Origin of the sequence: Nocardia sp. NPDC060259, from assembly GCF_042728775.1 — a bacterium.
In the GTDB taxonomy this organism is placed as follows: Bacteria; Actinomycetota; Actinomycetes; order Mycobacteriales; family Mycobacteriaceae; genus Nocardia.
This window is the reverse complement of record NZ_JBHXAY010000004.1, coordinates 115,343-158,153: the sequence shown is the minus strand read 5'-3', so window position 1 is coordinate 158,153 and position 42,811 is coordinate 115,343. Positions and strand designations below refer to the sequence as shown.

Genomic DNA, 42,811 nt, shown 5'->3' with positions numbered 1-42,811 from the left:
GAAGCCAGGTGACTGGTGTAGGTGACTGGTACTAATAGGCCGAGGGCTTACTATCGAAGGTGTTACGCGTCCACTGTGCGGTATCTGAAACAACAGACACTGCAGCAAACCAGCTCTCTCTTTTCGGAGGGAGTTGTTGGGAGCGCTGTCTAGTTTCATAGTGTTACGGCGGTTATAGCGGTGGGGAAACGCCCGGTCCCATTCCGAACCCGGAAGCTAAGGCCACCTGCGCCGATGGTACTGCACTCGACAGGGTGTGGGAGAGTAGGACACCGCCGGAACATCCTTCGCGATAGGGGACCCAGAATTGGGTCCCCTATCGGCGTTTGTGGGGCCGACGACGGCCCTGGCACGCCAGGCGGACGATGCCCCGTCCTCCGCCCGTGGTTGAATTCTTGTAGGCGGGGCCATGACAACACTCCCCGAGGCCGGGGAATCTAGAAAGGGATCGCCGTGTCGGAACACAACGACGGACGGAAGCCTTTCCGCCGGGACGGAGACGCCCGCGGTTTCGGCCGGCGCGGCGAACCGACCGATCGCCCCCGCGGTGGACACGGCGACAACCGTGGCGCAGGACGTGGCGAAGGCGGCGGTTTCCGCCGCAATGACGACAATCGTGGCAGCCGTGGCGGTTCCGACCGCTCCGAGGGCCAGCGTGGCGGCTACAACCGCGATGATCGTGGTGGTTACCAGCGTCGCGACGACGCAGGCCGTGGCGGCTCCGGCGATCGCGGCGGCTTCCGCCGCAACGACAACGACGACCGTTCGCGCGGTGGTTCGGATCGCGGCGGCTACCAGCGCCGTGACGACGCAGGCCGTGGTGGCTACCAGCGGCGCGACGACGCGAGCCGTGGCTCCTCCGGTGACCGCGGCGGGTTCCGTCGCCGTGACGAATCCGACCGTCCCGCAGGCGGTTTCGACCGCGGCGGTGACCGTGGTGGCTACCGCCGCAACGATGACGACCGTCCCCGTGGCGGCTCGGATCGTGGTGGCGATCGCGGCGGCTACCAGCGCCGCGAAGGCGACGACCGTTCGCGCGGCGGCTACGACCGTGGTGACCGCGGCGGCTTCCGGCGCGACGACGACCGTTCGCGCGGTGGTTCGGACCGTGGTGGCGATCGCGGCGGTTTCCGTCGCGACAGTGGCGACCGTGGTGGTTACCAGCGTCGCGACGACGCGGGCCGTGGTGGTTCCGGCGACCGTGGCGGTTTCCGCCGCAGCGACAGCGGTGATCGTGGTGGTTACCAGAAGCGCGACGACGCGAGCCGTGGCTCCTCCGGTGACCGTGGTGGTTTCCGTCGCGGCGACAGTGGTGACCGTGGTGGTTACCAGCGTCGTGATGACGCGGGCCGTGGTGGCTCCGGTGACCGTGGTGGCTTCCGCCGCAACGAGGGCGATGACCGTTCGCGTGGCGGTGACCGTGGTGGCTTCCGTCGTGACGACGACCGTTCACGCGGTGGTTCGGACCGTGGTGGCGATCGCGGCGGTTTCCGTCGCGACAGTGGTGACCGTGGTGGTTACCAGCGTCGCGACGATGCGGGCCGTGGTGGCTCCGGTGACCGTGGTGGCTTCCGCCGCAACGAGGGCGATGACCGTTCGCGTGGCAGCTCGGACCGTGGCGGTTTCAAGCGCGGCGAGAGCTCGGATCGTGGCGGCTACCAGCGGCGCGACGACAACGACCGCGGCTTCCGCCGCGACGATGATCGCGGACGCGGTGGCTTCAAGCGGGGCGGCGACTCCGGTGGGACCCGCTATGTCGGTGAGGACGGTGCGCCGCTGGACGGCACATACCGCGAGAAGCGGCGTGAGCGCGAAGGCGATGTCCTTGGCGTCGTCTCGTCGGCGGCAGCATCGGACGCCGATGCTGCCGGTATCGAGCAGGCCGACATCGAATCGGCCGACGTCGAGGCAGCAGCGAGCGATGAGATCGCACCCGCGTCCACTGAGCAGTCCGACGACACCTCCTCGGCCAGCGAGCGCGCCGAGTCCACGGACGAGGTAGTCGCCGAGCCGACGAACGAGGACATCGAAGAGGTGGCCGACGACCGCGAGGCCGCGGCAGACACCTCGGCTCGCACCGCCGAGACCGGCTACGGCAGCCGTGGCGCCGAGGACCATGACGACCGCCGTCGTGGTGGCGAAGGTGCCCGGACCGCGGGCGGACGGTCCACCGACCGCCGCGCGGCACGTCCGGACGAGCCGGATCTGCCGGAAGACGTCCAGGCCTCCGATCTCGATCCGGCCGTGCGCCGCGATCTGCTGAGCCTGGACAAGAACAATGCCGAGACCGTCGCCCGGCACATGGTGATGGCCGTCGAGCTGCTCGAAGACGATCCCCGCCTCGCCCTGGCGCATGCCAGGGCCGCCCGGCAGCGGGCAGGCCGCATCGCGGTGGTGCGGGAGACCGCGGGTGTGGTGGCCTATCACGCCGAGGAATGGGCCGAGGCGCTTTCGGAGCTGCGGACCGCGCGACGTATGTCGGGTGGCTCCGGGCTGCTGGCCGTGATGGCGGACTGCGAGCGTGGTCTCGGGCGGCCGGAACGGGCCATCGAGCTCGGCCGCAGCGAAGAGGCGCAGGCGCTCAGTGGTGACGAGGCCACCGAGCTGCGGATCGTGGTCGCCGGCGCGCGGATGGACCTGGGTCAGTTCGACCAGGCCGTCGTGACGCTGCAGACCCCCGATCTGGATCCGGCGCGCACCGGTTCGGCCGCCGCGCGCCTGTTCTACGCCTACGCCGACGCACTGGTCGCGGCGGGACGCACCGACGACGGCCTGCAGTGGTTCCTCAATGCCGCTGCCGCCGACCTCGACGACGAAACCGACGCCGAGGACCGCGCCGCGGAACTCACCGGCGACGCGTAGGAGCTCCAGCACTCGACGGCCGCAGGATGGGAACCCGACAGCGGTTCCCGTCCTGCGGCTGTTCTGCGTCGGGGTCAGAGGGCACCGAACAGCAGGCCGGTGAGGCCCAGAGGCACCTGCTGGGGCGATATTCACCAGGTGGAACTGGATCAGCGCGCCGCTGAAGATGGCGGGGACACCGGCATCGGCGGCAGGTACCCTCAGCCGCCCCATGCCGTTGGCTTGGGTGAAGTGGCCGATGGTGACTTGAATCACCGGGGTGGTGGCGACGCGCGCGACGCCGTGCGCCGAAACCGGGCACACCGTGCACGGACGGTCACCGCATGCTCGATCATGAAGAGTGCGAGCACGATTCGACGGTCCGGCGAGGCCCGGGGCTGTCGGTGGGTTCGCCTAGGGTCGGCAGGTGTGTTCGGCCCGGCAGTGACGACGGAGTGAGGGTGTGTGAACCGGCTACGCGATCAATACGACGCTTTGCTGCTCGACCTGGACGGAACGCTGTACCGCGGTCCCGAGGTCATCGACGGCGCCCCGAAAGCGCTCGCTCCGGACGGTGATTCGGCGCAGCGGCTGGTGTACGTCACCAACAACGCGGCACGTGGGCCGGGTCCGGTCGCCGAACATCTGGCCGAGCTGGGCTATCCGGCCACGGCCGACGATGTGGTGACCAGCGCCCAGGCCGCGGCCGGGATGCTGGCACACCGGCTGGCCCCCGGAGCTCGGGTACTCGTCGTCGGCACCGACGACCTCGCCGCCGAGATCGAAGCGGTCGGCCTCGTACCGATCCGCCGGTTCGGCGACGTACCGCCCGAAGCCGTCGTCCAGGGGCATTCGCCGACCACCGCGTGGCCGGACCTCGCCGAAGCCGCGTACGCGCTGCGGGCGGGTGCGCTGTGGGTCGCCGCCAACACCGACCGCACCCTGCCGAACGAGCGCGGCCTCGCGCCGGGCAACGGGTCCATGGTCGCCGCGCTGCGGACCGCCTCCGATCGTGAACCGCTGGTCGCAGGCAAGCCGTACGCGCCGCTGATGGAAGACGCGCTCGAGCGCTGCGGCGCCCGCAACGCGCTGGTCGTCGGCGATCGCCTCGACACCGACATCGAGGGCGCCAACGGGCTCGGGCTCGACTCGCTGCTGGTGCTGACCGGGGTCAGCACGCTCGAGGAAGTGGTCATCGCGCCACCGGCGCAGGTGCCCACCTATATCGCCACCTCACTCGACGCCCTCAATGCCGACATCGTGCCGGAAGCGGTCGCGCCCGCGGCCGTCGCGGAACTGTTGCGACAGCACCCCGGCAGGGCGGTACGGGTGCGCGCAGTCGATTCGGAAATCCGATAGCGTTGACGACACGATGAGTACTCCGAGTTCACCGCCGACCGGCGCGCCGCAGCCACCCCGCCCCGGGATCCCGCTGCCGGGCAGTCACCTGCCCGGTGGTCAGGCGAGGCCGGAACCGGCCGACCCGAACCGGATCAAGGCCGAGGTCGACGCGCTGCTCGCCGAACTCGGCGCGACCCCGACGGTCACCGGCCCTGCCGAGAACACCAAGGCCGGTGCCGACATCACCCGCCGTGCGCGCATCCTCGAGCAGGCGCACGACGTGCTGGTGGACGCCCTGGCGACAGTGGACAAGATCTGAGGTGGCCAGGCGAGCGCGTGTGGACGCCGAACTGGTTCGCCGCGGATTGGCGCGATCGCGAGAACACGCGGTCGAGCTGATCAGCGCGGGGCGCGTCCTGATTGCCGGAACCGTCGCGGTGAAACCGGCGACGGCGGTGGAGACCGGTACCCCGCTGATCGTGCGGGAAGAACCCGACGAGGTGTCGTGGGCGTCGCGTGGTGCGCACAAGCTGCTCGGCGCGCTCGAGGCGTTCGAACCGCAGGGTCTCAGCGTCGCGGGCAAGCGATGCCTGGACGCGGGCGCGTCGACCGGCGGGTTCACCGATGTCCTGCTCTCGCGGGGCGCGCGGGAGGTCGCCGCGGTCGACGTCGGGTACGGCCAGCTGATCTGGCGGCTGCAGAACGACGACCGTGTCCAGGTGTACGACCGGACCAACGTGCGCAACATCATGCCCGAAACCATCGGCGGCACAGTCGAATCCGTCGTCGGCGATCTGTCGTTCATCTCGCTGGGGCTGGTGCTGCCCGCGCTCGCGGCCTGCGCCGCCGACGGCGCGGATCTGCTGCCGATGGTGAAGCCGCAGTTCGAGGTCGGCAAGGAACGGGTCGGTTCCGGTGGCGTGGTGCGTGATCCGGCGTTGCGCGCCGAAGTGGTACGCGAAGTCGCCGCGGTGGCGGGTGCGCTCGGATTGCGGACGCAGGGTGTGGTGGCCAGCCCGCTGCCCGGCCCGTCGGGCAATGTCGAGTACTTCCTGTGGCTGCGCAAGGTCGGGACGTTCGAGTACGACGCCGCGCAGGTGGAGGCACTGGTGGCCCGTGCGGTCGAGGAGGGTCCGCAGTGAACACGCACGACGGCGGCAGGGAGATCCTGCTCGTCGCCCATCCCGGCCGCGCGGAGATCATCGAGACCGCGCACCGGGTGGCGAAGATCTTCGCCGAAGCGGGCATCTGCCTGCGGGTGCTCGCAGACGAGGCCGACAGCACCCGATTCGAGGACGAGCCGGCCGGCTACCCGGTGCGGGTGGTGCCGCACAGCCCGTCCGCGGCGCTGGGCTGCGAGATGGTGCTCGCCCTCGGCGGCGACGGCACCTTCCTGCGCGCGGCCGAGCTCGGCCGCCCGAGCGGGGTGCCGGTGCTCGGAATCAACCTGGGCCGCATCGGTTTCCTCACCGAAGCCGAGGCCGAGCATCTCGACGAGGCGCTGGCCCAGGTGGTCGACCGGGACTATCCCGTGGAAGACCGGATGACCATCGATGTCACCGTCCGGGTCGACGACACGATCGTCGAACGCGGCTGGGCGCTCAACGAGGCCAGCATCGAGAACGCGCAGCGCATGGGCGTGCTGGAAGTCGTGCTCGAGGTCGACGAGCGGCCGGTGTCGGCGTTCGGCTGCGACGGCATTCTCATCTCCACGCCGACCGGGTCGACCGCGTACGCGTTCTCGGCGGGCGGACCGGTGGTGTGGCCGGAACTCGAAGCGATGCTGGTCATTCCGAGCAACGCGCATGCCTTGTTCGCGCGTCCGCTGGTGACCAGCCCGGATTCGCTGATCGCCGTGGAGACGGTGGCGACCGGGCACGACGCGATCGTGTTCCTCGACGGGAGGCGCACCTTGGCCTTGCCGCGCGGTGGCCGCGCCGAAGTGGTCCGTGGCGAACGACCGGTGCGGTGGGTGCGGCTGGATTCCGCACCGTTCGCCGACCGGATGGTGCGCAAGTTCCAGCTGCCGGTCACCGGCTGGCGGGGTAGACATCGAACGGAGAACAGCCGCGATGCTGACAGAGATCAGGATTGACGGACTAGGCGTCATCTCGACGGCGACCGCGCAGTTCCATGCGGGTCTGACCGTGCTCACCGGTGAGACCGGTGCGGGCAAGACCATGGTCGTCACCAGCCTGCACCTGCTCAGCGGCGCGCGCGCCGACGCGGGCAGGGTGCGGCTCGGCGCGTCGAAGGCCGTGGTCGAAGGCCGTTTCGTCATCGATGATGTCAACGAAGCGGCCCGCGCGGCCGTCGGCGAGGTGCTGGAGTCGGCCGCCGCCGAGGCCGACGAGGACGGCAGCGTGATCGCCGTGCGCACGGTCAACAGCGACGGGCGTTCGCGCGCGCACCTCGGTGGTCGCGGTGTGCCGGCGGCCGTGCTCGGTGAGTTCACCTCCCGGCTGCTTACCGTGCACGGCCAGAACGACCAGCTGCGCCTGCAGCGCCCGGAACAGCAACTCGCCGCGCTCGATCAGTTCGCCGGCGACGGTGTCGCGGGGCTGCTGCGCAAGTATCAGGTGCATCGCCGATCGTGGCTCGATGCCCGCACCGAACTGCTCGAGCGGACGGCGCGCAGCAGGGAGCTGGCACTCGAAGCCGACCGGCTCAAGCATTCGCTCGCCGAAATCGACGGCATCGCACCGGAACCCGGCGAGGACGTCCGTCTCGTCGCCGAGATCCGCAGGCTCAGTGATCTGGATTCGCTGCGTGAGGCGGCCGTCGCCGCGCACGAGGCGCTGTCCGGTCCCACGGACGCGCCCGCCGACGGTGGCGGGGTGCTCGATCTGCTCGGTGGCGCGCGGGCCCGGCTGGATTCCGCCGACGATCCGGGGCTGACCGGCCTCGCGCCGCGGCTGGGTGAAGCCATCGCCGTGGTCGTCGACGTGACCACCGAACTCAGCGGCTATCTGTCGGAGCTGCCGTCGGATCCTGGCGCGCTCGACTCGATGCTCACCCGCCAGGCCGAGCTGAAATCGCTGACCCGCAAGTACGCGCCCGACATCGACGGCGTGATCGCCTGGGCCGACGAATCACGCGCCCGCCTCGACTCGCTGGACGTGTCCGAGGACGCGCTGGCCAAACTCGCGGGTGAAGTCGAGACCGCGGCGGGCAAGGTGCGCGAGGCAGCCCGCAAACTCAGCGCCGCCAGGGCGAAGGTGGCGGGCAAGCTGGCCACCGCGGTGAGCACCGAGCTCGGTGGGCTGGCGATGGGCAAGGCCCGGCTCGAGGTGCAGGTGCGGCCCGTACCAGCGGGCGCGCAGGATTCGGCGCCGATCGATATCGACGGAAAGCAGCTGCACGCCGGGTCGAACGGGGTCGACGAGGTGGAGTTCCGGCTCTCGGCGCATTCCGGCGCGCAGTCGCTGCCGTTGAGCAAGAGCGCCTCCGGCGGTGAGCTCTCGCGGGTGATGCTCGCGCTGGAGGTCGTCCTGGCCGGGTCCGATCACGGCGCGACCATGGTCTTCGACGAGGTCGACGCAGGCGTCGGCGGCCGGGCCGCGGTGGAGATCGGCAAGCGGCTCGCACGGCTCGCGCGTACCCACCAGGTCATCGTGGTGACCCACCTGCCGCAGGTGGCGGCCTTCGCCGACACCCACCTGGTCGTGAACAAGTCCGACGACGGAAAAGGCAAGGTGGACAGCGGAGTTCGCACGCTGACCGACGACGAGCGGGTGGTGGAACTGGCACGCATGCTCGCGGGTCTGGACGATACCGAGACCGGCCGCGCGCACGCGGAGGAACTGCTGGAAACCGCGCGGGCGGAGCGAGCACCGGCCTGACCGCGGGTGACGTCGCCCGCGCGGGACGCGGGCGACGCCGAGGCGACTACTTCAGGGCTTTGCGCACGCCGCCGATGAGCTGGTTGGTCAGCTGACGCAGGCCGAACTCGAGCACCGGCGCGGGCACGGGCAGCGACGGCTCGGACTCCATCGTGTAGACCACGCGGGTGCCGCCGGCGGAGGTGTCGGCGAAGGTGACGATGCCGACGTGGCGCTTGACCGGGGCGCCCTTGACGATCTTGTACTCCATCCGCTCGCCCGGGACCAGCGCGGTGATCTCCTCGGTGACGCCTGCCTTGCCGAAGCCGAGCAGGTGCTGCGCGCCGACGCCGGTGGCCGGATCGCCCTGCTTGATCAGCTTGACCTGGATCGGCAGGTAGGGGCTGACGGCCTCACGCTCGGTGAAGAGGCGGTAGACGATGTCGCGAGGGGCGTCGAAAACCGTCTCGACGGTGCTGCGGGGCATGATGTGTCTCCTGTCCGAGATGTCTGTGACCCGCAGCATACGGGTAATTGTCGCCCCTGCTCCGATCTGGCCACGGTCGTCACCGGCTACGGCACCTTCCTCGCGTCCTGAGCGCTCAGGACAGTGCCGCGGCGAGCATGGTGATCGGCGCGTTGAGCAGACCGTGCACGCCGATCACCAGCCATGGATTGCGGTGACGTGACCACAGGTAGCCGAGGAACAGTCCGGTGACGCCCTGGTTGGCGATCACCGCGGCGAGGTCGAGCGGCAGGCCGAGCCCACCCTGGATCGCGGTGTGCCAGCTCGCCCACAGCAGGGCGGTCAGCGCGATCGCGGGCCATCGGCCGTACCGGGACTCCAGCCGGGTCTGCAGCCAGAAGCGGTAGAAGACCTCCTCGATCACCGCGTTCACCAGGAACACGACGACCAGCACGACCGGGGCGGGAACCGTTCCGCCCGACCAGGGTTGCAGCCAGGCCGCCAGCCCGGCGAACGCGAGCACGGCGGGCAGCGGCCGCAACCATCGCCCTCGGGTGTCGACCCGCGCCCACTCGCGCACGGTGGCCCAGCGGGCGAGCAGCGGAATCGCGAACAACGCCAGTTTCAACAGCAGGAACCAGCCGTCGCCGGGCAGCAGATGCACCGCGATCGCGAACGCGACCGCCACAGCGGCCAGCATCCAGGCCTGACGGGCGACCCGGCCGGGGGAGTCGGCGGCGAACGGGTCGGTGGCGGATCGCCGCGGCCGGACGGCCCAGGCGAGCGCGATGCCCGCGGCGGCAGGCAGCCAGATCGACAGGATCGAGCGCGTGTCGTGCGTGTCGGCGCTGGTCCGCAGCGCGGTATGCCCGGTGAGTGCCAGTGCGGTCACCGCGGTCACGTAGATCGCGACGCACGCCGCGCCGATCGCGGAGCCGCGGTCGCGGGAAAAGTCCATTCTCCCAACATAATCCGGTACCGCGGGTGCGTGGTGAGCTTCCTGCCGGCCGTCAGCCGACCGGGAACAGGGTGTGCCGGCAGGTTGCTGTGATTCGACGAAGGCGACCGGCAATCCGGCGCGCCTCCACCAAAGGTTGAGGGTTTGCCCGCATCATCGGCGACATGAAGATGCCGGCGTTGTTGTCGAGGAGGAGCACGGAAACGCTTCCCGGTGTCACCGGGATCGCCCGGGTGGATCGTGACACCAGGCGACTGTTGCGGCGCGTCAGCGCCGGGGACGTGGTGGTCCTCGACGAGACCGATCTGGACCGCCACATCGCGGACCGGCTGGTCGAGGCCGGTGTCGTGGCGGTGATCAATACCTCGCCGTCCATCTCGGGCCGATATCCCAACCTGGGCCCGGAGGTGCTGGTTGCCAACGGGATCCTGCTGGTGGACACGGTGTCCTCCGATGCCTTCGGCAAGATAAAGGACGGCACCAAGGTGCGCATCGACGATGGCATCGTCTACGAGGACAAGCTGATCATCAAGAAGGAACCCGAGGTCCTGGTCGAGGGCATCGAGTTCGACGAGTCGGATGTCGCCGACCTGATGATCGAGGCGCGCAACGGCCTCGCCGATCACCTCGACGCGTTCGCGGGCAACACCGCCGAGTTCGTCCGTACCGAGAGCGCGCTGCTGATCGACGGCATCGGCGTGCCCGATATCGAACTGGAACTGCGTAACCGGCACGTGGTCGTGATCGCCGACGGGCCGGGGCATCTCGAGGAGTTGCAGCGGCTCAAGCCGTTCATCAAGGAGTACGCGCCGATCCTGATCGGCGTCGGTGGCGGTGCCGACACCTTGCGCAAGCTCAAGTACACGCCCGATCTGATCGTCGGCGATCCGGACGAGATCAGCACGGAGACATTGCGATCCGGCGCCGAGATGATCCTGCCCGCCGACACCGGCGGGCACGCCAGGGGTCTGGAACGCATCCAGGATCTCGGCATCGGCGCGACCACGTTCCCCTCGTCGGGCTCGCCGACCGATCTGGCGCTCATGCTGGCCGATCATCACGGCGCGTCGCTGATCGTGCTGGCCGGTTCGCCCGCGTCGCTCGAGGACTTCTTCGACCGTGGCCGGCGGGACAGCAATCCGGCGACGTTCCTGACCCGGTTGAAGGTCGGCGCGAAACTGGTCGACGCGAACGCGATGTCGACGCTGTACCGGCAGCGGTCCCCGAGCGCGGCGCTGGCGCTGGTGGTGCTGGCTGCGCTGGTCGCGATCGTCGTGGTGGTCCTGGCCTCGCGCAACGGGGCCGAGGTGCTGGACTGGGCGGTCGAGTACTGGAACCGGTTCGTTCTGTGGATGCGTGGTCTGCTGTGATTTCGTTGCGTCACCACGCCATCTCGATCGCGGCGATCTTCTTCGCCCTGGCCGTCGGCGTGGTGCTCGGCTCGCAGACCCTGGCCTCGGACATGCTGTCCGGCCTGCGCTCGGACAAAAGTGATCTGCGCGGCCAGGTCGACGCGCTGACCGCACAGAACGAGCAGTTGACCGGCAGGCTCGATGCCGCCGACCAGTTCATCGCCGGTTCGGCGGGGCGCATTCTCGGCGGCGCGCTGGCCGACCGCAGCGTCGTCGTGTTCACCACCCCCGACGCCGACCCCGGCGACATCGACGGGGTGAGCAAGGCGCTCGAGACCGCGGGCGCCGCGGTGACCGGCCGGATCGCGCTGACCGACGCGTTCGTCGACGCGGGCGAGGGCGACCGGATGCGCTCGGCGCTGACCAATATCGTCCCCGCCGGCGCGCAATTGCGGACCGGCGCGGTCGATCAGGGCAGCATGGCCGGCGACCTGCTCGGCCTGACCCTGCTGCTCGACCCCGCGACGAATCAGCCGCGCAGCACCGCGCCCGAACTCTCGCTGGTCCTGGAGACCCTGCGCGGTGGCGGCTTCCTCGCCTACGGCGACACTCCAGTGCGACCCGCGCAACTCGCCGTGGTGGTCACCGGCAACGGTGTCGCATCCGACACCGGACAGGGTGCGACTATCGCCCGCTTCACCGGCGCGGTCCGCGCCAGGGCGGCAGGCACCGTGCTCGCGGGCCGGGCAGGCGCCGCCGAGGGAAGCGCCGCCATCGCCCATGTCCGCGCCCAAGCGCCCCTGGCGGCAACGGTCACCACGGTCGACAACCTCGACCGCGAAATAGGCAGGGTCACAACAGCTCTCGCCTTCACCGAACAACTCACCGGTGGCGCGGGCCGCTACGGAACCGGCCCGACCGCCACCTCACTGACAATGGTCGCCATGCCTCGCTGACAGCCATCTCCATGGCCCGTCGAGACAACTGATTTCGTGAGCACATGGGTAACTCACCGGGCACGCCCAGCAGCCGCCGACCATCTCACCGCGGGCCCGACTGCCAACACACCCCGCCGCTAACGACCCGCTAAATACGCGGAGAGGCTGGCTACTGCTACTCTGGAGTTCCGTGGGTCAAACACGGAATCAGGCTCGAACTGCCACCAAGCACATCTTCGTGAGCGGTGGCGTCGCCTCCTCTTTGGGTAAGGGTCTCACCGCCTCCAGCCTCGGTCAGTTGCTGACCGCGCGCGGCATGCGGGTGACGATGCAGAAGCTCGACCCGTATCTGAATGTCGATCCGGGCACCATGAACCCGTTCCAGCACGGCGAGGTGTTCGTCACCGAGGACGGCGCCGAGACCGACCTCGACGTCGGCCACTACGAGCGGTTCCTCGATCGCGATCTATCCAAGGACGCGAACGTGACCACCGGGCAGATCTATTCGACGGTCATCGCCAAGGAGCGGCGCGGCGAGTACCTGGGCGACACCGTCCAGGTGATCCCGCACATCACCGACGAGATCAAGAACCGCATCATGGCGATGCAGGGCCCCGATCTCGAGGGCCAGGTGCCGGACGTGGTGATCACCGAGATCGGCGGCACCGTCGGCGATATCGAGTCGCAGCCGTTCCTCGAGGCGGCGCGCCAGATCCGCCACGACGTGGGTCGCGACAACGTGTTCTTCCTGCATGTGTCGCTGGTGCCGTATCTGGCGCCCTCGGGTGAGCTCAAGACCAAGCCGACGCAGCACTCGGTCGCCGCGCTGCGCAATATCGGTATCCAGCCCGACGCGCTGATCCTGCGCTGTGACCGTGAGGTGCCGCAGGGGCTCAAGAACAAGATCGCGCTGATGTGCGACGTCGACGTGGAGGCGTGCATCTCCACGCCGGACGCGCCGTCGATCTACGACATCCCGAAGGTGCTGCACAGCGAAGGCCTCGACGCCTACGTGGTGCGCAAGCTCGGCCTGCCGTTCCGCGATGTGGACTGGGCCGTGTGGGGCGATCTGCTCGACCGCGTGCATTCGCCGCGCGAGACCGTCGAGGTGGCGCTGGTCGGCAAGTACGTCGACCTGCCCGACGCCTACCTGTCGGTGACCGAGGCCCTGCGTGCCGGTGGCTTCGCGCACCGGGCGAAGGTGAACATCCGCTGGGTGCCCTCGGACGAGTGCCAGACCGAGGCGGGTGCCCAGGCGGCGCTGCGTGACGTCGACGCGGTGCTGATCCCCGGTGGTTTCGGTATCCGTGGCATCGAAGGCAAGCTCGGCGCGATCGGGTATGCCCGCCACCGCGGCATCCCGCTGCTCGGCCTGTGCCTCGGCCTGCAGTGCGTGGTCATCGAGGCGGCGCGCTCGGTCGGCATCGACGACGCCAACTCGGCGGAGTTCGAGCCCGACACCAAGAACCCGGTCATCTCGACCATGGCCGACCAGGAAGACGTCGTCGCCGGTGAAGCCGATCTGGGCGGCACCATGCGCCTCGGCGCCTACCCGGCCACGCTGCAGAAGGGGTCGGTCGTCGCGCAGGCGTACGGCTCCGAGCACGTCTCCGAGCGGCACCGGCACCGGTTCGAGGTCAACAACGCCTACCGCGACGCCATCGCCAAGAGCGGCCTGGTGTTCTCGGGCACCTCGCCCGACGGGCACCTGGTGGAGTTCGTCGAGTACCCGGCCTCGGTGCATCCGTTCTTCGTCGCCACCCAGGCGCACCCGGAACTGAAGAGCCGTCCGACCAGGCCGCATCCGCTGTTCGCCGCGCTGATCAACGCGGCATTGAAATACAAACTGGCCGAACGCCTTCCCGTAGACTTCCCGGAGGAAGAGCTCGCGGAGCACGCCGCGGATCTCTGAGGAAATCCGGCATGAGCGGTCAGCGGCCGGAGGAGGTAGCGGAGCGTGACCACGCAGGCCGCCCGAGCATGCCGAATGGAAACAGGACATGAGCCAGCCCGGTAGCCACGACTTCGAGACGGTCTCCAGCCGGGTGCTCTACAGCGGGGCGATCCTGGCCTTGCGCCAGGATCAAGTCGCGATGCCGGACGGGCGGATCGCCGATCGCGAGGTTATCGAGCACCACGGCGCTGTCGCGGTGCTCGCGCTCGACGACGACGGCAATGTCGTCCTGATCCGCCAGTACCGGCATCCGATCGGTACCCGGCTGCTCGAACTGCCCGCCGGGCTGCTCGACATCGACGGCGAGGACCCGCTCACCGCGGCCAAGCGCGAGCTGGCCGAGGAGACGGGCCTGGCCGCCGCCGAGTGGTCGGTGCTGGTCGATGTGGCGTTGTCGCCGGGATTCACCGACGAGGCGCTGCGGGTGTTCTTCGCGACCGGGCTCACCGAGACCGACCGGCCCGACCCGGAGCACGAGGAAGCCGATCTCGAGCTGGTCAGGATGCCGGTCGCCGAGGCGGTGCGCGCGGCGCTGGCCGGGGAGATCGTGAACGCGACGGCGGTCGCCGGCGTGCTCGCGTACGCCGCGGCTACGGCGAGCGGGGTGCCATTGCGTCCGGCCGACGCGCCGTGGGCGGGTCAGCCGACAGCGTTCCTGCGCCGCAAGGCCGCCGAGTCCGCGGCCAACGGTAGCGACGCGTGAGCACGGCGGCCGTCCCTGCCGCAGCCGTCGGCAGGGACTAGCCGGGGCCGGGCGTGCTGTCGCGGGAGATCGACGCCTACCTCGACCACCTGGCGGTCGAGCGCGGAGCCGCGCGCAACACTCTCGGCGCCTACCGTCGTGACCTGGCCCGCTACCGGAATTTCCTCACCGCACGCGGCATCGCGAACCTGCGCGCGGTCGCGCAGGGCGATGTCGCGGAGTTCACCATGGTGCTGCGTTCCGGCGGGGAAGATCATCCGCCGCTGGCCGCGGGATCGGTGGCGAGGGCGCTGATCGCGGTGCGTGGTCTGCATCGGTTCGCCGCCGCCGAGGGGATCACCGACACCGACGTGGCGCATGCCGTGAAACCGCCTGCCCCTGGCCGGCGGCTGCCCAAGGCGCTGCCCTACGACCAGGTGCTGCGACTGCTCGAAGCCGCAGGCGGCGACGGTGATTCGGGTGGCGCCGACGGGGGACCGCGCGGTCTGCGCGACCGCGCACTGCTGGAACTGCTGTACTCCACCGGGGCACGTATCTCGGAGATGGTCGGCATCGATGTCGACGACATCGATGCCGAGCAGCGATGTGTCGTCCTGCACGGCAAGGGCGGCAAGCAGCGACTCGTCCCGATCGGCAGACCCGCCCTCGCCGCGGTCGACGCCTACCTGATCCGCGGCCGCCCCACCCTCGCCGCGAGCGGAAAAGGCTCCGCCGGAGCCCTTTTCCTCAACGCGCGCGGTGGCAGGCTGTCGCGGCAGAGCGCCTGGCAGGTACTGCAGACGGCGGCCGAACGGGCGGGCATCGGGGCGGCGGTCTCGCCGCACACCCTGCGCCATTCCTTCGCGACACACCTGCTCGACGGCGGCGCCGACGTGCGGGTCGTGCAGGAACTGCTCGGCCACGCCTCGGTGACGACCACCCAGATCTACACGCTCGTGACGGTGAGCACGCTGCGCGAGGTCTGGGCGACCGCGCATCCGCGGGCCACGTGAACCGCCACCGCACGGTCGTGCCCGGCGGGTATGGTGCGAACACGCCCGGCGTTGCCATGCCGTACCTCACCGGTCCGAGCGGTAGCGTCTACCCAGAGCTGGACCGTACGAAAGTGAGTCCGAGCCGAATCGGCCTCGCTACCCTCGACAGGGGTTACCGGCAGGAAAACGTATAAGGAGCAGCGGATCGTGACGACAGCGGAAACACCGTGGGACGGTGGACCGGAGCAGGTCGCCGAGGCCGTCGAGATGGGCCCGACCGGGCGCCCGCTGCGACTGGTACCCGAGCCGCCACAGGTGCAGCGTCACGGTGACGCGCTGGTGGTGGCCATGTGCAACCAGAAGGGCGGGGTCGGCAAGACCACCTCGACCATCAATCTCGGTGCGGCCCTGGCCGAATACGGCCGCCGCGTGCTGCTCGTCGACCTGGACCCGCAGGGTGCGCTCTCGGCCGGTCTCGGCGTCGCCCACCACGATCTCGATCTCACCGTGCACAACCTGCTGATCGGCGGGAAGGCCACGGTCGACGACGTCCTGCAGACCACCAAGGTCGACGGCATGGACCTGTTACCCAGCAACATCGACCTCTCCGCGGCCGAGATCCAGCTGGTCAACGAGGTGGGCCGCGAGCAGTCACTCGGCCGGGCTCTCGCGGGTGTGCGTGACCGCTACGACTACATCCTCATCGACTGCCAGCCCTCGCTCGGCCTGCTCACCGTCAACGCGTTGGCCTGCTCCGACGGCGTCATCATCCCGATGGAATGCGAGTACTTCTCGCTGCGCGGTCTGGCCCTGCTCAACGACACCGTCGAGAAGGTGCGCGACCGGCTCAACCCGCGCCTGAGCCTCTACGGCATCGTGGTCACCATGTTCGACGCCCGGCTGCTGCACTCCCGTCAGGTGATGTCGCGCGTGGTCGAGGTGTTCGGCGACCTGGTCTACGACACCGCCATCTCCCGCACCGTGCGGTTCCCCGACGCCAGCGTCGCCGGTGAGCCGATCACCACCTGGGCGCCGAAATCGGCGGGCGCCGAGTCGTATCGGGCCATGGCACGCGAAGTCATCCACCGGTCGGGCCGGTGATCGACGCAATACCCGAGGTGCAAGAGGCTCAGCAAGAAGCGGCACCCGCCGCCGAGAACACCGGGTTCCACCTGCGGCTGAAGAACTTCGAGGGGCCGTTCGATCTGCTGCTGACGCTGATCAGCTCGCGCAAACTCGATGTCACCGAGGTCGCGCTGCATCAGGTCACCGACGAGTTCATCGCCTACACCAAGGCGCTGACCGCCGAGCTCGCCGAGAACACCAAGCTGCGCGCGGACAAGATCCTCGATCAGACCACCGAATTCCTCGTCGTCGCGGCCACTCTGCTCGACCTCAAGGCGGCCCGGCTGCTGCCGTCGGGCGAGATGACCGACGCCGACGATCTGGAACTGCTCGACGCCCGCGACCTGCTGTTCGCCCGCCTGCTGCAGTACCGGGCGTTCAAACAGGTGGCCGCGCTGCTGGCCGAGCTGGAAGCGGCCGCGCTGCGCCGGTATCCGCGTTCGGTGGCGCTCGAGGAACAGTTCGAAGGGCTGCTGCCGGAAGTGACCCTCGGCGTCGACATCGCCGCGTTCGCCGAGATCGCCGCGGCCGCGTTCCGGCCACGCCCGATCGCCCAGGTCGGCCTCGGGCATCTGCACATGCACACGATCTCGGTCGCCGAGCAGGCCGAACTGGTGCTGGCCCGGCTCAAGGAGCGTGGTCCCGGCGGGTGGACCACCTTCGCCGAACTGGTCGACGACTGCACGGTGCCGGTGGAAATCGTGGCCAGGTTCCTGGCGTTGCTCGAGTTGTACCGCGGCAAGACCATCGCGTTCGACCAGCCCGATCCGCTCGGGCCGCTGGCCGTGAGCTGGCTCGGCGAGCTGGACCCAGATGCCGAAGCGGCAGCACTGACCTTCGAGGAGGACTACGGATGATCGGGTCAGGCCCGGCGGCGGCAGCGCAGCGTAACCACGGAGGGCTCGCGATCATCCAGGAGGGCACAGCATGACCGAGACAGTGGTGGAGTTCACTTCCGAGCCGCTCGACGATCCCGAACTGCGGTCGGCGCTGGAGGCGATGCTGCTCGTCGTCGACGCTCCCGCGCCGGTAGAACAGCTGGCAGCGGCCCTGGACGACACCGCGGAGCGGGTCGAGACCACGTTGCGGGCCATGTCGGCGGAGCTCACCGCGCGGGGCAGCGGCATCGACCTGCGTTTCGTCGGTGACGGCTGGCGCTTCTATACTCGACAGGAGTACGCGCCCTATGTCGAGCGTGTACTGCTCGACGGGGCCCGGACGAAGCTGACCCGGGCCGCCTTGGAGACCTTGGCGGTGATCGCCTACCGCCAGCCGGTGACCCGGACCAGGGTCAGCGCGGTCCGCGGGGTGAACGTCGACGGAGTGATGCGCACACTGCTGGCCAGGGGCTTGATCGCGGAAGTCGGTCAGGACCCGGAGACCAACGGCACGTTGTACCGCACCACCGAGTTGTTCCTCGAACGGATCGGGCTCGCCTCACTGGGCGACCTGCCACCGCTGGCGCCGCTGCTTCCCGGCGTCGACCTGATCGACGAGATCAGCGAGAGCATGGAGACCGACCCCCGGTTCACCAGGCTGAAGAAAACGACCGAGTCCGACATGGATCTCGGCACCGACGATTGACAGGACAGATGAATAATTCCGCTCGCCGAGATGGCACACCGGACCGAAGAAAACGCACCGACCAGCCCCGTAGCGGCGCGAACCGGACCACGGGAACCCGCGGCGGCACCGCGCGCACCGGGCAGTCGGGCAGCCGCAGCGATGCGACCGGCCGCCGCGGCACCGGCGGATACGAGCGCGGTGAGTCGACCGGCCGCCGCCCCTCCTCGGGTGGCTTCACCCGTGGCGGCACCGATGACCGCCGCGGATCGGCGGGCCGCGGCTACCAGCGCGGCGCGACCGACGATCGGCGTGGTGGTTCCGCGGGCGGCTACGAGCGTGGCGGCGACGATCGCCGTGGCGGTTACCAGCGTGGCGGCGACGACCGCCGCGAGGGTGGTTACCAGCGCAGCTCCGGCTCGGCAGGTAGCCCGGCGCGCGGCGGCCAGCGGGCAGGCGGCACCGCCCGCCCGGCAACCTCGCAGGCGCCGGCCCGCAAGACCAAGTCCGCCAAGCCGCAGCGCAAGGTCGTCGCGCCGACGATCCTGAACAACGCCAAGCCCGCGCGTCACCAGCACGCCGAGAACACCGAGGGCCCGAAGAAGCTGCCCTGGGGCGAAGGTGAACGCCTGCAGAAGGTGCTCGCCAAGGCCGGGGTGGCCTCGCGCCGCGCGGCCGAGGACATGATCGCCGCCGGCCGCGTGGAGGTCGACGGCAAGATCGTGCGTGAGCAGGGTCTGCGGGTCGATCCGGAGAACGCGGTCGTGCGCGTCGACGGCACCCGCGTCGTCGTCCGCGACGAACTCGTGCACCTGGTGCTGAACAAGCCCAAGGGCTGGCAGTCCACCATGTCCGACGATCTTGGCCGCCCCTGCGTCGGTGACATTGTCGCCGAGCGGATCGCCGCCGGGCAGCGCCTGTTCCATGTCGGCCGTCTCGACGCCGACACCGAGGGCCTGCTGCTGCTCACCAACGACGGCGAGATGGCGCACCGCCTGATGCACCCGTCGTTCGAGGTGCCCAAGACCTACCTGGCCACCGTCAACGGCGAGGTCAACTACCGCCTGGTCGGCAAGCGCCTGCGTGAGGGCGTCGAGCTCGAGGACGGCCCGGCCAAGGTCGACAAGTTCATGCTGCTCGAGGCCTACGAGGGTCGTTCGCTGGTCAAGCTCGTCTTGCACGAGGGCCGCAAGCACATCGTGCGTAGGCTGCTCGACGAGGTCGGCCACCCGGTGATCCGGCTGGTGCGTACCCACATCGGCCCGGTGGCACTGGGCGACCAGCGTCCCGGCACGCTGCGCGTGCTCGGCCGGGACGAGATCGGCAAACTCTACGAGGCGGTGCAGCTGTGAACGGAGTGGATTTCCCGGTGGAGTTCGCCGGCGACCGGATGACCGGCGAGGGCACACTCGTCGTCGCCATGGACGGCCCGTCCGGTACCGGCAAGTCCAGTGTGTCGCGCAGGCTGGCGACCCGCCTGGCTGCCCGCTACCTCGACACCGGCGCCATGTACCGGGTCGCGACGCTGTGCGTGCTGCGCGCCGAGGTCGACCTGACCGATCCGGCCGCCATCGCGGAAACCGTTGCGGCGCTGCCGTTGTCGATCGGCACCGACCCGAGCCACGAGGTGATCGAGCTCGACGGTGAGGACGTCTCGGCCGAGATCCGCGGCGATGCCGTCACCAAAGCTGTCTCCGCGGTGTCCGCGGTGGCCCAGGTGCGCGAGCAGCTCGTCGCCCTGCAGCGCGAGATCGCGGCGATGGCCGGGCGGATCGTGGTGGAGGGCCGTGACATCGGCACCGTCGTGCTCACCGGCGCCGACGCCAAGATCTACCTCACCGCCTCCGCGGAGGCGCGCGCCCAGCGGCGCAATGCCCAGAACATCCGCGAGGGCCGCGGCGACGACTACCAGGCCGTGCTGGCCGACGTGCAGCGTCGCGACACCCTCGATTCCACCCGCACGGTGTCGCCGCTGCGCCCCGCCGCCGACGCGGTGCTCGTCGACACCAGCGACCTGACGATGGACGAGACCATCGACGAGCTCTACCGCGTGGTGGCCCAGCAGCTTTCGGCCACGACAGGAGGTTCGCGATGATCGACGAAGAGGTTCTGGTCGGAGACGGCACCTGGTCCGACGAAGCCGATTGGGAGATCGCCGATTTCGAAGGTGAGCACGAGGGTGACGAACACCTCGCCATGCCCACCGTCGCCGTGGTCGGCCGCCCGAACGTGGGCAAGTCGACCCTGGTGAACCGCATTCTCGGCCGCCGTGAAGCCGTCGTCGAGGACGTCCCCGGCGTCACCCGCGACCGCATCTCCTACGAGGCCAGCTGGGCGGGGCGCCGATTCCTGGTGCAGGACACCGGCGGCTGGGAGCCCGACGCCAAGGGCCTGCAGCAGCATGTCGCCCGCCAGGCCGAGGTGGCGATGGCGACCGCCGACGCGATCCTGCTCGTCGTCGACGCGACCGTCGGCGCCACCGCGACCGACGAGGCCGCGGTGCGCAAACTGCGCCGCTCCAAGATCCCGGTGATCCTGGTGGCCAACAAGGTCGACGACCAGAAGGTCGAACTCGAGGCGGCCAGCCTGTGGTCGCTGGGTCTCGGTGAGCCACGGATGGTCTCGGCCGCGCACGGCCGTGGCACCGGCGACCTGCTCGACGACGTGCTCACCGCACTGCCCGAGACCCCGCGCGAAGGCACCGGCGCCGCCGGACCGCGGCGCGTCGCGCTGGTCGGCAAGCCGAACGTCGGCAAGTCGAGCCTGCTCAACAAGCTCGCCGGCGACGAGCGTTCGGTGGTCCACGATGTCGCGGGCACCACCGTCGACCCGGTCGACTCGCTGGTCGAACTGGGCGGCAAGGTGTGGAAGTTCGTCGACACCGCCGGTCTGCGCCGCAAGGTGTCCAACGCCTCGGGCACCGAGTTCTACGCCTCGCTGCGCACCAAGTCGGCGCTGGAGGCCTCCGAGGTCGCGATCATGCTGATCGACGCCTCGGTGCCGATGACCGAACAGGACCTGCGCGTGATCAGCCTGGTCGCCGACTCCGGTCGCGCGCTGGTGCTGGCGTTCAACAAGTGGGACCTGGTCGACGAGGACCGCCGCTACATGCTCGATCGCGAGATCGATCGCGATCTGGTGCGGGTGCCGTGGGCCCAGCGGGTCAACATCTCCGCCCACACCGGCCGCGCCGTGGCCAAGCTGGTGCCGCAGATGGAGACCGCGCTCGAGTCCTGGGACAAGCGCATCTCCACCGGCCGCCTGAACACCTGGCTCAAGGAAGTCATCGCGGCCACCCCGCCGCCGATGCGCGGCGGCCGCCAGCCCCGCGTCCTGTTCGCCACCCAGGCGGGCACCCGTCCGCCGACGTTCGTGCTGTTCACCACCGGCTTCCTCGAGGCGGGCTACCGCCGCTTCCTGGAGCGCCGCCTGCGCGAGGAGTTCGGCTTCGACGGCTCGCCTGTGCGCATCTCGGTGCGCGTGCGCGAGAAGAAGGAACGCAAGAAGTAGAACGTCACCACGCGAGCCCCGGGCAACTGCCCGGGGCTCGCTGCTTTTCGGCGGTCAGGCGATCATCACCCGGTCGAGCAGATGGTCGACGAGTTGCGGTGCGCGCGCGGCCATATCGTTGTCGGTGAGCATTCCCTGGGCCAGCCCGGCGACGGCGAGCGGGCTGATCTCGGCGTCCGCGCGGATGGTCGTCTCCTCGGACTCGGGTCTTCTACCAGATCCCGAAAGAGGTCAATGCCGCCATCCTCGACTTCACCCGCCGCTACGAACCGACGGACGCCCGCCGAGGCGAGTAGCCCACCCGCTCAGCGCTTTTCGCAAAGCGGTGGCACTGCGGAATCCCACGCCCTCGGCAAACACGTGCAGAGAACATATGCTGCGTGGACGCGGGTTTGGGGGATTCAGCGTGCTTGGCGAGCACGTCGGCCCGCCGCCGAAGTCGCCCCTCGACTAGGAGGACCAGTGAGCTCGACCGACGACCCTGCCCCCACGGAGAAGGCTGGGCAACCTCCGGGCCGGGCTGAACTGCGCCGCTTCCTGGCGGCAGCGGTTCTCAACGCTGTATGTGAGGAACCGGAGCTGTTGGAAGATGACGCCCATGAGATATCGATGATGTTCCGTATCGGTTGGTGTTTGGTACCGATGATTGAGCGCGATGGTAGCGATCTTCGTGTCGATTGCGAGTTCAACCGCATGACCGATGCCGGCGGGGTCCGCGGTCCGAAGCGAGCGCCCGATGTAGACACCAAGCATTCCGGTGGAAATGACCACCATTGCGGCACGAGGCCCGATCTGATCCGTCCTGATCTGATCGTCCATCGCCGCGGATACAACGACTTGAATCTGCTTGTCGTCGAAGCCAGGAAGAAGAAAGGTCTCGGTGACAATCTGCCGGGCATACTGAATCGTCTACGAGGGTTTCGGTCCGAGACGGGACTGAGCTATCAACATGCTGTTGCCGTAGTTCTCTCGGAAACGCCGCTGTGGCAGTGGGTCGATGAGGATGAGGAGCTGGTCCCGGTGGGATCGGATTAGACCGGCTGAGCGGATATGCTGCTGGCGAGCCACCCTCCGCCCCATGCGGCAGACCGACGAATCGCGAATCGGCGAAACTGGGATGCGTTGAACGGCTTTCGTGCGGAATGGTCGATGACGGCACTAGTCGTCGGTGCCCTCGATCCGCCATCGGGTCGTCACCTCGCGGACGCAGGGTGCGTCCGCGAGCGCGTCGACCGTGTCGGTGAGCGCCGACTCCAGGGCGCGGTGGGTGAGGACGATCAGGTGGGCGTCGTCGCCGCGGTGCTCCTGGCGTAGCCGCGCGATGCTCACGCCGTGTTCCGCGAACACCGCCGCGACCTGGGCCAGCGCACCGGCGTGGTCGGTGACCCGCAGGTTCAGGTAGAAGCGGGCCGGGGTGTCGCCGAGGGGAGCGACGGGGAGTTCGGCGTAGTAGGAGGCGCGGGGTGCGCGCCCGCCGTTGACGCGATTGCGGGCGGCGGTGATCAGGTCTCCGAGCAGGGCCGACGCGGTGGCGGTTGGGGCGCCGTCACCGTAGAACATCAGCCTGCCCGCGCCCGCGGCGTCGACGGCCACCGCGCTGAACGGCGCGTCGACCCGGGCGAGGGGATCGGTCGCCGGGAGCAGCGCGGGGTGCACGCGGACCGAGATCTGTTCCTTGCCACCGTCTTCGGCGACTCTGGTGCACACGGTGAGCGTGCGCAGGCGCAGGCCGAGTGCCTCGGCGGCGTCGAGATCGTGCGCCGTCGCCGGGCCGGACTCCTCGAAGTGCACGTCACCGACCTCCACCCGGGTATGGAACGCCAGCGTCGCCAGGATCGCCGCCTGCGCGGCCGCGTGCCTGCTGTGTTCGGCGGGGAAGACCCCGAGCACCTGATTCACCCGGTCACCGGAGAGCGACTGGGTCAGCGGCCGCACCACCGGAACCCCACCCGCCACCGCCGCTTCGAAGAACAGGTCGGCGCCGTGCTGCTCGGCGGCCGCGGCCAGCCGGTGCCCGTGCTCGGCGATCAGCGCGGTGTTCGCGGTGATCACCGACCGGCCCTCGCGCAGTGCGTCGAGCATCGCCGTCACCGAGTCGATGTCCTCGGTCGCATCGACGACCAGCTCCACCCGCCCGTCGAGCACCAGCTCCGCACCGGCGCGTTCCCGCAAGTCGCCACGCGTGTCGCGCAGGATCCGCGTGACCTCCGTGGCGAGCGCTCCGGCGCCGAGAACGGCGACCCCGAACGAGCCGCGTGGGGAACGAAAGAGCTGATTGGTCATGGGAATTCGCCTAACCGCCGATAACTGCCGAGCCGGGTACGAACGCCGCTCGCGCCACCCCCGTCCAGTCAGTATCGCGGCCGGATCCATTCGGCGGCAGTTGTTTTCACCACGAATCAGGACAGTCGTGCCAGAAATGCCGGGATACTCGGAAGAGTCACCCGCGGATCGCGCGTGGGCGAGCAGGGGAGAGGACGAGGGATGGCCCTGGTTGTGCAGAAATTCGGCGGATCGTCGGTGGCGAGCGCGGAGCGGATCCGGCGGGTCGCCGAGCGGATCGTGGAGACGAAGAAGCAGGGTCACGATGTGGTGGTGGTCTGCTCAGCCATGGGCGACACCACCGACGAATTGCTGGATCTGGCAGGCCAGGTGGCGCCCGCACCACCGCCGCGGGAGATGGACATGCTGCTGACTTCGGGTGAGCGCATCTCGAATGCCCTGGTGGCCATGGCGATTCACTCGCTGGGTGCCGATGCCAGGTCGCTGACCGGCTCCCAGGCAGGCGTCATCACCACCGGCGCGCACGGCAACGCCAAGATCATCGAGGTCGATCCAGACCGGGTCCGCCGCGCTCTCGACGACGGCGAGGTGGTGCTGGTCGCCGGCTTCCAGGGCGTCAGCCAGGACAGCCGTGACGTCACGACCCTGGGCCGCGGCGGTTCCGATACGACCGCTGTCGCGCTGGCCGCGGCGCTGAATGCCGATGTCTGCGAGATCTATACCGACGTCGACGGCGTCTTCACCGCCGATCCGCGCATCGTGCCCGACGCGCAGAAACTGGACCAGATCTCCTACGAGGAGATGCTCGAGATGGCGGCCTGCGGATCGAAGGTGCTGATGCTGCGATGCGTCGAATACGCGCGCCGCTACCACGTGCCGGTGCATGTGCGCTCGTCCTACACCGACGCCGTCGGCACCACCGTGTTCGGTTCGATGGCCGACATCCCCGCCGACCAGGCCGTGCTGACCGGCGTCGCGCACGATCGCACCGAGGCCAAGGTCACCGTCGTCGGCCTGCCCGACGAGCCGGGCTACGCGGCGCAGGTGTTCCGAGCGGTCGCCGACGCCGAGATCCCCATCGACATGGTCGTACAGAACACCGGCACCGGTCGCACCGACATCACCTTCACCCTGCCCGCCGCCGACGGCGCCCGCGCGGTGGCACTGCTGCGCGAGCGCCGCGCCGACATCGGTTTCGCCGATGTCCGCTACGACGATCGCGTCGGCAAGGTCTCGCTGATCGGTGCCGGGATGAAGAACCACCCTGGCGTCACCGCGACGTTCTGCGAGGCGCTGGCCGCGGCGAACATCAACCTCGACCTGATCGCCACCTCACAGATCAGGATCTCGGTGCTGGTGCGCGACACGGACCTGGACGAGGCGGTCCGCGTGCTGCATCGGGCTTTCGACCTCGGCGGCGCCGAAGTCGCGGTCGTCCACGGCGGCACCGGTCGTTGACGACCGACTGAACGCCAGGTAATTTACCGACAAGTCAATTAGGCCGTCGATCGACCGGAGGGTTCCCTTGAGCAACCGACTGACCTCCTTCACCCATGCCGGACTTCGTTTCGACGTGGTGGACTCCGGACCGATCGACGGCCCTGTCGTCCTTGCGCTGCACGGCTTTCCGCAGACCGCGAGCTCGTTGTCCGAGCTCACCGCGCTGCTCAACGCCCGCGGCTACCGCACCATCGCCCCGAATCAGCGTGGCTACTCGCCGGGCGCGCGCCCGCGGGGCCGATTCGCCTATCGGGTCTCCGAACTGGTCGGCGACGTGGTCGCGCTGATCCGCGAGATCGACCGCGGGCCGGTGCATCTGGTCGGCCACGACTGGGGCGCCATGGTCGCCTGGTCGGTGGCCGGCGCCCGGCCCGACCTGGTCCGCACGCTGGTGACGGTGTCGGTGCCGCATCCCGGCGCGTTCCGGCGCTCGCTGGTCAGCAGCGATCAGCTCGCCCGCTCCTACTACATGGGTCTGTTCCAGCTCCCGGCGCTGCCGGAGCGGTTCATGCTCGCCCGGCCCGGACTGCTGGACCGGGCGCTGTCAGGCACGGGCATGGCGCCGGACGCGATCGCCAGGGTGCACAGCGAGATCGTCGACGCCGGTGCGCTCACCGGTGCGTTGAACTGGTACCGCGCGCTCCCGCTGGCCGGACAGCGCGCCATGTCGGCGCCGGTCCGGGTTCCGGTGACCCATGTCTGGAGCTCCGGCGACACGGCACTGGCGCGCCGCGGCGCCGAACTGACCGAGCGCTACGTGACCGGTGACTATCGCCTGGAAGTGATCGACGGCGCCTCGCACTGGCTGCCCGAGGAGCGCCCGTACGAACTCGCCGAGATCATCGCCGAGCGGATCGAGTCCGTGCCGAAGTGACCCCCGGTCAGCCGATCGGAGAAGCCAAGGGCCGCAACGCCTCGGCGGTCGCCGGGATCAGCGGCGCGCGCGGCACCGCGGCGCGGGCGGCCAGCTGCTCGATGATCCGCAGCCGCACTCCCGACCACTCGTCGTGCAGGATCGAATAGAACGCGGTGTCGCGCACCGCGCCGTCGAGCCCACGCGAATGTGCCCGGCGCACACCGTCGCTCACCGCACCGAGCCGTTCGATCGCGGTACGCGAGCGCAGGTTGCGGGCGTCGGCGCGCAAGCTCACCCGTCGCACACCCCAGCCGTCGAAGGCGTGGGTGAGCATGAGCAGCTTGGATTCGAGGTTCACCAGGCCGCCGCGGACCGCGGGCATCAGCCAGGTGTTGCCGATCTCGACCGCGTCGGGGATCGCCCCGCCGGGCAGGGCGGTGACGGGCTCGGCCGACAGCGGCCAGCTCAGCGGACCCTGCCAGTAGTCGAGCCGGGTGAACCTGGTCGCCCCGACCACGCATTCCTCGTCGAGGGTGACGATCGCGAAGGCCAGGACGGTGCCCGCCAGCTGCGCGGCCTCGGCCTGGAAGACGTAGGTGCGCGCCTCCTGCTCACCGTGCGGGACGATGGTGAACCCGGCAGGGCCGAGCGCGGCGGCAGCCGCGACCAGGCCGGGAACATGGTGGGGTGCAAGGGGTTCCAGCCGTACGATGCGGCCGTGGAGGATAACGGGTGCGGGCATGGTGACCGGCGTCCTTCGTCTGATGGGGTCGCCGGAAACACGAGGCGTGGATCTCACGCGGCACGTGATTGCGGCGAAGCGACACGAACGATCCAGCAGCATCGAAAACTAGATGCACAAGATAGCCGAACGTGGCGCGTTCACCCGCGCGAACAGACGAGATGTCGTCGCCGGAAATTCGCCGATATTCGCGAGTCGGACGAACCGCCCTAGCGCTTGTCGGCGATGGCCGCGACGATGAGTTCCTCCCACACCGACAGCGTGGGAGTGGGCGAGACGAGCTGCGGCTTCCCGTCGCCGCCTGGCTCGTCCTGGCGCCACAGCGCGGCCGCGATCACGCCCGGTTCCTGCAGGTGCAGGTCGCCGAACAGGTCGGCGATCTCGTCGTCGGTGCGCCAGCGGCCGCGGCCGAAGGTGGACTGCAGCTTCGCCTCGGCCGCGGCGGTCTCGGTGTTGTGCCCGGACCGGAAATGGGTGATGAACACACTGCTACCGACCTGGATCTGATCGGTCCAGTACTCGACGATCGCCCGCGGGTCCTCGTCGTCGTTGAGGTGGTGCAGGATGGCGCTGAAGATCAACGCGACCGGCTTGTCGAAGTCGATGAGCCGGTTCACCTGCTCGTCGGCGCGGATGCCTGTCGAATCGCGCACGTCGGCCTGCACGACGGTGGTGTTGTCGTTGGTCGCCAGCAGCGCGCGCCCGTGCGCGAGCACGATCGGGTCGTTGTCGATGTAGACGACGCGGGCGTCGGGGTTGATCCGCTGCGCGACCTGGTGCACGTTGTCGGCGGTGGGTAGGCCGCTGCCGAAATCGAGGAACTGGGTCAGCCCGGCCTCGGCCATCTCGCGCACCGCGCGGGTGAGGGCCTGCCGGTTGGTGGTCGCGATCGCCACGGACCCGGGCAGATTGAGCTTGAAGTGGTCGCCGACCGCGCGGTCGACCTCGTAGTTGTCCTTGCCGCCGAGTAGATAGTCGTAGACCCGGGCGATGCTGGGACTGGACTGGTCGATCACCTTCGCGTTGTCGCTCATCGTTCGACGACCCCCTCACACAGTGCTGGTGTTGTGCCGCCGCCCATCGTAGGAGAACTCCGGGTGCCGGCATGGTTTCACTGTCGGTGATACCCGAAAACTGTTCCGGGCGTGTGTGTTCCGCTGCGAGTAGGGCTCTGCGGGGCGGTTCGCCGACGTCACGGTGGCGTGTCGAGGTACCGGGTGGGTTGCGGTGTAAATCTGTGCGTTGTCGCACGTCAGGGGCGTAACGGTTCGATAAATAACATCAATGTTCGTCTGTTGACCAAATGTCCAGTTACGCAGCGGTTCCGCCAGTTCCGAGGGGTATTTTGCCGGAAATGTAACGTGCGTTACCATCTCGTGTCGAACGGATGTTCTATGTGATGCAGATCACACTAGCTGTCAATCGGTTACCTGAGCTGGCACGCTCGTAATTGCTGAACGTTAACCGTTCGTGATCAACGGCAAGGTCGTCGGGGGCCTTTCGTCACGAACGCCCAGGCTGTCCGTTACGGCGCGACTGGCCTCGAATAGAACCCCATGGATCAGGTGCCGGCCGTGTCGGGACGGCCGCCGGAAGGGACCTCATGGTTATGAGTAGCATCTACTTCGAACCGAACAGCAAGCTGTCAGTTACCGGCCGAGATCGCCGTGTCACCGCGACTCCGGCCGTCGAATCGCCCATCGCCCCGCTGGCGATGCCCGGGCTGATCCTCGGCCTCGTCCTGGTCGGCCTCGGGCTCGCCGCGCTGCTGCGGCTGGGGGACTGGGCGGGTAGTTACGGTCCCGTCCTGGTCCTGCTGGCGTATGTCTTCTACATGGCGGCCGCGGTGCGGCTGGTGCTGTGGGGTGCGGTCACCGTCCGGTCGTTGCACCGCCGATAGATTCCGTCTGCTCAGCCGTCGTGCAGGATCTGCGCGGCGGCTTCCAGGCTGTCGGCCGACCCGACCACGATGAGCACGTCGCCTGCCGTGAACACGAATTCCGGCCCGGGTGAGGCGATGACCGCCCCGGATCGCATCACCGCGACGATCGAGGCCTTGGTGCGGGTGCGCAGCCGGGTGTCGCCGAGCGTGCGGCAGTCGTAGGGCGAGTGGGCCGCGATCGGGAACTGAGCGGTGCTGACGCCGTCGAATTCGCGATGTTCGGCCTCGAGCTGGGCGACCACCTGCGGCGCGCCGAGCAGGCTGGCCAAGGCTGACGCCTCCGCGCTCGACAGGGCGATCTGATCGGTGGCATCGGGATTGCCCGGCCTGCCGACGATCAAATCGATCGAGCCGTCGCGGTGCTCGACGACACCGATGCGCCTGCCGCCCTTGCGCACCGGGAAATCCTTGCGAACACCGACCCCGGGTAGGGGTGTCACCTCGATCTGCATCCCCTCAGGGTATCCGGACAAAACGGACGCAGGCTGGTCACAGTTCGACGGCCGACCGGTGTCGAGTGGTTACCCGGCGATTTCCGGCACGGCGGACAATGCCCCGGGCGGTGTCGCTGGATCAGATCGCCGCGGCGGCGGAGAGCTGATCCAGCGCGCGGGTCAGGCCTGCGGCGGGTCGACGAAGATGTCGTACTCGAGCTCGCCCGAGCCGCCGTAGCCGGACAGATCGGTGATGCCCTCGGCCGCGAGGACATCGACATCGAGGAAGGTGTTGCCGGTCGTCGTGCGGGCGTCGCGGCCCAGGATGGCGACGGCGGCGTCGGCCACGATCTCCGGGGTGCGGGCCTTGGCGATGGCGTCGTCGCCGCCGAGCAGGTTCTGCACCGCGGCGGTCGCGATCAGCGTCTGCGGCCACAGGCAGTTCGCGGCGACGCCGTGCTCGGCGTACTCGGCGGCCCAGCCGAGCGTGAGCAGCGACATCCCGTACTTGGCCACCATGTAGGCGGGGTGTCCGCCGAGCCAGTGCGGGGCGAGGTTCAGCGGCGGCGACAGGCTCAAGATGTGCGCGTTCTCGCTCTGCCGCAAGTGCGGCAGGCACGCGCTGGAGAGCAGGTAGGTGCCGCGGATCTGGATCTGCTGCATCAGGTCGAAGCGCTTGATCGGCAGTTCCTCGGTCGAGGCCAGGGCGATCGCCGAAGCGTTGTTGACGCAGTAGTCGATGCCGCCGAATCGCTCCACCGTCTGGGCGACGGCGTTCGCCACCGAGGCCTCGTCGCGGACATCGCCCACCACGGCCAGCGCCTGACCGCCCGCTTCCTCGATTTCGGCGGCCGCGGTGTGGATGGTGCCGGGCAGGCGGGGATCGGGCACGTCGGTCTTGGCCAGCAGCGCGATATTGGCGCCCTGGCGCGCGGCGGCCACAGCGATGGCCAGGCCGATGCCGCGGCTGCCGCCGGACATGATCATCGTGCGCCCGGCCAGCGGGAAGGTGGCGGTCATGGGTGAGCTCCTTGTCGTCGACGACGCCGGCGAGGCGACTGATGCTCGGTAACGTTACAGATAGCAAACGGTCGTGGCAATAGTGAAATATGTAGACTCGACCCGTGCAACCCCCTGTGACCGGCTCCGATACCGATGTCCGTCCGGTGTCGGCCCGCTCCGCGCTGGTCCGCATCCTCATCGCGGCCGATTCGCCGACGATGACCTCGCGGGAGATCTGCGCCGCCACCACCGCCATCGGCTACCCGGAGGCGACCGTCCGCGTCGCCGTCTCCCGGATGGTCGCCGCCGGTGACCTGCTGCGCGAGAACCGCGCCTACACCCTCACCCCGGCACTGCGCGCGCGGCGCACCGAACTCGCCGCGCCCCCGACTCGCCCGTGGACCGGCGACTGGGAACAGGTCGTCGTCACCGCCACCGGCCGCCCCGCCGCCGACCGCGCCGCCCTGCGCGCGACACTGCTGTCGCTGCGCCTGGCCGAACTCCGCGAGGGCGTCTGGATGCGCCCGGCCAACCTCGACCGCGCCTGGCCCGCCGACCTCGACGACACCACCTTCCGCCTGCACACCCGTCCCGTCGACGATCCCGCGCTGCTGGCCGCCCGCCTCTGGTCGCTGCCCGGCTGGTCCGCCCGCGGCCACGCGCTGCTCTCCGCCATCGAAACCCCCGACCCGACAGTCAGATTCGCCGCCGTCTGCGCGGGTCTGGATCACCTGACGACCGATCCCGTCCTGCCCGGCGAACTCCAGCCCGACGATTGGCCGGTCGCCCGGCTGCGCGCCGTCACCGCCGACTATCTCGAATGGTTCGCCGCATTGGGCGCGGAATCCGTTGCGCCCTAGCGTCGCGGCGGTGTCGTGCGGGGTGACATCGACGGCGAATTCCGCGGAAAGCCCAGGCGCCAGCATGTTGTCCGCAGTAGTCCGGGTGTGGTTACGGGGCAGATGAGGTTGTCGCGTCTACCATGGACTCTGCCGTGCGACGTGGCGGCGCCGCATGGTGCAGGGGAAGGGCCCGCCCCGAGAGTTTCGGGGCGGGCCGCACTGTTCGGACCGGCGGGTCCACGCCATTTCGGTTGCGGCGCACCAAGACTCGACTGACGGTTCGATTCCGTCGCAGTCATCGGCGGATGCCGAGCAACCCGAGGGCGAAGTCGGCGTACTCGGTGGCGATCTGTTCGGGGGTGGCCGGACCGTCCAGCCGGAACCACTGCGGCAGGGCGGTGCACATTGTCGCGATCGCGCGTCCGGCGGCTCTCGCGTGGGCTGTGCTGAGGTTCTCCTCGGTGAGCGCGGTATCGATGTCTTCGTCGAGGAGATACTGGATCTCGTTGCGGGACGCGGTGATCCGTCGTCGATTGTCAGGGTTCAGGCTGCGCATCTCGCTGGCGCCGATGAAGGCGAGTTCGCGGCGGTGGGTGTGGAACAGGGCGAGTGCTTCGACGATCCGGATCACCCGGTCGCGGCCGGCGCCGGCCTCGTCCCGGGCCGCGCCGACCCGCCGGTGCAGCTCGTCCATGGTCAGGTCGAGTGCCCGGACGAGCAGTTCCTGTTTGTCGCGGTAGTGGTGGTAGACACCCGGCACGCTCATGCCTGCCCGCTGCGCGATCGACCGCATCGTGGCGCCGTGGTACCCGGTTTCGACGAAGGAGTCGATGGCGGCGGCGAGGACGGGATCGATATCCAGCGGCGGGAACTCGCGCCAGGCGAGGTCGGTCTCGTGCACCGGATCGGCCGCGGCGCGCTGTCGGGGTATCGGCGTTCGGGTCGGCCGCTCGCCGATCAGCCACTGCGTCGTGGTGCCGAGTTCGGCTGCCAGTAGATGGAGCCGCGGCACAGAGACACCCGTCTTGCCGGTCTCGATGGCGCTGAGGGTGGCCGGGCTGACATCGATGCGGCGCGCGGTCTCCCGCAACGACAGGCCCGTCGCGGTCCTGGCCTGTCGCAGGCGTGCGCCGAGGGTGGTCGATTCCCCCTCAGGAGCGTTCATATTGTTCAGGATAGCTGAACAGTACACGATGAGAAACCTCGGCAATTGACAGCATGTATCGAACATGTCAGTGTCGTGGGTGTTCAATGCCGAGCGAACGTTCGGCAAGTCGAGTCGAGGAGTTGGCCCGTGGCGATCGACCTGTCCCATCCGCCCGAGGTGCAGCGCCTGGCCGAGCGCACCCGCGCCTTCATCCGCGACCGGGTCATCCCGCTCGACGACGCCAACGACGGCGACATCACCGCCGCCGGTGGCGACGCGTTGCGCGCCGACCTGCAGCGGGAAGCGCGCGAGGCCGGGGTGTTCGCACCCCACGCGCCGGTCGAATACGGCGGGCACGGCCTGGGGATGTCGGACCGCGCCCCGATCTTCGAGGAAGCGGGCTACTCCCTGTTCGGCCCGACGGCACTGAACATCGCGGCGCCGGACGAGGGCAATGTGCACATGCTCGCCCACATCGCCGACCCCGAGCAGAAGGAGCGGTTCCTCGCGCCACTCGCGCGCGGTGACGTCCGCTCGGCCTTCGCGATGACCGAACCGGCACCCGGCGCCGGCTCGGACCCCTCCGCGCTGACCACCCGCGCGGTGCGCGCCGAGGGCGGCTGGCGGATCAACGGCCACAAGTGGTTCATCACCGGCGCCGACGGCGCGGGCTTGTTCATCATCATGGCCCGCACCTCCGGCGAGCCCGGCGACCGCGGCGGTGCGACCATGTTCCTCGCCCCCGCCGACACCCCGGGCATCCGGGTGGGCAGGCATATCGACACCCTGGACCGGTCGATGCTCGGCGGTCACTGCGAGGTGTTCTTCGAGGACCTGCTCGTCCCGGATTCGGCGGTGCTCGGCGCGGTCGACCGTGGCTTCGAATACGCCCAGGTGCGCCTGGGCCCCGCCCGCATGACGCATGTGATGCGCTGGCTCGGCGCGGCCCGCCGCGGCCACGATGTGGCGGTGTCGCGGGTGGCGGAACGGCGCGGATTCGGTTCGCGGCTCGGCGATCTCGGCATGATCCAGCAGATGATCGCCGACAACGAGATCGACATCGCCGCCACCCGCGCGCTGCTGACTCGCGCCTGCTGGGAACTCGATCGCGGCGAGCCGGCGGCGAACGCCACCTCGATCGCGAAAACCTATGCCGCCGAGGCGATATTCCGGATCATCGACCGCAGCATGCAGATGTGCGGTGGCCTCGGCGTCTCCGCCGACCTGCCGCTGGCGCGGCTGTCCCGCGAGGTCCGTCCGTTCCGGATCTACGACGGTCCGTCCGAGGTGCACCGCTGGGCCATCGCCAAGCGCGCGGTGAGCGCGGCCAAGCGCGCGCAGAAGGATGCCGAATGAGTCTGCCCGGCATGGATGTCGCCGCACTGGAGCAGTTCCTGCGCGAGCGCGGCGTACCGGTGCGCGGTGCGCTGCGGGTGGAACTGATCAGCGGCGGCCGCTCGAATCTGACCTTCACGGCGGCCGACGACGACTCGACCTGGGTGGTGCGGCGTCCGCCCGTTGCCGGACTCACGCCGTCCGCGCACGACATGGCCCGCGAATTCACCGTCACCGAAGCACTCCAGGGCTCGGCGGTTCCGGTCGCGAGGACCATCGCATTCGATGCGCAGGGCACCGCGCTCGGCGCCCCGATGACCGTCGTCGAATACGTCGACGGCCTGGTGATCCGCGATCAGGACGACCTCGCCACCCTGACCGACGACCAGGTCGGGGCGAGCGCGGCCGAGCTGGTGCGGGTGCTCGCCCGCCTGCACGAGGTCGATCCGCAGGCGGTGGGGCTCGAGAAATTCGGGCGGCCCACCGGTTTCGTCGAACGCCAGGTGAATCTGTGGGCTTCCCAATGGGATCGGGTGAAGACTCGCGAACTCGCCGATGTCGCCGCGCTGCACTCCGCGCTGACGGAGGCACTGCCGACCGAATCGGCGGCCTCGATCGTGCACGGCGACTTCCGTATCGACAACACGATCCTGGACGCGACCGATCCAAGCCGGGTGCGCGCCGTCGTCGACTGGGAGATGTCGACCCTCGGTGATCCCCTCACCGATGTCGCCCTGATGTGCGTGTACCGCTCACCGGTCTTCGACCTGGTCCTCGGCTCGTCTGCCGCGTGGACCAGCGACCGGATGCCCACCGCCGACACCCTCGCCCAGTCCTACGCGACGGCCTCCGGCCGAGACCTCGGCGACTGGGGCTTCTATCTCGCGCTCGCCAACTTCAAACTCGGTGTGATCGGCGAGGGCATCACCCACCGGGCGTTGCAGGGTTCCGACTCCGGAGCAGCGGCCGAACGCGCCGCCGAGGCCACCCCGGAATTCATGGCCGCGGGCCTGCGCGCACTGAAAGGAACCCGGAAATGACCAAGTCCGCCCTGATCAGCGGCGCCTCGCGGGGAATCGGCCTCGGCATCGCGAATAGGCTCGCCCAGCAGGGCTACTCGCTGACCATCACCGCGCGCGACGCCGACCGTCTCGACGTGGTCGCCGCCGAGCTGCGTGCGCACGGCGCCGCCGACGTGGTCACCGTCGCCGCCGACATGTCCGACGAGGAGGGCGTCGCGCGGGTACTCACCGCGCACACCGACCGGTTCGCGACGATGTCGGCCTTGATCCTGAACGCCGGTGTCGGCACCGCGGGGCCACTGGCCGAGTCGTCGATGCGGCGCTTCGACAAGACCATCGCGGTCAACGTGCGCGCACCGATCCAGCTCATCCAGGGCGCCCTGCCGATGCTGCGCGCCGGAGCAGCCGCCGATCCCCGCCACGGCGCGAAAGTCATTGCGCTGTCCTCGATCACCGGCGTCTACGCCGAGGCCGGACTGGCCGTGTACGGAGCCGCCAAAGCCGCGCTCATCTCGCTGCTCACCACCCTCAACGCCGAAGAATCCGGCAACGGCGTCACCGCCACCTCGATCGCACCCGCCTACGTCGACACCGACATGAGCGCCTGGATCCACGACCGGATTCCCCCCGAGCGGATGCTCGCGGTCAACGACATCGTCGAGATGGTCGACTCTCTGCTGCGCCTGTCCGCCCAGGCCGTGGTCCCCACGATCGTCATGTCCCGCGCGGGCACCGACGGCTACCGGGCGTAGCGGGTTCAGGCGATGCGGCGAGGTGGTTCGCTGCGGTAACGGGCGTGGCCGCCGTCGATCTTCAGCACCTTCCACAGCCGCTTGGTCACCGGGTTCATCAGGCCAAGCTCGTCGGCCAGTGCGCGCATGTCGCCGAAGAATCCGCTGAGGATCTTGCGGGAGGCGGGGCTGCGCCAGAACGCGTCGGCGAACACCTCGTCGGGGATGTCAAACTTCTTCGCGAACGACGTCGACGGCTTGACGAGCTCGTCGGCGAGCCAGCGCATGGCGATCGGAAAGGCGACGGCGCAGACCGCGGTGCTCACCGGGTTCATCCGGGCGAGGTGGGCGCGCAGGAACTCGTTGGCGAAGGAGATGTGGCGCGCCTCCTCGGCGATGTGGATCTCCATGATCCGCAGCAGCGTCGGCTGGGTCGCGTTCCCCGACCTGATCAGGGCTTTCTGGTAATGGTCGATCGGTTCCTCGCCGCCGAGGATGCCGATGAACAGGATGGCCCAGAAGTAGCCGCCCGCGACGCCGATGAACGGTGAGGCGATCTTGAACAGCGGCCGCATGCCCGGCACGTCGTCGCCGATGCGGTTGACCAGCTCCTGGAACATCTGGATGTGGTTGCACTCCTCGGTCATCTCGTGGAGGCAGTAGCGGAACTCGGGGGAGCCGTTGGGCAGCGCCATGGCGTACTGCATCATCCCGCGGATGAGGATGGACTCGAAGGCCAGCCCGACCTTGGCGGCATTGGCCTGCCGCCAGCGGCCGATCTCGATCCGGCGCTCGAGCGGCAGTTCCTGATACCACCGGGTGGCGCCCAGCGGGTCGAGCTCGGCCGAGAGCACCCACCGTGGATCATCGCGGTCGATCGCGAATTCGGGTGCGTCCCAGTCGATATCGAGGTACGGATCGAACCTGCGGTGGACCGACCCTTCCGACAGGGTCAGCAGGGTGTCGGCGTAGTCCGGGTTCGTGGCTGCGGTCTTCGAGAACGTCATTGTTTCTCTCCATCGTCACAAGGATCGCCGTCGAGCTGGCGGGCCCTGATTTGAATGTAACGCACTGTCTCACCTATTTCCAGGGGTGTGCGCGGACCGATCGGGCCCGGGATCAGTCGGCGCGGGGAATCCGGCCGTCGACGTCGGTGAATCCGTAGGCCTCGGCCAGATCGGCGACCTTGCACGCGGTGCCCGCGCGCGCCGCGCGATCCGGATCGGCGGCCAGGGCAACCACGGCGCGGCCGGGGAAGCGGGGCGTCTCGGCGGCGTTCAGATCGAAGGTGCCCTCGCCCGGCAGGGTGACCTGGCGGCGACCCTGTTCGTCGGCCGGAACCAGTTGCAGCAGTTCGGTATCCACGATGCCGGGCCAGATCGAGATCGCCGTCGCGCCGGTGCCGTCGAGGTCGTGGGCGAGATCGGCGGTGAGCCGGTCCAGGGCGGTCTTGCCGACGCCGTACACGGCGTTGTGCATGTATCGTCTGGCACCGGGCGAAGACACATTGACGATCAAGCCTGCCGACTCGATCAGCAGCGGAGCGGCGAAAACGCTGGCCACGTAGTGCGACCGCACGCCGATGTCGAAGGTCTCGTCCCACGCCTTCGGCGGCACGTCCCAGAACTTGCGCCCGAGCCAGCGGGCGGCGGCGGGGGAGTTGTAGACGTTGTTCACCAGCACGTCGAGCCGCCCCTGCTCGTCGCGGACCTGGGCGAAGAGTTTCTCGACCGCCGCGTCGTCGGCGTGATCGCACACGACGGCGACCCCGTGTCCGCCCAGCGCGGTGATCTCCGCCGCGGTGGCGTGCACGGTGCCGGGCAGCTTGCCCGGCGTGGTGGTGCGGCCGGTCACGTACACGGTGGCCCCCGCCGCGCCCAATTCCTGGGCGATGCCTTTGCCGATACCGCGGCTGGCCCCGGTCACCACCGCGACCTTGCCGGCGAGAATCTTGGGTGTTCCGCTCATGACCTCCAGACACTACCGTCAAAATAAGAACACGTTCTAGAAATGGAGACGGTAGTGGAGCTGACGCATCGATTCCTGGACACCGGCGGCATCCGGATGCACGTCACCGAGCGGGGTCGGGGGTATCCGGTCGTCTTCTGCCACGGATTCCCGCACACCTCGTTCGTGTGGCACCGCCAGCTCGCGGCCGCCGCCGCCGCCGGATTCCGCGGCATCGCCCCCGATCTGCGCGGGTACGGCCGCACCGATGCCCCCGCCGATGTCGCCGCCTATACGAACGAGGCCGTGATCGGTGACCTGCTGGCGCTGCTCGACGACATCGGCGCCGAGAGGGCCGTGTTCGTCGGTCTCGATTTCGGCGCCCAGCTCGTGTGGGAGCTGTCGCTGCGTGCGCCCGAACGCGTGGATGCCGTTGCGGTGCTCAACAATCCGTTCTCCCCGCGACCACCACGAGCCCCGTCCGAATTCTGGACCAAGGCGGCGCAACGGCACTTCCTGCACCTGGCCTATTTCCAGGAGCCGGGCGTGGCCGATGCCGAACTAGCGGCACGCCCCCGCGAATTCCTCGCCCGCGTGTACTACTCGCTCTCCGGCGACTACCACTACCTCGACACCTGGAAGAACCCGCCCGGACTCGGCTACCTCGACGTCCTGCCGCAGGCACCCGAGCTGCCGTGGTCGTGGCTCTCCGAAGCCGAATTCGACACACTGGCAACAGAGTTCGAACGCACCGGCTTCACGGGAGGCCTGAACTGGTATCGCAATCTGGACCGCAACTGGGCACTCACCGAAGCCTTCGCGGGCGCGCAGGTCCCGGTGCCCACCTACTTCCTCTACGGCGAGAACGACCCCGACATGGAGGGTTTCAGCGGCCGTGACCCGCTCGCCGTCCTGCGTGCGAACGTCCCGGATCTGCGTGCGGTGGTGAAGGTCCCGGACGCGGGCCACCTCGTGCAACTGGAGGAGACCGACGCCGTCGACGAGTTCCTGACCACCGCACTGCGCGACCTCGGGGTGGGAGTTCGGGTCGCGCCCTGAGGTCTCAGCGCACGCGGTCGTAGGTGAGGGTGATCTCGCCGAGTTCGCCCACTTCGTGGTGAGCGATCGTCCACCGGGAATCCGGCAGGCCGTCGTCGAACAGGCGCTGCCCGCCGTCGGCGATCTCGGGGCAGATGAGCAGATACAGGCGGTCGATCAGGTCCGCCGCGAGCAGGTCTTTGATGACGGTCGGGCTGCTGTTGACGAGGATCTCGCCGGTGCCGGTCGCCTTCAGCTCCGTGACAACCTCGGCGGCGGGCGCGTTCACCATGCGGGTGTGTTCCCATGGTGCGTCGGTGACGGTGGTCGACAGGACGACTTTGTCGGTGTCTGCCAACCACTTCGCGTAGGCGCGGTCGCGCGGATCGGCGGTGTCGTCCGCGGCGACCGTCGGCCAGTAGGCGAGGAATCCCTCGGCGTTACGGCGGCCGAGGACCGCCGTCGTCGCGTTCTCCCAGAGCCGGGTGAGGTGGTCGCGCGCGACATCGGTGGTCGCGTAGCGCACGATCGCCGCGGCATCGGTGGGGCCGCCGGGTCCGTTGTAGCGTCCGTCGAGGGTGAGGCCGATATTGGCGGCCACGATACGTTCGGTCATGACTGTGCTTCCTTACTTTCCGGTGGTGCCGAGCGTGTCTGCGAGGTTGTCGAGCACCTGCCCCCATCCCGTGCCGATCCCGGCGATATACGGGACGGCCTCGACGGAGGTTTCGGTGATGGTGAGCCCGAGCCGAAGTCGGGTACCGCCCTGGATCGGGTCGAGGACCAGCTCGTAGTGGCCGGTGAACGACACCGCTCCGGCCGCATCGAGGACCGAGAGGTCGAAGACGAGGTGCTCGGGTTCGGTTGCGGAGCAAACCTTTCCGGCCGAGTGGTACCGGCGGCCTTCGGGATCGCGGTAGTCGAGGACAGCGCGTCCGCCGGGTGTCGGTTCGAGCGCGCACTCGGTGATCGTCATCGACGGTGGGGCCAGCCATGATCCGAGCAGATCGGCGTCGACCCAGTGTCGCCAGACGACTTCGCGCGGCGCGTCCAGCACGCGATCGAAGGTGAAGGCGCGGCCGTCGGCCCACCGATCATGGTCGGCGACAGCGGATTCCGCCTCGATGGCCGCGCGATAGCGCTCGACCACGTCGCGTTCGTCCGCGTTCGCTTCGATCGACTCGACGAGCTGGCGCAGGCGCTGCTCGAGGCCGGTGAGCGGCCCGGACTCGATGGCGTAGACGCGGCGCTGACCCAGCGGGAACACCGTGACCAGGCCCGCACGGGCCAGCGTCTGGAGGTGCTTGGTGGTCTGCGGTTGCCGCAACCCGGTCAGCTCGGCTAGCTCGCCGACGGAGCGCGGTCGTTCGGCGAGGAGTTCGACGATGCGCCATCGCGCGCCGTCTCCGAGTGCTGCGGCGATCTCGTCCATGCCGAAAGTATTCCTTGAAGGGAATATTCCTGTCAAGGAATACTTTCGCGAAAGTCTAGTGGTCGCCGATGATCTCCGCCGGTAGGAACATCGTTCCCAGCTGGGCCGCGATCGCGCTGGTGTGCTCGACGATGCGTTCGGCATCCACGTCGAGTCCGCCGGTGCGCCAGGCGGACAGCAGTTCGATGAAGCCGCCGATCCCGGCGAGTGTGCTCATGCGGATGGCGGTCTCGTCGACACCGGGACGCAGATAGGGCCACGCGGCCGCGATCAGCAGATCGGTGGCATCGGTGAGCATGGTCTTGCGCCGCTGCTCGAGTACCGCGCTGCCCGCGTGGTCGGCGAGCAGGATCCTGGCGCGGCCGCGGGGGTCGGACTGTAGTTCGACGGCGCGGGCGATGGCCGCGCGCAGGATTTCCAGGGGTGTGCGCTCGGTGTTCTGGGCGACGATGCTCGCCAGGTCGACGAACACCTCGGTGCATACCTCGTCCCAGGCCGCGGCGAGCAGCTCGTCGCGGTCGGCGAAGTGTTCGTAGAAGTACCGGTCGTTGAGCGAGGTCCGCTGGCAGACGCCGCGCATGGTCACCGCGGCCCAGCCGTGCTCGATCCAGATGCCGAGGGCGGCGTCGACCAGGCTGGTCCGCCGCTGCGCCCTGCGCTGGTCGGCGGTCAGCCCGCCCCAGGTCCGTGCCGGTGCGCGCACATCCATGGTTGACAAAGTACTCCTCTGCGAGCCTAATTGGTGTCAGGTGCGGCCAATGGTGGCAGTTGCCACCAGTTCGAGTCTCACCGGGTCGACCCGGGAGTTGCCATGCGAGTGTTTCCCTTCGGCGGACGCCGCCGGACCACCAGCGCCGATGCCGTGGTGACCGGCGCGGGCAGCGGAATCGGACGTGCCTTCGCCGTAGAACTGGGCAAGCGCGGCGGCCGCGTCGTCTGCTCGGACATCGATCTCGACCGCGCCACCGAGACCGCCGGACTCGTCGAGGCCGTGGGCGGGAAGGCGATCGGCATCGCCTGCGACGTCACCGCGATCGCCGAGGTCACCCGGCTGGCCGCCACCGCCAAGGATTGGTTCGGCGGAGCACCCACTGTCGTCGTCAACAATGCGGGTATCGGGGCGGGCGGACCGGTGGTCGGCGAGTTCGCCCTCGACGACTGGCAGCGCACGCTCGGCGTGAATCTGTGGGGCGTCATCCACGGCTGTCATGTCTTCGCGCCGATCCTGCGGGAGGCGGGTCGTGGGGCGATCGTGAACGTCGCCTCGGCGGCCGCGTTCGGCGCGGCGCCCCGCATGGCGGCCTACAACGTCAGCAAGGCGGGGGTGCTGGCACTGTCGGAGACCTTGTCGGCCGAGCTGGCGGGCACCGGCGTCGGCGTCACCGTGCTGTGCCCGACCGGCGTGAAAACCAACATCATGCAAGCGGATTCACCGATGGACGAGACCGCCGAACGGCTCGGCGGACTGCTCCTGCGCTGGACCGGACGCGCGCCCGCCGCGATCGCCCGCACCACCCTCGACGCCGTCGACCACGGCGAGCTGTATGTGGTGCCGCAGCTCGAGGCCAAGATGCTGTGGCAGGCCAAACGGTGGATGCCGGCGACCTATACCCGTTCGGCCGGCCTGCTGGAGCGGGTCGTGCGCTGATCCAGCACAGAAGAAGGAGATCGAACAATGACGTTCGCCTATCCCGACATGCTCGCCACCGTGCGCGCCAAGCAGTGGGCACTGGCCGACATCGACTGGGACGCACCGGGTGCCGACACCATCACCGACGAGCAGCGCCCCCGGCTCGCCACCTTCATGGCCGATCTGGTGTGGATCGAACACGTCGGCGCCCGCGGCTTCGCCGCCCTCGTGCACCAGGCGCCGCCCGGCCCGCTCCGCGAGATCTACCGGTATTTCCACGCCGAGGAACAGAAGCACGCCAATGCCGAACTGGCGCTGATGCGCCGCTGGGGCATGCTCGACGGCGACGCGATGCCGGTGCCCAACAAGAACATTCGCCTCGTCATCAGCTGGCTCGACCGCTACGCCGACCAGCTCACCCTCCCGGTGCTCGGCACTGTCATTCCCTCGCTCGAGACCGCGCTGGACGGCGCGCTGGTGAAATTCCTGCTCGACGAGGTCGACGATCCGGTGTGTCACGAGGTGTTCCGGCACATCAACAGCGACGAATCCCGGCATCTGGCCGTCGGTTTCCAGGTTCTCGAACAGCTCGGGGCCGGACCGCTGCGCCGCATCGCCATCGAGACAGCGGGTTTCGCGGTGCGCCCGTCGTTCGTGCTCGGCGCGCTGCTGTACGCGCCACTGCTGTCGCGGATGTCGACCAACATCATCGCCCTCGGGCTCGACGAGGAGAAGCTGTGGCAGGCGGTGCGCCGCTACGAGAATGTCGGGGAACGCAGCCCGGCGATCCGGCGGATGCCGCTGTACCACGTGGTGAAAATGCACGGCAAGGCCACGATTCACCGCCGCCAGCCGTTCCAGTTGCTTGCCGATGTGTCCAACGCCTGTATCGACCGGTTCCCGGTCCGGATGCTGGGGCGCAGGCCGTCCTGGTCCGACGAACTCACCTACGAACCGGTGGCGAAATGACTCCTCGATTCGCCGGGACCTTCGCCGGTCGCCAGACGCACAGCACCGAATTCGTGCCGCGCCACGAATTCACCGGCCGCCGTGTCGCGATCATCGGCAGCGGGGCGGCGGCAGCACGACTGCTGCCCGGGATCGCGGCCGAGGCCGCGCGGGTGACGGTGTTCCAGACCGACGCGGTATGGATTCTGCCGCGCGCACCGCTCCCTGGCGCGGCGGTCCTTCGCCATATGCCGGAACGCTTGGTGCGGCTCGTCGCCCGCGTCAATCTTCGTGTCCAAGTCCATGATTCGTGGATGCGGCACCGTCTCACACCCGACGACACCGCGGGCGTCGCCGTGCACAACAGCTACTACCGCACGCTGCGGCAACCACACTGCACCCTGGTGACCTGGCCGATCGCGCGACTGGTGCCG

The 42,811-nt window shown here is 69.1% G+C and carries 41 protein-coding genes, 1 rRNA gene and 1 pseudogene (1 of these 43 only partly in view); 30 read left to right on the top strand and 13 right to left on the bottom strand.

The genetic code is table 11. The features are described from left to right. The first annotated feature begins 164 nt into the window (after positions 1–164). The 7 genes and pseudogenes from rrf to recN all read left to right on the top strand — a co-directional run bounded on the left by rrf (position 165) and on the right by recN (position 8,024). A 5S ribosomal RNA gene (rrf, locus tag ACFWF2_RS03595) occupies positions 165–281 on the top strand. A 1,746-nt stretch (positions 282–2,027) separates the two neighbouring features. Beyond that, a pseudogene (locus tag ACFWF2_RS03590) lies at positions 2,028–2,862 on the top strand (hypothetical protein); the annotation flags it as partial. 444 nt (positions 2,863–3,306) lie between these two features. Continuing rightward, positions 3,307–4,200, top strand: a complete 894-nt coding sequence (locus ACFWF2_RS03585; RefSeq protein ID WP_379304219.1) for an HAD-IIA family hydrolase — start codon at positions 3,307–3,309, stop codon at positions 4,198–4,200. 13 nt (positions 4,201–4,213) lie between these two features. Next, positions 4,214–4,501, top strand: a complete 288-nt coding sequence (locus tag ACFWF2_RS03580; protein WP_379304217.1) for a hypothetical protein — start codon at positions 4,214–4,216, stop codon at positions 4,499–4,501. 1 nt (position 4,502) lies between these two features. Next, the gene (locus ACFWF2_RS03575) at positions 4,503–5,324 is read left to right on the top strand and encodes a TlyA family RNA methyltransferase (protein ID WP_379304216.1); all 822 of its coding nucleotides are present in this window, start codon (positions 4,503–4,505) and stop codon (positions 5,322–5,324) included. Continuing rightward, a complete protein-coding gene (locus ACFWF2_RS03570) occupies positions 5,321–6,277 on the top strand; it encodes an NAD kinase (protein ID WP_379304215.1) in 957 nt (318 codons plus the stop codon). Before ACFWF2_RS03575 ends, ACFWF2_RS03570 begins: the two co-directional genes overlap by 4 nt. Then, complete coding sequence (gene recN / locus ACFWF2_RS03565) at positions 6,255–8,024, top strand: DNA repair protein RecN (RefSeq protein WP_379304214.1); 1,770 nt, start codon at positions 6,255–6,257, stop codon at positions 8,022–8,024. Before ACFWF2_RS03570 ends, recN begins: the two co-directional genes overlap by 23 nt. 46 nt (positions 8,025–8,070) lie before the next feature. Here recN and ACFWF2_RS03560 read toward each other — a convergent pair whose 3' ends face one another. Beyond that, a complete protein-coding gene (locus tag ACFWF2_RS03560; RefSeq protein WP_379304213.1) occupies positions 8,071–8,490 on the bottom strand; it encodes an SRPBCC family protein in 420 nt (139 codons plus the stop codon). A gap of 115 nt (positions 8,491–8,605) precedes the next feature. Beyond that, complete coding sequence (locus tag ACFWF2_RS03555) at positions 8,606–9,427, bottom strand: CPBP family intramembrane glutamic endopeptidase (protein WP_379304212.1); 822 nt, start codon at positions 9,425–9,427, stop codon at positions 8,606–8,608. A gap of 164 nt (positions 9,428–9,591) precedes the next feature. On the opposite strand from ACFWF2_RS03555, the gene steA reads away from it, so the two are divergent. From steA to ACFWF2_RS03495, 12 genes are all read left to right on the top strand, one after another. Continuing rightward, on the top strand, positions 9,592–10,797 hold the full coding sequence (gene steA, locus ACFWF2_RS03550) for a putative cytokinetic ring protein SteA (protein ID WP_379304211.1): 1,206 nt from the start codon (positions 9,592–9,594) through the stop codon (positions 10,795–10,797). After that, a complete protein-coding gene (locus ACFWF2_RS03545) occupies positions 10,794–11,735 on the top strand; it encodes a copper transporter (protein ID WP_379304210.1) in 942 nt (313 codons plus the stop codon). Before steA ends, ACFWF2_RS03545 begins: the two co-directional genes overlap by 4 nt. Positions 11,736–11,907: 172 nt before the next feature. Then, complete coding sequence (locus ACFWF2_RS03540) at positions 11,908–13,629, top strand: CTP synthase (protein WP_379304208.1); 1,722 nt, start codon at positions 11,908–11,910, stop codon at positions 13,627–13,629. Between the two features lie 88 nt (positions 13,630–13,717). Beyond that, positions 13,718–14,374: an NUDIX domain-containing protein gene (locus ACFWF2_RS03535; protein ID WP_379304206.1), complete on the top strand. Its 657-nt coding sequence runs from the start codon at positions 13,718–13,720 to the stop codon at positions 14,372–14,374. 53 nt (positions 14,375–14,427) lie between these two features. Further along, positions 14,428–15,366 carry a site-specific tyrosine recombinase XerD gene (xerD, locus tag ACFWF2_RS03530; RefSeq protein WP_379304204.1) on the top strand — a complete coding sequence of 313 codons (939 nt, stop codon included), beginning with the start codon at positions 14,428–14,430 and terminating at the stop codon, positions 15,364–15,366. A 249-nt stretch (positions 15,367–15,615) separates the two neighbouring features. Further along, the gene (locus ACFWF2_RS03525) at positions 15,616–16,449 is read left to right on the top strand and encodes a ParA family protein (RefSeq protein ID WP_355281243.1); all 834 of its coding nucleotides are present in this window, start codon (positions 15,616–15,618) and stop codon (positions 16,447–16,449) included. Then, complete coding sequence (locus ACFWF2_RS03520; RefSeq protein ID WP_379304202.1) at positions 16,446–17,330, top strand: segregation and condensation protein A; 885 nt, start codon at positions 16,446–16,448, stop codon at positions 17,328–17,330. Before ACFWF2_RS03525 ends, ACFWF2_RS03520 begins: the two co-directional genes overlap by 4 nt. A 70-nt stretch (positions 17,331–17,400) precedes the next feature. After that, the gene (gene scpB / locus ACFWF2_RS03515; RefSeq protein WP_379304200.1) at positions 17,401–18,057 is read left to right on the top strand and encodes an SMC-Scp complex subunit ScpB; all 657 of its coding nucleotides are present in this window, start codon (positions 17,401–17,403) and stop codon (positions 18,055–18,057) included. An 8-nt stretch (positions 18,058–18,065) separates the two neighbouring features. Next, on the top strand, positions 18,066–19,388 hold the full coding sequence (locus tag ACFWF2_RS03510) for a pseudouridine synthase (RefSeq protein ID WP_379304198.1): 1,323 nt from the start codon (positions 18,066–18,068) through the stop codon (positions 19,386–19,388). Between the two features lie 38 nt (positions 19,389–19,426). Further along, on the top strand, positions 19,427–20,131 hold the full coding sequence (cmk, locus tag ACFWF2_RS03505; RefSeq protein ID WP_379304229.1) for a (d)CMP kinase: 705 nt from the start codon (positions 19,427–19,429) through the stop codon (positions 20,129–20,131). Then, positions 20,128–21,546, top strand: coding sequence for a ribosome biogenesis GTPase Der (gene der / locus ACFWF2_RS03500; protein ID WP_379304196.1), 1,419 nt, complete (start codon positions 20,128–20,130; stop codon positions 21,544–21,546). Before cmk ends, der begins: the two co-directional genes overlap by 4 nt. 462 nt (positions 21,547–22,008) lie before the next feature. Beyond that, entirely contained in the window at positions 22,009–22,581 is a 573-nt protein-coding gene (locus ACFWF2_RS03495; protein WP_379304194.1) for a hypothetical protein, read from the top strand. Between the two features lie 123 nt (positions 22,582–22,704). Here ACFWF2_RS03495 and ACFWF2_RS03490 read toward each other — a convergent pair whose 3' ends face one another. Continuing rightward, positions 22,705–23,829, bottom strand: a complete 1,125-nt coding sequence (locus ACFWF2_RS03490) for an ACT domain-containing protein (RefSeq protein WP_379304192.1) — start codon at positions 23,827–23,829, stop codon at positions 22,705–22,707. Positions 23,830–24,030: 201 nt separating this feature from the next. Between ACFWF2_RS03490 and ACFWF2_RS03485 the strand changes: the two genes are divergently transcribed. Both ACFWF2_RS03485 and ACFWF2_RS03480 read left to right on the top strand, forming a co-directional pair. Continuing rightward, positions 24,031–25,287: an aspartate kinase gene (locus ACFWF2_RS03485; RefSeq protein WP_379304190.1), complete on the top strand. Its 1,257-nt coding sequence runs from the start codon at positions 24,031–24,033 to the stop codon at positions 25,285–25,287. A 67-nt stretch (positions 25,288–25,354) separates the two neighbouring features. Continuing rightward, positions 25,355–26,203 carry an alpha/beta fold hydrolase gene (locus tag ACFWF2_RS03480; RefSeq protein ID WP_379304188.1) on the top strand — a complete coding sequence of 283 codons (849 nt, stop codon included), beginning with the start codon at positions 25,355–25,357 and terminating at the stop codon, positions 26,201–26,203. A gap of 7 nt (positions 26,204–26,210) precedes the next feature. Here the strand turns inward: ACFWF2_RS03480 and ACFWF2_RS03475 are convergent, their stop codons facing one another. Both ACFWF2_RS03475 and ACFWF2_RS03470 read right to left on the bottom strand, forming a co-directional pair. Continuing rightward, positions 26,211–26,927: a GNAT family N-acetyltransferase gene (locus ACFWF2_RS03475; RefSeq protein ID WP_379304186.1), complete on the bottom strand. Its 717-nt coding sequence runs from the start codon at positions 26,925–26,927 to the stop codon at positions 26,211–26,213. A gap of 209 nt (positions 26,928–27,136) precedes the next feature. Continuing rightward, complete coding sequence (locus ACFWF2_RS03470) at positions 27,137–27,961, bottom strand: SAM-dependent methyltransferase (RefSeq protein WP_379304184.1); 825 nt, start codon at positions 27,959–27,961, stop codon at positions 27,137–27,139. A 575-nt stretch (positions 27,962–28,536) separates the two neighbouring features. Here ACFWF2_RS03470 and ACFWF2_RS03465 point away from each other — a divergent pair. Beyond that, positions 28,537–28,827, top strand: coding sequence for a hypothetical protein (locus ACFWF2_RS03465; protein WP_379304182.1), 291 nt, complete (start codon positions 28,537–28,539; stop codon positions 28,825–28,827). Positions 28,828–28,838: 11 nt separating this feature from the next. On the opposite strand, the gene ACFWF2_RS03460 is transcribed toward ACFWF2_RS03465, so the two are convergent. Both ACFWF2_RS03460 and ACFWF2_RS03455 read right to left on the bottom strand, forming a co-directional pair. Beyond that, positions 28,839–29,321, bottom strand: coding sequence for a cation:proton antiporter regulatory subunit (locus ACFWF2_RS03460; RefSeq protein ID WP_379304180.1), 483 nt, complete (start codon positions 29,319–29,321; stop codon positions 28,839–28,841). A 162-nt stretch (positions 29,322–29,483) separates the two neighbouring features. Beyond that, entirely contained in the window at positions 29,484–30,323 is an 840-nt protein-coding gene (locus ACFWF2_RS03455) for an SDR family oxidoreductase (RefSeq protein ID WP_379304178.1), read from the bottom strand. Positions 30,324–30,427: 104 nt separating this feature from the next. Here ACFWF2_RS03455 and ACFWF2_RS03450 point away from each other — a divergent pair, with 104 nt between their 5' ends. Next, a complete protein-coding gene (locus ACFWF2_RS03450) occupies positions 30,428–31,165 on the top strand; it encodes a PaaX domain-containing protein, C- domain protein (RefSeq protein ID WP_379304176.1) in 738 nt (245 codons plus the stop codon). A gap of 277 nt (positions 31,166–31,442) precedes the next feature. On the opposite strand, the gene ACFWF2_RS03445 is transcribed toward ACFWF2_RS03450, so the two are convergent. Beyond that, a complete protein-coding gene (locus ACFWF2_RS03445; protein ID WP_379304174.1) occupies positions 31,443–32,312 on the bottom strand; it encodes a TetR family transcriptional regulator in 870 nt (289 codons plus the stop codon). A gap of 129 nt (positions 32,313–32,441) precedes the next feature. Between ACFWF2_RS03445 and ACFWF2_RS03440 the strand changes: the two genes are divergently transcribed. From ACFWF2_RS03440 to ACFWF2_RS03430, 3 genes are read left to right on the top strand one after another with little or no spacing between them, the layout of a single operon-like run. Then, complete coding sequence (locus ACFWF2_RS03440) at positions 32,442–33,650, top strand: acyl-CoA dehydrogenase family protein (protein WP_379304172.1); 1,209 nt, start codon at positions 32,442–32,444, stop codon at positions 33,648–33,650. After that, complete coding sequence (locus tag ACFWF2_RS03435; protein ID WP_379304170.1) at positions 33,647–34,669, top strand: phosphotransferase family protein; 1,023 nt, start codon at positions 33,647–33,649, stop codon at positions 34,667–34,669. Before ACFWF2_RS03440 ends, ACFWF2_RS03435 begins: the two co-directional genes overlap by 4 nt. After that, a complete protein-coding gene (locus tag ACFWF2_RS03430; RefSeq protein ID WP_379304168.1) occupies positions 34,666–35,403 on the top strand; it encodes an SDR family NAD(P)-dependent oxidoreductase in 738 nt (245 codons plus the stop codon). Before ACFWF2_RS03435 ends, ACFWF2_RS03430 begins: the two co-directional genes overlap by 4 nt. A gap of 5 nt (positions 35,404–35,408) precedes the next feature. Here ACFWF2_RS03430 and ACFWF2_RS03425 read toward each other — a convergent pair whose 3' ends face one another. Together ACFWF2_RS03425 and ACFWF2_RS03420 are read right to left on the bottom strand one after the other, a co-directional pair. Continuing rightward, positions 35,409–36,389, bottom strand: a complete 981-nt coding sequence (locus tag ACFWF2_RS03425) for a diiron oxygenase (protein ID WP_379304166.1) — start codon at positions 36,387–36,389, stop codon at positions 35,409–35,411. A gap of 112 nt (positions 36,390–36,501) precedes the next feature. Further along, the gene (locus ACFWF2_RS03420; protein WP_379304164.1) at positions 36,502–37,350 is read right to left on the bottom strand and encodes an SDR family NAD(P)-dependent oxidoreductase; all 849 of its coding nucleotides are present in this window, start codon (positions 37,348–37,350) and stop codon (positions 36,502–36,504) included. A 54-nt stretch (positions 37,351–37,404) separates the two neighbouring features. On the opposite strand from ACFWF2_RS03420, the gene ACFWF2_RS03415 reads away from it, so the two are divergent. After that, entirely contained in the window at positions 37,405–38,388 is a 984-nt protein-coding gene (locus ACFWF2_RS03415) for an alpha/beta fold hydrolase (RefSeq protein ID WP_379304162.1), read from the top strand. 4 nt (positions 38,389–38,392) lie between these two features. Here the strand turns inward: ACFWF2_RS03415 and ACFWF2_RS03410 are convergent, their stop codons facing one another. The 3 genes from ACFWF2_RS03410 to ACFWF2_RS03400 are packed head-to-tail and all read right to left on the bottom strand — an operon-like array spanning position 38,393 to position 40,502. Then, entirely contained in the window at positions 38,393–38,983 is a 591-nt protein-coding gene (locus ACFWF2_RS03410) for a dihydrofolate reductase family protein (RefSeq protein WP_379304160.1), read from the bottom strand. 12 nt (positions 38,984–38,995) lie between these two features. Beyond that, a complete protein-coding gene (locus ACFWF2_RS03405; protein ID WP_379304158.1) occupies positions 38,996–39,799 on the bottom strand; it encodes a metalloregulator ArsR/SmtB family transcription factor in 804 nt (267 codons plus the stop codon). 55 nt (positions 39,800–39,854) lie between these two features. Further along, positions 39,855–40,502 carry a TetR/AcrR family transcriptional regulator gene (locus tag ACFWF2_RS03400; RefSeq protein WP_379304227.1) on the bottom strand — a complete coding sequence of 216 codons (648 nt, stop codon included), beginning with the start codon at positions 40,500–40,502 and terminating at the stop codon, positions 39,855–39,857. Between the two features lie 108 nt (positions 40,503–40,610). Here ACFWF2_RS03400 and ACFWF2_RS03395 point away from each other — a divergent pair, with 108 nt between their 5' ends. The 3 genes in view from ACFWF2_RS03395 to ACFWF2_RS03385 are tightly spaced (at most 27 nt apart) and all read left to right on the top strand, a layout consistent with a single transcriptional unit that may run on beyond the window. Then, positions 40,611–41,447: an SDR family NAD(P)-dependent oxidoreductase gene (locus tag ACFWF2_RS03395; RefSeq protein WP_379304156.1), complete on the top strand. Its 837-nt coding sequence runs from the start codon at positions 40,611–40,613 to the stop codon at positions 41,445–41,447. Positions 41,448–41,474: 27 nt separating this feature from the next. After that, positions 41,475–42,398 carry a ferritin-like domain-containing protein gene (locus tag ACFWF2_RS03390; protein ID WP_379304154.1) on the top strand — a complete coding sequence of 308 codons (924 nt, stop codon included), beginning with the start codon at positions 41,475–41,477 and terminating at the stop codon, positions 42,396–42,398. Further along, on the top strand, positions 42,395–42,811 hold the 5' portion of the coding sequence (locus ACFWF2_RS03385) for an NAD(P)/FAD-dependent oxidoreductase (RefSeq protein ID WP_379304152.1). It continues 126 nt past the right edge of the window; only the first 417 of its 543 coding nucleotides appear in the window; it begins with the start codon at positions 42,395–42,397; the stop codon falls past the right edge of the window. The genes ACFWF2_RS03390 and ACFWF2_RS03385 overlap by 4 nt, the downstream gene beginning before the upstream one ends.

Excerpts from the sequence above, each read along its gene's own strand:
- ACFWF2_RS03465 (WP_379304182.1), top strand. The coding sequence starts at position 28,537 with ATGAGTAGCATCTACTTCGAACCGAACAGCAAGCTGTCAGTTACCGGC.
- ACFWF2_RS03555 (WP_379304212.1), bottom strand. The coding sequence starts at position 9,427 with ATGGACTTTTCCCGCGACCGCGGCTCCGCGATCGGCGCGGCGTGCGTC.
- ACFWF2_RS03475 (WP_379304186.1), bottom strand. The coding sequence starts at position 26,927 with ATGCCCGCACCCGTTATCCTCCACGGCCGCATCGTACGGCTGGAACCC.
- ACFWF2_RS03420 (WP_379304164.1), bottom strand. The coding sequence starts at position 37,350 with ATGAGCGGAACACCCAAGATTCTCGCCGGCAAGGTCGCGGTGGTGACC.
- ACFWF2_RS03485 (WP_379304190.1), top strand. The coding sequence starts at position 24,031 with ATGGCCCTGGTTGTGCAGAAATTCGGCGGATCGTCGGTGGCGAGCGCG.
- ACFWF2_RS03580 (WP_379304217.1), top strand. The coding sequence starts at position 4,214 with ATGAGTACTCCGAGTTCACCGCCGACCGGCGCGCCGCAGCCACCCCGC.
- steA (WP_379304211.1), top strand. The coding sequence starts at position 9,592 with ATGAAGATGCCGGCGTTGTTGTCGAGGAGGAGCACGGAAACGCTTCCC.
- ACFWF2_RS03455 (WP_379304178.1), bottom strand. The coding sequence starts at position 30,323 with ATGACCGCCACCTTCCCGCTGGCCGGGCGCACGATGATCATGTCCGGC.
- ACFWF2_RS03535 (WP_379304206.1), top strand. The coding sequence starts at position 13,718 with ATGAGCCAGCCCGGTAGCCACGACTTCGAGACGGTCTCCAGCCGGGTG.
- ACFWF2_RS03560 (WP_379304213.1), bottom strand. The coding sequence starts at position 8,490 with ATGCCCCGCAGCACCGTCGAGACGGTTTTCGACGCCCCTCGCGACATC.
- ACFWF2_RS03490 (WP_379304192.1), bottom strand. The coding sequence starts at position 23,829 with ATGACCAATCAGCTCTTTCGTTCCCCACGCGGCTCGTTCGGGGTCGCC.
- ACFWF2_RS03525 (WP_355281243.1), top strand. The coding sequence starts at position 15,616 with ATGGGCCCGACCGGGCGCCCGCTGCGACTGGTACCCGAGCCGCCACAG.
- der (WP_379304196.1), top strand. The coding sequence starts at position 20,128 with ATGATCGACGAAGAGGTTCTGGTCGGAGACGGCACCTGGTCCGACGAA.
- ACFWF2_RS03510 (WP_379304198.1), top strand. The coding sequence starts at position 18,066 with ATGAATAATTCCGCTCGCCGAGATGGCACACCGGACCGAAGAAAACGC.
- ACFWF2_RS03410 (WP_379304160.1), bottom strand. The coding sequence starts at position 38,983 with ATGACCGAACGTATCGTGGCCGCCAATATCGGCCTCACCCTCGACGGA.
- ACFWF2_RS03460 (WP_379304180.1), bottom strand. The coding sequence starts at position 29,321 with ATGCAGATCGAGGTGACACCCCTACCCGGGGTCGGTGTTCGCAAGGAT.
- cmk (WP_379304229.1), top strand. The coding sequence starts at position 19,427 with ATGACCGGCGAGGGCACACTCGTCGTCGCCATGGACGGCCCGTCCGGT.
- ACFWF2_RS03445 (WP_379304174.1), bottom strand. The coding sequence starts at position 32,312 with ATGAACGCTCCTGAGGGGGAATCGACCACCCTCGGCGCACGCCTGCGA.
- ACFWF2_RS03470 (WP_379304184.1), bottom strand. The coding sequence starts at position 27,961 with ATGAGCGACAACGCGAAGGTGATCGACCAGTCCAGTCCCAGCATCGCC.
- ACFWF2_RS03390 (WP_379304154.1), top strand. The coding sequence starts at position 41,475 with ATGACGTTCGCCTATCCCGACATGCTCGCCACCGTGCGCGCCAAGCAG.
- scpB (WP_379304200.1), top strand. The coding sequence starts at position 17,401 with ATGACCGAGACAGTGGTGGAGTTCACTTCCGAGCCGCTCGACGATCCC.
- ACFWF2_RS03430 (WP_379304168.1), top strand. The coding sequence starts at position 34,666 with ATGACCAAGTCCGCCCTGATCAGCGGCGCCTCGCGGGGAATCGGCCTC.
- ACFWF2_RS03425 (WP_379304166.1), bottom strand. The coding sequence starts at position 36,389 with ATGACGTTCTCGAAGACCGCAGCCACGAACCCGGACTACGCCGACACC.
- recN (WP_379304214.1), top strand. The coding sequence starts at position 6,255 with ATGCTGACAGAGATCAGGATTGACGGACTAGGCGTCATCTCGACGGCG.
- ACFWF2_RS03435 (WP_379304170.1), top strand. The coding sequence starts at position 33,647 with ATGAGTCTGCCCGGCATGGATGTCGCCGCACTGGAGCAGTTCCTGCGC.
- ACFWF2_RS03405 (WP_379304158.1), bottom strand. The coding sequence starts at position 39,799 with ATGGACGAGATCGCCGCAGCACTCGGAGACGGCGCGCGATGGCGCATC.
- ACFWF2_RS03395 (WP_379304156.1), top strand. The coding sequence starts at position 40,611 with ATGCGAGTGTTTCCCTTCGGCGGACGCCGCCGGACCACCAGCGCCGAT.